The organism is Pseudomonas sp. AIG (assembly GCF_977020205.1).
The window spans coordinates 1-56,260 of record NZ_CDROCK010000036.1; the positions used below are offsets into that span (position 1 = coordinate 1).

Below are 56,260 nucleotides of genomic sequence, written 5' to 3' on the forward strand. Positions count from 1 at the left end.
ATGTCGCTGCACTTGATGACGCTGTTTACCGCCCATCCCGCCAAGTTGATCAACTTGCTGGCGTTGTTGTTGGCGTTTCCCGGCAGTTGGCTGCTGCACGCCACCCGCCGCCGTGAACAGCGCGCGATGGCCAGCATTGCCGCCCAGCGTCAAGCGCAGCCGAATGCCGAGCCGATCCTGGATTGGGCGACGTTGCGCATGAACCGGTTTTTCTATCGCTTCGGTTTTGCTTGCCTCGCTCTGGCCCTGATCGTTTCCTGGATCAGCACGCGCTATTAAAAGCAAAAGATCGCAGCCTTCGGCAGCTCCTACACGAATCCCCTGTAGGAGCTGCCGAAGGCTGCGATCTTTTGATCTTGCCGTTGTTTTACAACGGCAACCCAGCCTTGACCCGGTACTGGTTACGCACCGGCGTCGCATATTGCAGCACCAGATACGGACGATGCTCTTGCGGGCACGCGTCCAGCCGGCTCTGCCACTCTTCCTGCGCCTTGGCCAGTTCATCCGCCGGGAACACCTCGGCAGCCTTCGGCACAGTCAGTTGCGGATCGGCATCGGCCCACTGCGCATACGCCAGGTAATGCACCGGGAATAACCGGTAACCGCCCAAAATCTGCTTGTCCATCTCGATCGCCAATTGCTTGGTGTCTTCGAACAGCTCGGTGATCGGCGCGGCAAAGTTCACGTGCACCCGGCCCTTGTAGCCGGTGATGCCCTTGGCGATGCTCACGTCATCTTCGCCCGGCGCTTTCGCGTAAGTGCCGGTGGTGGCGCGGATGTACAACTCGCGGGCCTTGGCCTGGTCGCACGGGTCGTATTCGTAGCTGATCGACACCGGGGTGACGTTCAGCGAGCGGATGACTTCGCCGAACGGCTCGTCCTTGCGGCTCATGTGGAACATCTTGAGGATCGCCGACTCGGTGCGATCATCGCCATCCTTCGCCCGACCTTCAGCCTGCGCGATCCAGATCGACGCGCAATCATTGCGGATCGAGTGGTTGATGTACGCCGACAACAGCTGATACGCAGCCATTTTCTCGCGACGACCAGTGATCGAACGGTGAACGATAAAGCTCTTGTTCAGGCGCATCAGGTCGCTGACGAACGGCTTCTGCAGCAGGTTGTCGCCAATCGCAATGCGCGGGGTCGGCAGGCCGGCGTGGTACACGGCGTAGTTGACGAAGGCCGGGTCCATCACGATGTCGCGGTGGTTGGCGATGAACAGATAAGCGCTGCCGGATTTGAATTGCTCGACACCGGTGTAGGTCACGCCGTCGGTGGCGCGCTCGATGGTGTGGTCGACGTAGGACTCGACCTTGTCCTGCAACGTCGCCACCGAGGTCACGTCGGCGAACTCACGACGCAGCCGATGGGCTATAAGTGGTTTGAGCATCCAGCCGAAAGCACCGGCAAAACGCGGGAAGCGGAAGTGGGTGAGGATATCTAGAAACGCCTTGTCGCCGAGCAGTCTTGCCAGTACCACAGGTACTTCGCTGTCGTCGTAAGGTCGGATGGCATCGAATTCGCCCATCATGCTCTCTTGTTGGAAACGGCTAGGGTAAGTAAAGGTTTTGATCGAAAACCCGCGGGGCACGGTCTGAAAAAGTAGCCAGACAAAAATAGCCCTGCAAATAGACCGGCGATTATACGCACAAGTCACTTGGGAGACCGCGATGCTGGAAACCGCTGAATACGAATGTCCTTATTGTGGGGAAACGGTCGAGACGACAGTAGACCTGTCCGGCGGCGATCAGACCTATATCGAGGACTGTCAGGTGTGTTGTCGGCCGATCACGTTTGTCTTGCAGGTCCACGGAGAGGATTGGTTTCTGGAAGTCTTCAGCGAAAACGAGTGAGGCGCGCCCATGCAGCGAATCTACGAGCCGGAAAACCTGATGGAAGGTGAAATGCTCAAGGGCATGCTCGCCAGCGAAGGCATCGAGGCGCACTTGATTGGCCGTGATTTGCTCGGCGGCACCGGTGAGCTGCCGATCTTCGGTTTGCTCGGGCTGTCGGTCGATAACGATCAGGCCGAATACGCCCGTGAGCTGATCACCGCGTACAATGCCGCGCTGCCGCTGCCCGGCGATGAACCGGAGAGCTTCCCCGGGACGCTGGTCTGTTAGGCTGAGCTTCGTTTTACTTCAGAGTCGTGTTGCCCCATGTGTGGACGTTATGCCCTGTTTCGCTGGAACCGCGATTTCGCGGCCCTGCCAGGTTTTCCCGCCGATCAGCAGGCGCAGTGGAACATTTCCCCCAATGATTCGGTGTTGATGCTGCGTGCCGCTGAAGACGGTGCGCGTACTCTGGCCCGTGCCCGTTGGGGGCTGACGCCGCCGTGGCTGACCGATCTGTCGAAAACCCCGGCGCATGCCCGTGCTGAAACCGTAGCCGAGCAGCCGATGTTTCGTGAGGCACTGCGTCAGCGTCGCTGCCTGCTGCCGGCGAATGGTTTCTACGAATGGCGCGGAACGCAGCGCAAGCGGCCGTACTGGCTGACGCCGGGGGAGGGCGCTTCGCTGTTTTTTGCGGCGATCTGGGAGGCGTATCCGGTGCAGGAGCAGGTCTGGTTGAGCACGGCGGTGATTACGCAGCCGGCGTCGAGTCAGCGCCGTCCGTTGATTCTGGATGAGGCGGGGCAGGCGGCGTGGCTCGATCCGGAGACGCCGTTGCATGTGTTGCAGGGGTTGCTGGCCAGTGAGCCTTCTGCATTGCGTGAGCGGGTGTTGGCGAATCTGATCAATGATCCGAAGCTCAATGGGCCGGAGTGTTTGACCCCGGGTTAAAGCCTGTAGATCAAAAGCCCCTCACCCTAGCCCTCTCCCAGAGGGAGAGGGGACCGACCGCGTTGTTTCCCGCCATGCATCGACCTGAAAAATAATGGCGATTATGGATTCGCTGAAATACTTCCAGGTCGGCGTATTACGCCAATATCCCCCAATCAGTCCCCTCTCCCTCTGGGAGAGGGTTAGGCGGGCGGCGTTCCGATGAGGGTGCTTTTCGCTTTTCAGACCTTGAACTGATTGATCAACCGCCGCTGCTGCTCCGCCAGCTTGGTCAGATCGGCACTCGCCGAACTCGACTCATCCGCACCGCCCGCCACTTCATTGGCCACTTGGCCGATATTGATCACATTGCGGTTGATGTCATCGGCCACCGCGCTCTGCTCTTCCGCTGCGCTGGCGATCTGCGTGTTCATGTCGTTGATCACCGAAACCGCCTGAGTAATCGTTTCCAGCGCTTGAGCCGCTTTCGCCGCGTGCTGCACGCTCTCATCTGTGCGGTTCTGGCTGTCTTCCATGACCCGCACCACGTCGCGTGTGCCCTGTTGCAGTTGCTGGATCATGCTCTGGATTTCTTCGGTGGCTTTCTGGGTTTTCTGCGCCAGATTGCGCACTTCGTCGGCCACCACGGCAAAACCGCGACCCTGCTCACCGGCGCGCGCCGCTTCAATCGCCGCGTTCAAGGCCAGCAGGTTGGTCTGCTCGGCGATGCCGCGAATGGCGGTGAGAATCGCGTTGATGTTCTCGCTGTCCTTGGCCAAGGTTTGCACCACGTCTACGGCCTTGCCGATTTCCACCGCCAGCACACCAATCGAGTTCGAGGTGTCGCGGACGATCTGCATACCCTGACTGGCGGCCTGATCGGCATGACTTGCCGCTTGCGCAGCCTGCGTGGCGTTACGCGCCACGTCTTGCGCAGTGGCGGTCATTTCCTGCACCGCCGTAGCCACTTGATCGATCTCGGCCATTTGTTTCTGGATGCCGATGTTGGTACGAATGGCGATGTCCGCGGTGTGTTCCGAGGAATCGCTGACGCTCTGCACCGACGTTACCACTTGGGTGATCATCGCCTGCAATTTGGCGAGGAAGGTGTTGAAGCCCTTGGCGATCGAACCCAATTCATCGCTGCGATCACTGGTCAAACGACGGGTCAGATCGCCCTCACCCTGAGCGATGTCATTGAGCATGGCGACCATTTGCTTCAGCGGTCGAGCGATACCGTGGCCAACCAGCCAGATCACCAGCAGGCCAATGCCGGCGATCAGCAGGCCAACCATGGCCATGCCGAAGGTGTCGGATTTGCGTTGGGCATCCAGATCGGCCTGTAGCTTTTGCAGATCCGCCATAACGGCGTTCAAAGGCAATTGCAGCATCAATGTCCAGCGCGCGTCGGTCTGACCGATGCCGAACGGCAGGTACAACTCGATGCGGCCCTTGTCCTTGTTGACCGAGTAAGTCACTTCGCCGCGCTTGAGATTGGCCAGGTTGGCAGTCTGCTCGGCGTCGAGGATGTCGCTGATTTTCTCGCCGAATTTGCTCGCATCCTTGGTGTAGGCAACGATCCGCCCGTTACCGCCGATCAGGGCCATTTGCCCGGCGCCGTTGTACAACTTCTGGTTGGCGCCGAGGAGCATTTCCTGAATGAAGTTCACCGACAGGTCGGCGCCGACGATGCCCTGGAAGGCGCCGTTGAGCATGATCGGCTCAATAAAGGAGGCGAGCATGACAATCTTGTCGCCGACTTTATAAGGCGCCGGATCGATCACGCAGGCTTTTTTGCTCTCTTTAGAGCACAAGTAGTACTCGCTGGCGCGCACACCGGTGGACAGGGTTTTCTGGTCGTCGACGTCGACCAGTTTGTCCAGACCGAGGGTGCCGTCATCGTTGCGGAACCACCATGGCAGGAAGCGCCCGCTGGCCGCGTCGATGCCGACCACACGGGTGCCGACATAGGCCGCATCATTGTGATCGAGGGCGTTTTTCTCCCAGCCGATGTAGGTGCCGAGAATTTTCGGGTTCTGTTCGACGTTCTCTTTGATCAGGCTGATCAGTTGCTCGCGGCTGACGTTCAGGCGCGGCTGGCCATCGGTGCCCGGCGTACCGAGCAGGGCGTTGACCCGCACCAGTCCGCCAGCAATCAGCAATGGCGCTTCGAGTTCGCGCTGGATCTGGCTGACCTGGGTTTGTGCCAGCGAAGTCAGGCGCTGTTCGATGACTTGCTCGAACTGGGCCTGGGTGCGCTGTTGCACCATCTCTTGAGTACGGGCGCCGGAAAACAGCGCATACAGCACCAGCGCAGCGACCACGCTAAGCACGATGGCGCCGGCCAGGGCGGCGACGGAAAACTGGATCGACTTGAACTTCATGGGAGCTCCGCACGCAAGAGGACGTCTGCGCTGATGTATCGGCAGCGGGCATTGGGCCATGAGTCGGGCGAAGTGTATTTGAAAGCCCGTGTCGCAAATGGATCAGTGTGCGACGCAGATGCAGAGGGCCTGGGGGGCGCTGTGAATTTTTTACGACAGCCTCAATGGGAAATGTCTGAAAGTCGCTGCAACGCGTCTGTTGTATCTGGCGTCGATACAATTACCCGCCTAGGATACGCGCAGGTTTTCAGGGAGCTTTTGAATGAACAAGACATTGGTTGTAAGTGCACTGAGCGCAGCGCTGTTGCTGGCCGGTTGTCAGTCGGTCAACACCACCAGCGGCGGCGCCGTGGGTGTGGAGCGCAAGCAGTACATGTTCAGCATGCTGTCCTCGCAAGAGGTCGACCAGATGTATGCCCAGTCGTATCAGAAGACTGTCGGTGAAGCCTCCAGCAAGGGTGTGCTGGACAAGACCAGTCCTGAGGCCAAACGGGTTCAGGCAATTGCCAATCGCTTGATCGCCCAAGCGCCGAATTTCCGTCCGGATGCGGCGCAATGGCAGTGGGAGGTCAACCTGATCAAAAGTGACGAGCTCAACGCCAACTGCGGTCCTGGCGGCAAGATCATTTTCTACACCGGGCTGATCGATAGCCTGAAGCTGACCGACGATGAAATCGCCGCGGTCATGGGCCATGAAATCGCCCACGCTCTGCGCGAGCACGGTCGTGAAGCGATGTCCAAGGCGTACGGGATTGAAATGGCCAAGCAGGGCGCGGGTGCATTGCTGGGTCTGGGTCAGGACAGTCTGGCGCTGGCCGACACCGTGGCCAACTACGGCATGACCCTGCCGAACAGCCGTGCCAACGAAAACGAAGCCGACCTGATTGGTTTGGAGCTGGCCGCTCGTGCTGGCTACAACCCGAATGCGGCGATCACGTTGTGGAACAAGATGAGCAAGGCGTCGGAAGGTTCGCCGCCGGAGTTCATGAGCACCCACCCGGCCTCGGCCAGCCGGATTGCCTCGTTGCAGGCGGCGATCCCGAAAGTCATGCCGCTGTACGAACAGGCTCCTAAATCCTGAGTCGGTGATCGTTCCCACGCTCTGCGTGGGAATGCCTCAAGGGACGCTCCGCGTTCCAAAAGGGACGCAGAGCGTCCCCGGCTGCATTCCCACGCAGGGCGTGGGAACGATCCTTCTCTCAGGGTTAAACCCAGCCACTGCTCTGCATCGCCTTGTACACCGCGACGATCGCCAGAATCATGAACGCCGAAGCCGCGAGGCGACGGATCAAGGTCAGCGGCAATTTGTCCGCAGCAAAATTACCCGCCAGAACCACCGGCACGTTGGCAATCAACATGCCCGCCGTCGTACCGATAATCACCAGCCACAGTTCCGGATATTGCGCGGCGAGCATCACCGTAGCGACCTGAGTCTTGTCACCCATTTCCGCCAGGAAGAATGCAATCAGCGTGGTCAGGAACGGCCCGAACTTGCGCGCGGTGCTGGTTTCATCGTCATCCATTTTGTCCGGGACCAATGTCCACAGCGCTGTGGCGGTGAAGCTCGCGGCGAGGATCCAGTGCAGCGTCGCATTCGAGAAGAAACTGCCGAACCAGGCGCCGACCGCACCGGCTGCTGCGTGGTTGGCCAGGGTCGCGGCGACAATACCGGCAATGATCGGCCAGGGTTTGCGGAAGCGAGCGGCGAGAATCAGCGCGAGCAGTTGCGTCTTGTCGCCGATTTCGGCCAAGGCAACGATTGCGGTGGGAACGAGTAACGAGTCCAGCATCAGGATTTCCTAAGGGGCGGGTCGACACGGCTATGACACGTACAGCCTTCCCGCCCCGGGTAAGGTGTGCGTGTCATAGGTCTTGTCAAACCCTGCGATCCGTCTGCTGCGGACGCTTGGGTCGCATACGCCATGATCTGAGGATCAAGTATGTTGACGTATGCCGGACGAGCATGGCGCTCGTGGGAGACTACTCCCCTAGGACGGAGCGGATTCTGCCTAGGCAAATCCGATTGAGCAAGCCTCTTTTTTAAAAGAGGTTTCAGCCGCGCTTGGCCCGGTAAATCCGAAAACCATTGCCTTCGGCCTTGATTGCACACACGCCCAGATGCTCTTCGATCAGCGGCTGATACTTGAGGAAACTGTTCGCCACCAAGCGCAGTTCGCCGCCGTTTTTCAGATGTTTAGCCGCTTTTCGCAGCAAGTTTTCGGTGGCGAAATAGTCGGTGTGCACGCCGACGTGGAACGGTGGATTGCTCAGAATCGCGTTCAAACCCATCGGCGCGGCATCAATGCCGTCACCGGTCAGCACGTCGGCTTCCAGACCGTTGGCAGCCAGCGTCAGACGGCTGCTGGCAGCAGCAAAAGCATCCACGTCCAGCAACGTCACTTGATTGTGCGGATAGCGACGTTTTACCGCAGCCCCCAATACGCCAGCGCCGCAACCGAAGTCGAGCAAATGGCCGCTCGGCAGCTTGTCCAGATGCTCCAGCAACAGGGCGCTGCCGCGATCCAGGCGACCGTGGCTGAACACGCCCGGCAGGCTGATGACTTTCAACGGGCCTTCAGCCAGTGGCAGTTCGTAAGTCTGTGCCAGACTTTCCAGGGATTTCGCTTCCGGGGCGTTGGCCACAGTCACTTGCCATAACTGGCAGTGGCGCGCGCTGTCGAGCTTGCGTGGCTTGCCGAACGGGTTGAGCTGCTTGGACGCGCCTTCGATGCCGCTGCGTTTTTCCCCGACCAGAAACACTTCACGCCCGGCCAGACGCGACGCCACGGCGTTGAGGATGTAATCGGTCAGGTCCTTGGACTTGGGCAGGAACACCACGGCGCTGTCGAACTCGCGCTCCGGCACGTTCACGCCGAAATGGCTGCGACCTTCGAAACGGGCGTCCAGCGCGGCTTGATCGCCAGCGTGCCAGCACCAGCCGAATGCGTTGGGCAGGCGCCCGAGCAAATCGTCGGCAGGCAAACCGGCCAACAACAACGAACCTTGAAACAACTCGGGCTGACGAAGCAGTACTTCACTGCGCGGATCCATAACTGCTCCTCAAAAAAAAGTGCCGCAGTTTATCAACTGACGACCCGCAGCGCCTTACCGCTGAAGAACGCCTGAGCGTTTTCGGTCAATTGGCCAACGATGCGTTGCCGCGCTTCAACACTGCCCCAAGCGTTGTGCGGGGTGACGATCAGGCGCGGAATGTCCGCCGCGAGCAACGGATTGCCTTGGCTCGGCGGCTCGACGCTCAACACGTCGGTGGCCGCGCCGCCGAGGTGACCGTTGCGCAGGGCAACGGCCAGCGCCTGCTCATCGATCAAGCCGCCACGCGCGGTGTTGACCACGAAGGCGCCGGGTTTCATCGATGCCAGCTCGCGGGCACCGATAAAGTGGCGAGTGTGTTCGTTAAGCGGGCAGTGCAGGGTGAGGGCGTCGATTTGTGGCAGCAGTTCATCCAGCGGCAGGCGATCCGGGCGAGCGGGGCGCCCGGGAATCTGCCCGAGCAACACACGCATGCCAAAGGCTTCGGCCAGCCGCGCCACGGCGCCACCGAGTTCGCCATGGCCGAGCAAACCGAGGGTTTTGCCCTCCAGTTCGACAATCGGGTAGTCGAGCAGGCAGAACTGTTTGGCCTGCTGCCAGCGACCTTCGCCAATGGCTTTCTGGTAATCGGCCAGACGCGTGGCAAGGTTGAGCAACAGCATGATCGTGTGCTGCGCCACTGACGGCGTGCCGTAACCCTGGCAGTTGCACACGGTGATGCCCTGAGCGCGGGCGGCAGCGAGGTCGACGTTGTTGGTGCCGGTGGCGGTGATCAGGATCAGTTTCAGATCGGGGTTGGCGGCCATCGCGGCGGCGTCGATCAGGATCTTGTTGCTGATCGCCACGGTGGCGCCTTGCAGGCGCTCGGCAACTTGCTCGGGCAAAGTCTGGGCAAACAACTGCAGATCGCTGAAACACTCGCGCAACGGACTGAGGTCGAGGTCGCCGAGATCCAGCGAAGGATGATCAAGGAAAACGGCGCGGCGCGTGTTCGTCATCAACTGTACCTTTTGTGCTGTGAGCGTTGGGCGTAATCTGCCGAGCCTACCAGATGAAACAAATTGATACGCTTGGCCGAAAGGAGCCCCCATGTACTGGACCGAGTTCTTGACCGTTGCACTGATCCACTTACTGGCCGTCGCCAGCCCCGGCCCGGACTTCGCCGTGGTGGTGCGCGAGAGCGTGACCCACGGTCGGCGCGCCGGCACCTGGACCGCACTGGGTGTGGGCACGGCAATTTTCCTGCACGTCGGTTATTCGCTGCTCGGTATCGGCCTGATCGTGTCGCAGTCGATCGTGCTGTTCAACGCCTTGAAATGGGCCGCTGCGGCTTATCTGCTGTACATCGGCTTCAAAGCCTTGCGTGCGCAACCGGCAAAAACCGTGACTGATGATCTGCACAAAGAGGCCGGTGTGCGCACGGCGCGCGGCGCGTTCACCTCGGGCTTTGTGACCAACGGTCTGAATCCGAAAGCCACGCTGTTCTTCCTGTCGCTGTTCACCGTGGTGATCAACCCGCACACGCCACTGGCGGTGCAGGCCGGTTACGGAATTTACCTGGCGGTCGCGACTGCTATCTGGTTTTGTCTCGTTGCGATGCTGTTCAGCCAGCAACGCGTGCGTGCCGGTTTCGCCCGCATGGGGCACTGGTTCGATCGCACCATGGGCGCGGTGCTGATCGCTCTCGGCGTGAAAATCGCGTTTACCGAGATGCACTAAGAGCTGAAACGCGATCAAACTGTGGGAGCGAGCTTGCTCGCGAAGGCGTCGGATCAGTCGACATCACAGGTGACTGGAAGATTGCTTTCGCGAGCAAGCTCGCTCCCACAGGGGGTGGGAAACTCCTACACAAGTTCGCTGAGTTTGCTCAGATTGTTGAGGTAGTCGCGGGGATTCTCCCCCAGCAAACGGCGAAACATCGCGCTGAACGCCCGCGCGCTGCCGTAACCCAGGTCCTGCGCCACACGCTGCACGCTGTCCCCGGCGAGCAAACGGGGCAGGGCTTCCATCAGGCGCAGTTGCTGGCGCCAAGCGTTGAAACTCATCTGCACTTGTTGCTGAAACAGCCGCGCCAACGTGCGTGAGCTGGCGCCGACCTGCTGCGCCCAGTCTTCCAGCGTATTGGCGTGATCGGGGGTGTGCAGCAGTGCCAGACAGATGTTCTGCAGGCGCCGGTCAGTGGGCATCGGAATGTGCAGCGGCAGATTTTCCAGACTGGCGAGCTCTTCGAGCATCAACTGCTGAATCAGCGGGTTGTCGGCGTGCGGCGGCCCTTGCACGGCCCGCAGGATCAGCTCGCGCAGCAGCGGCGTCACGGCCAATACACAGCACTGTTGCAGGCTGGCGGGCGACAGCGCAGGCGCGATGAACAGCGAGCGCATCTGCACATCGCCGCTCATGAAAATCTCATGCGCCACCTCGGGTGGAATCCACACCGCGCGACTCGGTGGGATCACCCACGCGCCCGATTGCGTGACCACGCGCATGATCCCGCTGACGGCATACAGCAATTGCGCTTCGCGATGCAGATGCAACGGCTGGTGCGCGCCGTCCAGGTAATCCCGGGGATAGGCGCTCACCGGGCCGTGTTCGAAGTGGCTGATCAACATGTCTGATTTGATGACTTGCTTGGCAGAAATGCGCTTTACGGCCAACTTAGCATAGCGCCACACAACAACGTAAAGCGTGCCGCCATGAATCAATCCCGTAATGTCATTCGCTATATCAACGCCGCCCATGTGATCGATCACATGTTCATGCTGATTTTTCCCGCCGCCGTGCTCGGCATGACGCAGGCCTTCGGCCTCGACTACGCCACACTGATCGGCTTGTCACTGGGCGGCTTCATTGCCTTCGGCGCGTGTTCGCTACCCGCTGGTTGGCTGGGCGATCACTGGAGTCGGCGGCAGATGATGCTGGTGTTCTTCTTCGGCATCGGCGCTTCAGCGATTTTCACTGGCCTGAGCAGCAGCCCGGCCATGCTGGTGATCGGCCTGACCCTGATCGGTATTTTTGCGGCAATTTATCACCCGGTCGGCACGGCGATGTTGGTCGCTTATGCACAAAATCGCGGCCGGGAAATCGGCATCAACGGTATGTGGGGGAATCTGGGTGTGGCGTTTTCGGCGCTGATCACCGGCTTGCTGGTGGCGCAATTCGGCTGGCGCTCGGCGTTTCTGTTACCGGGCGTGGTGGCGATTGTGCTGGGGGTTGGCTTCGCCTTGCAGGTGCGAGAAGAACCGATCCCGAAACGCCCGCACACGCCGCTCAAAGGCGCCGCCGGCCAGCGCATTTCGATGGTCATGGTGTTCGGCGTGCTGGCGCTGGCCACCGCCACTGGCGGCGTGGTGTTCAACGCCACCACCATGACTTATCCGAAACTGTTTGAGGAACGTTTGCATGAGCTGTTCGCTTCGCCGCAAACCCTCGGTGTGGTGGTCAGTCTGGCTTATGCCTTTGGCGCGGTGGCGCAGTTGAGCATTGGCCGAGTGTTGCACCGCTTCAGTCTGAAGTGGCCGTTCATTGTCCTGACGTTGTGCCAGGCACCGCTGTTGTTCGCGCTGGCTTATGCCGACGGCTGGACGGTAATCGCCCTCGGTGCAGCGTTCATGTTCGTGGTGTTTGGTCAGGTAACAGTGAACGATGCGATGGTTGCCAACTTCGTCGCCCCACAGTGGCAATCACGGGTGTTCGCCCTGCGTTACTGTTTATCGTTCGGTGCCAGTGCGACGGCGATTCCGCTGATTTCCTATGTCGAACCGCGCCACGGTTTCGTAGGCCTGTACTTGATTCTCGCGGGTTTCGGCGCGTTGACCTTCCTCGCGGCGGTGGTTTTCCCACGGACGCCTTCTGAAGAGGCTGTAGGACAAACCGCTTGATCGATGACGAAAACCGGCAAATGCTGGCGCAAAGCTAGCATTTGTACGGCTTTGCAAATCATTCCTTTGGCTGATTTGGCTGGCGTATAAGGGTTCTAGAGTACCAATCTCTACGCCAACACCGTGCAGTCAGAAAAGGGATTCTTATGTTGCAGACTCGCGTCATTCCCCCGGCCGATGGGGCCTACCAGTATCCATTGCTGATCAAACGGCTGCTGATGTCCGGTGCCCGTTACGAGAAAACCCGCGAGATCATTTACCGTGACCAGTTGCGTTACAGCTACCCGACGCTGATCGAGCGTGTGGCGCGGCTGGCCAATGTGCTGACGGCGGCCGGTGTGAAGGCCGGTGACACGGTGGCGGTGATGGACTGGGACAGCCATCGTTACCTGGAATGCATGTTTGCGATTCCGATGATCGGCGCGGTGATACACACGATCAACGTGCGCCTGTCGCCGGAGCAGATCCTCTACACCATGAACCACGCCGAGGACCGCTTTGTGCTGGTCAACAGCGAGTTTGTTGGCCTGTACCAAGCGATCGCACCGCACCTGACCACGGTCGAGAAAACCCTGCTGCTGACCGATCTGCCGGAGAAAACTGCCGACTTGCCGAATCTGGTCGGCGAGTACGAGCAACTGCTCGCCGCCGCCAGTGCGCAGTACGACTTCCAGGATTTCGACGAAAACTCCGTCGCCACCACGTTCTACACCACCGGCACCACCGGTAACCCGAAGGGCGTGTATTTCACCCATCGGCAACTGGTGCTGCACACCATGGGCGTGTCGACGATCATGGGCTCGATCGACAGCGTGCGCCTGCTCGGCACCAACGATGTGTACATGCCGATCACGCCGATGTTTCACGTTCACGCCTGGGGTCTGCCGTATGTGGCGACCATGCTCGGGCTCAAGCAGGTTTACCCGGGGCGCTATGATCCGGAGTTTCTGGTGGAGCTGTGGCGTAAAGAGAAGGTCACCTTCTCCCACTGCGTGCCAACCATTCTGCAAATGCTGCTTAACGCGAAAGGGGCGCAGGGCACTGATTTCGGTGGATGGAAGATCGTCATCGGCGGTAGTGCGCTCAATCGCACTCTGTACGAAACCGCCAAGGCCCGTGGTATTCAACTCACTGCGGCCTACGGCATGTCGGAAACCGGGCCATTGGTTTCCTGCGCGCACCTCAATGACGAGTTGATGGCCGGCACTGAAGACGAACGCACCACCTATCGGATCAAGGCCGGTGTGCCGGGGCCGCTGGTGGAAGCGGCGATCGTCGACGGCGACGGCAACTTCCTTCCGGCCGACGGCGAAACCCAGGGCGAACTGGTGCTGCGCGCACCGTGGCTCACCGAAGGGTATTTCAACGAGCCGCAGAAGGGCGCCGAGCTCTGGGCGGGCGGCTGGCTGCACACCGGTGACGTCGCCACGCTCGACAGCATGGGCGTGATCGACATCCGCGATCGCATCAAGGACGTGATCAAGACCGGCGGCGAATGGATCTCCTCGCTGGACCTCGAAGACTTGATCAGCCGTCACGTCGCGGTACGCGAAGTAGCAGTCGTGGGCATCGCCGATCCGCAGTGGGGCGAGCGCCCGTTTGCCTTGCTGGTGATCCGCGAAGGGCATGTGATCGGGGCGCGCGAGCTCAAGGAACACCTCAAGCCGTTCGTGGAATTGGGGCACCTGAGCAAGTGGGCGATTCCGAGTCAGATCGCCCTTGTTACCGAAATTCCCAAGACCAGTGTCGGCAAGCTCGACAAGAAGCGCATCCGCCTCGACATCACCGAATGGCAGGCCAACAACAGCACCTTCCTCTCGACACTTTAAGTGTCTGCTGGCGCGCCGAAAACGGCGCGCCAGACCCACCAAGCAAGCGCTTGGCTTGTGAAATCGAAAAATTAGGCCATCCTTGCCGTGCCGACATCTGTCGGACTGGCGAAAGGACTGTTCCAGAGTGGCCGGCAGCTGCAAATCACACTTTAGAGGGATCAAGCAGTACCACCTGCTGGCTATAGTCCGCTCAAGGATTTTTAAGAACGGGGCACACGCACAAAACGGGGCGATGCATCTTTGGAGTGACTTCGGGCTGTCTCTGGCACCCGGTCCTTCAGGCGTTTTTAAAAGTACTCACTGCCATAACAATAATGCACATGGAGTAGCGTCGATGACCTCAGTAAACCAGTTCTGGCGCCGGGCGAAACTGCCTCTGGCGGTCAGTCTTGCCTCTTCGCTCGCCGGGCCCGCATTCGGCGTCAGTTTCAACGTCGGTGAAATCGAGGGCCAGTTCGACTCATCCCTGTCGATCGGTGCCAGTTGGTCTACTCAGAACCCGAACAAGAACCTCATCGGCGTCAACAACGGCGGCCACGGCCTGTCGCAGACATCCGATGACGGTCACGCCAACTTCAAGAGCGGTGAAACCTTTTCGAAGATCTTCAAGGGCATTCATGACCTTGAGCTGAAGTACGGCGACACCGGCGTGTTCGTCCGTGGCAAATACTGGTACGACTTCGAACTCAAGGATGAAAGCCGCGAGTTCAAGGACATCAGCGATTCGGGCCGCAAGGAGGGCGCCAAGTCATCCGGTGGCCAGATCCTCGACGCCTTCGTTTACCACAACTATTCGATTGCCGATGAGCCGGGCTCCGTGCGTCTGGGCAAGCAGGTCGTGAGCTGGGGTGAAAGTACCTTCATTGGCGGCGGCATCAACTCGATCAACCCGATCGACGTTTCCGCGTTCCGTCGTCCGGGCGCCGAGATCAAGGAAGGCCTGATCCCGGTCAACATGTTCTACGTCTCGCAGAGCCTGACCGAAAACCTCTCGGCCGAAGCGTTTTATCAACTGGAATGGGACCAGACCGTTGTCGACAACTGCGGCACGTTCTTCTCGCAGCCGGACATCGTGGCCGACGGTTGCAACGACAACCTGCGCGTGCTGAACAAGCGTTCGCAAATCCCGGCCATCGCCCTGGGGCCATTGGCCGCCAACGGTGTCAACGTCAACGAAGAAGGCGTGCTGGTGCGCCGTGGTCCGGACCGCGATGCCCGCGACAGCGGTCAGTGGGGCGCATCCTTCAAGTACATGTACGAGCCGCTCGACACCGAGTTCGGCGCCTACTTCATGAACTACCACAGCCGTGCGCCGATCTTCAGCGCCACCGGTGCGCCGCAATCGGTCTACAACACGGCGCGCGCGCTGCCGGGGCCGTTTGCCGCACTCGCACCCCTGTTGGTTGCGGGCAACTCGAACTACTTCATCGAATACCCTGAAGACATTCGCCTCTACGGTTTGAGCTTCTCCACTACCCTGCCTACCGGTACGGCGTGGAGCGGTGAGATCAGCTACCGTCCGAATGCGCCGGTACAACTGAACTCCACCGACATCCTGTTCGCCGGTGTGCGTCCGATCGGCGGCGCACTGACCAACGCTTCGATACTGAACGGCGTGCCGGGTCAGGATCTGCACGGTTACGAGCGCAAGGAAATCACCCAGATCCAGACAACGTTCACGCACTTCTTCGATCAGGTCATGGGCGCCAGCCGCCTGACCCTCGTCGGTGAAGTCGGCGCGACCTACGTCGGCGGGCTGGAAAGCCGATCTGACATGCGTTATGGCCGCGATCCGGTGTATGGCCCGGGTGAGTTGCCGGCCACTGGCGGTGTCAATACCTGCGCCAACATCCTCAACGCCAGCACCATCAATGGTGCCGGGCCGGGCTCGCCGCAGAACAACCGCAGCCGCAATTGCGACAACGATGGCTTCACCACATCGATGTCGTGGGGCTACCGCGGTCGCGCCATCTGGGAATACAACGACGTCTTCGCCGGTGTGAACCTCAAGCCGAACGTGGCCTGGTCCCACGACGTCAGTGGTTACTCGCCAGGCCCTGGCGGTAACTTCGAGGAAGGTCGCAAGGCGGTCAGTCTGGGTGTTGATGCCGAATACCAGAACACCTACACCGCGAGCCTGGCCTACACCAACTTCTTCGACGGCAAGTACACCACTGTGGATGACCGCGACTTCGTTGCGCTCAGCTTCGGCGTGAACTTCTAAGCACTGCATTTCAGGACGAACACACATATGAAAATAACAAAGAGTCTGTTCCACGCCGGTGTTCTGGGCCTGTCGCTGCTGGCGACAGGTGTCATGGCGGCGGTGCCCGCTGCCGAAGCGGACAAGCTGGGTAAAAGCCTGACCCCGATGGGCGCGGAAATGGCCGGCAACGCCGACAATTCGATCCCGGCGTGGAAGCCGCTGGCAAAAAACGCCGGCACGGTCGACGCGCGTGGTTTCCTGTCCAACCCTTACGCCAGTGAACAACCGCTGTTCACCATCACCGCCAAGGATGTCGACAAGTACAAGGACAAACTGGCGCCGGGCCAATACGCGATGTTCAAGCGCTATCCGGACACCTTCAAGATGCCGGTCTATCCGTCCCATCGTGGTGCGACGGTGCCGGATGACGTGTTCGCCGCCATCAAGAAAAACGCCACCAACACCAATCTGGTGTCCGGCGGCAATGGTCTGGAAAACTTCGAAACCGCCGTGCCATTCCCGATTCCGAAGAGCGGCGTGGAAGTTATCTGGAACCATATCACCCGCTATCGCGGTGGCAGCGTGACCCGTCTGGTGACTCAAGCCACGCCGCAACCGAACGGCTCGTACAGCCTGGTGTACTTCCAGGATCAGTTCGTGTTCCGCGACAAGATGAAGGACTACGACCCGAAAAATCCGGGCAACATCCTGTTCTACTTCAAGCAGAAAGTGACCGCGCCGGCGCGTCTGGCCGGTGGTGTGCTGCTGGTGCACGAGACCCTCGACCAGGTGAAAGAGCCACGTTCGGCGTGGGTCTACAACGCCGGTCAGCGTCGCGTACGCCGTGCGCCGCAAGTGTCCTATGACGGTCCGGGTACTGCGGCGGACGGTCTGCGTACCTCCGACAACCTCGACATGTACAACGGTGCTCCGGATCGCTACGACTGGAAGCTCGAAGGCAAGAAGGAAATGTACATCGCCTCCGACAGCTACAAGCTCGACGATCCGAAACTGAAGTACGCCGACATCATCAAGGCCGGTCACATCAACCAGGACCTGGCGCGTTACGAGCTGCGTCGCGTTTGGCATGTGGTTGCCACCCTCAAGGAAGGTCAGCGTCACATCTACGCCAAGCGGGACTTCTACATTGACGAGGACACCTGGCAGGCAGCGGTGATCGACCACTACGACGGTCGTGGCCAACTGTGGCGCGTCGCCGAAGCGCACGCCGAGAACTACTACGACAAGCAAGTGCCGTGGTATGCCCTGGAAACTCTCTACGACTTGCAGTCCGGCCGCTATCTGGCACTGGGCATGAAGAACGAAGAGAAGCAGGCGTATGACTTCGGTTTCACCGCCACCACCAGCGACTTCACCCCGGCCGCTCTGCGTCAGGATGGTGTTCGCTAACCCGCTGTAACCCGAGGCCGCATCCTCGTGAAAACGCCCCGACTGGTTCGGGGCGTTTTTTTGCGCGGCCTCCGCGCCTTCGAACCGTTTTTGTAGGAGCTGCCGAAGGCTGCGATCTTTTGATCTTTTGTTTGGACCGTGGGTTTTGGGGGCATATCCGTTGCTGCGGTTGGGGCCTCTGGCGGTTTTGCTCTTACAGCGAGTCCCTTTTTCAAACGCCCAAAAGGAACCAAAAGGCTTGGCCCCCGGCGTACGGCACTTCGCTTAGGCTCAGTGTTCCCTCGCTACGGTGTTCATCCGGGGCATCGCCTACGGTTTGCTTCGCTGCACCTCCTCTCGATGTATGCGGCTACGCCGCACGGCGCTGCGCGCCTGCCCCGGATGAACGCCTTCGCTCGGCCTGCCGATGGGGGCGAAAATCAAAAGCCAGATCAAAAGCAGATCAAAAGATCGCAGCCTTCGGCAGCTCCTACAGGTCGAAATGGGGGGAGATGGCGCATTCTGGAAAGACTTTTGTAGCCATTTGTAGCAGCAACCTTCATTCCCGGTACGTTTAAGGCTAGTCTGCGGACATCTGCAACGCCGCCAACAGCCATTCGAACAAGAGCCGGCCATGACTGATCTGTCCCCACTTCCGGGTCCCGCAAGCGTTGCCGTCGCGGCACTGGACGGGCGTTTTTTTCGCCCGCCGTTGCCCGACGGTTACGTCTTGCGACCACGCCTTTGCGAGCGCCTGCAGGCCGGGCTCGGTGGCCGACTGTTGCTGGTCAGCGCCCCCGCAGGGTTCGGCAAGAGCTCGCTGGCGGTGGAGTTCTGTCAGAGTCTGCCGGTGCACTGGCAAAGTTTGTGGCTGGGCCTTAGTCCTCGCGACAGCGATCCCGGACGCTTTCTCGAGCGTTTGCTCGAAGGCTTGCAGGACTACTTCCCGCAACTGGGCAGTCGCGCACTCGGCCTGCTGAAAATGCGTCAACGCCATCAGCCGTTTGCCTTCGAAGAATGGCTCGACGGCTTGCTTGATGAACTGACCCTGCACCTTGATCCCGCTGCGCCGTTGCTGCTGGTGCTCGACGATTACCATCTTGCGCAAGGCCCGGTGCTTGACCGTTGCCTGCAGTTTTTCCTCAATCATCTGCCCGATGGCTTGCTGGTGATGGTCACCAGTCGCCAGCGCCCGGACTGGCATCTGGCGCGCTTGCGTCTGTCGCGGCAGTTGCTGGAGCTGCATGAGGCAGATCTGCGCCTGACCCATGACGAAGCCCTGACCTTGCTTGATCGCCACAGCAGCTCATTGCGTGGCGAGGCCTTGGAAAATCTCATTCAGCGCAGCGAAGGCTGGGTCGCGGGGTTGCGCTTCTGGTTGTTGGCGGTGTCCGAGGCTGGTAATGACGCAGCGTTGCCGCAATCGCTGAACGGCGGGGAAGGGCTGATCCGCGATTACTTGCTGGAAGAAGTCATCGACTGCCTGCCCGCCGAGGTGCAGGCATTCCTCTACGACACCGCACCTCAGGAGCGCTTTTGCAGCGAGTTGTGCGATGCCGTGCGTGAAGCCCATGACAGCGCCGAGATTTTGCGTTTCCTGTTGGCGCATCAGGTCTTTCTGGTGCCGTTGGACGAACATGGGCACTGGTATCGCTATCACCATTTATTTTCGGATTTGTTGCGCAGTCGGCCGATTGCGCAAGCGATGGTGCCGACCGCTACGTTGCATTTGCGTGCCTGTCGCTGGTTCAACGCGCAAGGGCTGTTGGATGAGGCGGTGGAGCAGGCGCTGCGTGCCGGCCATCTCGATGTGGCAGCGAATCTGGTGCAGAACCTTTCCGAAGAACAACTGCTGGCCGAGCAAAACGTCGGCATGCTGCTGCGCTGGAAAATGGACCTGCCCGACAGCCTGCTGATCAGCACGCCGCGCCTGATCGTGCTTTACAGCTGGGCGTTGGGCTTGGCCTGTCAGCTCGATGCCGCCGAAGAGTTGTCCAGCCACCTGAGCCGCTTTCTGCCGGCGCCGTCCGCCACTGCGCAAAAGTCGATGCTGGCGCAATGGCTGGCGCTGAGCGGAATCATCGCTCGCGGGCGCGGGCATCGAGAATTGACGATCAGATACTGCACCGAGGCCCTGGAAAGCCTGCCGGCCAAACGCTATGGCCAGCGGCTGATGTGTCTATCGACCCTGTCCAATCTGGCCATTGCCGACGGCGATCTGTGGCGCGCCCGTGGGCTGAATCGCGAGTCCCTTGAGCTGGCGCAACGCGTCGGCAATCCATTGTTCGAAGCACTGGCGCACTACGATCGTGCGCGGGTGTTGCAGGCTCGTGGCGAAATCCTGCGCGCCCTCGATGAAGTCCATCAGGGCCTGGAGCGCTTGCGCGGCTTGTCGCCACAACGCCTGTACGCGGTGCGCGCGCGGCTGACGCTGTACGAGGGCTTCCTGTTGGCCATGCGCTTGCAGCCTCAGGCCGCGCGTGTGCGTTTGTTGGCCGGAATCGGTGAGGCACGCGCCTGTCGCGATATCAGCGTGTTGATCGGCCACTGCGTCATCGCCCGCCTGGACGGAAGCAGTGGCGAGTTCGCCAAGGCCTTTGCCGAGCTCGCTGAAGCCGAACGCCTGATGCACATCTGGGACGTGCCGCCGATCTATTATCTGGCGATGATCACCCTGGTCAAATGTGAACTGTGGCTGGCGCAGGGGCGAACCGATCTGGCCGAGGCGTGGCTCGCACGACTGGGCCAGACTTACACCGGCGAGCGCGCCGCTGCACCGCCGGAATTTCATCCACAGTTGCCGCTGCACGTGGAACTGCAACAGGCGTTGCTGGACATGATTCAGGGGCAACCCATGCTCGCCGAAGGGCGGTTGAACGTGTTGCATGAAAACGGTCAGCAAACCGGCCGGCAGTTGCTCAGTGTGATGGCGTTGACGCAGAAGGTGGCGCTGTTGCTGGCGGGTGGGCGAGAGCCGGAAGCCCGCAAGGCATTGGGTCAGGCGCTGGAAGCAGCCGTCGGAGGCGTGCTGCAGCCGTTCGATGCCTTGATGAAGGGGCACGAGAATTGGCTGCGATGCCAATTGCAGACTTCGCCGGCGCTCACAGGACAGCAACTGCTTGAGCACTTCCCGCCAGCGACGTCTCGCCCGGTTGTGGATTGCGCAGTGGCTGAGCAACTCAGCAGCCGCGAACTGGCGGTACTACGCCTGATCGCCCAAGGCTGTTCGAATCAGGAGATCAGTGAACAGTTGTTTATTTCACTGCATACGGTGAAAACTCACGCCAGCCACATCAACAGCAAATTGGGTGTTGAACGACGCACGCAGGCAGTGGCCCGGGCGAAAGAATTGGGGGTGTTGCAGTAACCGTAGCTGGATGCCTCTGGCGCAAGGCGAACCTTGGGCCAGAGGTTGTCGATCACTTCGCTTCGTCAGCGTCCACGCCGTTTATCGACCCCTCACGTTCAAGAATCGACATCAGGCCCAAGGCGCAATCATCGGTAGTTTTGCTGGCGATGGACTGTTGCAGGTTCTCGCTCAGCACAGCCTTGAATTTTTTCCCTGGCAACGTCGCATTCCACCCCAGCAGTGTCTTGACTGCCGGTGCGGGTGCTCCGCTGGATTTTTGATAAAGGCTTTCTGCGCTGCCATCACTCATGATCGCAAAGCCGGTTGGCGTGTCGATGTGGCCGCGGTACAACCGTAGCTTCGATATCGCTTTAGGGTCAGTCAGAAACCAGGTGGTATTGGCGTATTCACCGTTTTCTGGAGGCGAGAGAGTCTGGAGTTGCCCGTCCGAATCGAAGCTTGCGATGACACCATCGCCCAAGTGCCCGGCCATGTAGCGACCCTGCGAGTAAGCAACGAACGACAGGGTGCACGCCAGATCATTGATGTCGCCGCCGTGCTTGGCGGATTTGCGCCTGAATGCGTCCAGACAGCGATTGACCAGACGCTGGGCTGCCTTCGCATGGATTTTTTCCATATTCTGCCAAAGGCTTTCAAAATTCTTGCAGACGTAGGCGAGTGTCGCGGTGACCGCGACCTGGGCGCCGATGTCCGACCGGGCTCTGGAGCCCGCACCGTCAGCCAGGGCTATGCAGGTCACGCCGTTGGACTCTCTTGCCGCGACATAGTCCTGGCAAGGTGTTTGAGTTTTCAGGTGCGAGCGCCCCGCGACCGACGCGAAAGCGGTTTTACAGGTGAAGTCTGGGAGGTCAGACATGGCTCAGACCTGTCCCCAGGCTTCGATGCCTTTGATATCCAGTGGCACCGCATCACCGGGTGTCGACTGTGAGGCACGGGAAACACTTTTGCTCAGCCAGGCAAAAAACTCGTTGAAGCGCAGGCCTTTAAGGCGCAGTGGCGGGCGTAACGGCGAGAATCGAGCCAGCGATTGTACGTTCGCGGCTTTACCGATTGCGATGGGGAACACGGTTAGTTTGCGTTTGCTGATCATGTCGCTGACGCGAGTGGCTGCTTCGCTAATGTCATCGGTTGGCTCGCCATCCGTCATGAGAACCATCCACGGCTGAAAGTAATCCACGCCAGCCTGTTGATAATCCTCTTTGCGCGCTTCCAGCAAATCCAGAGCGATGCCCACGGCGTGCCCCATCGGGGTCATGCCGGAAGCGACCAGCGGCGGCACGTCCTGACGGCTGATGGAACCGAAATCCATGACTTTCTGCGCTGTTCCGCCAAAAGTCACGATGCAGATTTCAGCGGCATATTGCGCTATTTCATCGTCCTTGATTGCTTCGAAAAACTGTTGAACGCCCGATTGCAGTTCTGCAATAGGCTCGCCTTCCATTGACCCGCTGACATCCAGCACGAGGCAGACGGGTACGCGTGTGGTCGGGTTCTCAGCAAGTTCTTCCTGACTGAGGAGATAGTTGTCTGGCATGGAATTGTCCTTGTGGGGTGAGCGTTACAGCCAACGCTTCAAGAGTCGTTTGAACCAGCGCAAAACGATGTTTTGCGGATTGCTCGCGTGCACTGGCAATGGTCGATAGGGTTGCGGTCGAGCGGAAGTCGGTTGCTGCGGCGGCCTTGCCGCTGTCGGGCGAGCGGTCGCAGGTGCAGCTGCGGGCGCAGGACGTTTCGGTGCCGGTGCCGCCACTTTGGGAGGCGGGGGCGGCGTTGGTCGAGGCGCGATGGGCGCCGGAGGTGGCGCCGCACGCTGGCCGGCCTGCTCGATTTTCTTTTGGCTCTCACTGGCCAGCTTTTTCAGTTTCGCTGTTTTCTGGCAGTCCGAGCATAGGGTCGGCTTGCCTGCCGCCTTCATTTTTTCAAACCAGTCCTTGGCCACCTTGTGGGGCTTTTTGCAACTGCCACAGACGTCTTCAACGGGATCTTTGATATGAAACGCGGCAGGAAACAAATCATCGCAATGTTTGCCTTTGCGTAACCCTTCGCCGTATTGAGTCAGCAGTTTCAGCCAATCATCGATGGGGCGTCGCTGATTGTCTTCGAAAGTATTGCTGAATGCCTGTTTGAGCGGATACGGCAAATGACTCCAGATATGCTGCCAGACGCCCACCGGCGCGACGCTTGCCCGGCCGATGCCGCTGCCCTTTTTGAATCGGTAGGGGAAGTTCATGTTCTTGATGTTGTCGGAAGCCGTTCCGCCACCCTGTTGAGAATAGGGTGGTTTGCCCGGCAGCAGGATCATGAACAGCATGGTGGCGATGGCGAACAGCTCGTGATTTTTTGTGCGCAGGTAGTTGCCATATTTTTCGTCCTGGATTTCCGGCGCGGTGAACGGCACCGTGCCCACTTCGCAGGGGAAATGTCCAATCTGGAAGCTGTCGGTATCGACCATCCAGACCGTGTTGCTGTCTTCCGTCACGAGCAGGTTCATCGGATTGATGTCGCCCACGATGATATTCAGCGAGTGCAGATAGTGCACCTGTTTCAAAAAGGCGGTCGCGACATTCACCAGGTCACGCCGCGTCCATTTCGCGAAGGTCTTCAGCAGTACCTGTTTGACGAATACCGTGCTGTGAAGTGTTCTGCCATCCGCGCGCGGCATGACATAACCCACGAACTCCTTTTGCGCATTGAACACCAGCTCGGTCGGCCAGCAAATGCCGGGTTCGACGACTTTACGCGTCACCATCAGGCTGACTTTCTCGCGGCGCCGGGTCGTGAGTTTTTCAATGTGATAGATCTTGCAGACTTCTGCGTTGCCAGCCACGGCATGGATCGTTCCTTCTCCGCCGGCGCTGATGGCTTTATCCAGGGTTAATTGACGACCGCTCGAGGTGGTTACCACCGAGCCTTCCGCGACACGTTCACCTTGGTTGCGAATAACCATGTCGGCAGTGAGGAGCGGGGTTGCCGGCATGTCGAAAGGCACGGTCGGTGCAGGTGCAGGTGCCGGTGCACTTTTAGGTGGTGGCGAGGGTGCCGGTCCGGTCCAGCGCTGGGCTCTGGCCTGCGCGGCTTTGCACTGCGCGAGCTGCGATTCGTCGCATGTCAGTAGCAGCAGATCGTAATGGCGGCACAAATCGACGACTTCTACCGAAGAGCTTTGCTCCAGCGGCGTGGTCGTGCGTTTGAGCGCGAAGATCGCATGGCCATTGAACGAGCATTCGGCCAGCAGATCGCCGGGATGCAGCGCTTTACCTTTAGGGAGCGCACGGTGCGGCCGAGACGGCTTGCCGATGAAATACCGAAAAAAATCCCGTGCGTTGCGGTGGACCTGCTCGTTTCCCTCGGTCAGGGACTGAAGCTTCAGAAGATCGGAATGGGCGATAAAAGGCAGACCATTCCTGGCGCGAATGCGGTTGATAATGTCCGGGTCCAGAAAAAGGACGCTTTTATCGACGAGCACGTGTTCCATAGAGTGGGGCATTGGCTTCCTGCCGTCTTGTTTCAAAATTGGCACGGCGCGAGGATACCCCATCAATTTTGCGCATCACAACCGCAGCGGCACGCCTTGGCATCAGGATCAAAACCATGCAAACCCCGAACACAGCGCTCATTCGCGAAACCTTTCCCGTCGGCCCGCTCCAGTGCAATTGCACCATCATCGGCGACCCGATCACCAAAAAAGCCATCGTCGTCGACCCGGGTGGCAATCCTGACCTGATCATGGCGCGGCTCGATGCGCATGGTCTGAAAGTCGTCAGCATCATCCACACCCACGCGCATCTCGATCACTTCCTCGCTTCGGGGCAGATGAAGGAAAAAACCGGTGCGACCCTGCATTTGCACAAGGAAGACCAGTTTCTCTGGGACAACCTCGAAATGCAGTGTCAGATGTTCGGTGTCCCGTACACCCCGGTGCCGTCGCCGGATCGTTGGCTCAGCGACGATGAAGAGCTGGCCTGCGGTTGCGGCGTCGCGCTGCATACGCCGGGACATACACCCGGTTCCATGAGCTTTTGGTTTTCCGAGGCTAAGCTGTTGATTGCCGGCGACACGCTGTTTCGTCGCGGAGTAGGGCGCACGGACTTATGGGGCGGCGATCAGGCGACCATCGTGCGTTCGATCAAGCAGCGGCTATACACCTTGGACGAGGACGCGACCGTAGTAACCGGACATGGGCCGGATACGCGTCTGGGTGACGAAATGCGCGAAAACCCGTTTGTGCGCGCCTAAATATTTTGTCACGAGTGCCCGGCGGAATTTTTGTGCATTGTCACGATCAAACGCCCGCGCAGGTCCATTTAACCCAGTGGCCGCTGCACCACAGAATGCGAAAAACCAGGAGCTCTCCATGTTCACCACGCGTCGTTTGATTATTGTCGCTACTGCCGTGGCCTTGCTGTCCGGCTGCGCCTCGCCTAACCCGTATGACAATCAGGGCCAGGCCGACGGTGGCTCGCAAGGCATGAGCAAAACCGCCAAATACGGTGGCCTCGGTGCACTCGCCGGCGCACTGGCCGGTGCCGCCATCGGTCACGACAACCGCGGCAAAGGCGCATTGATCGGCGCCGCTGTGGTTGGTGCTTCCGCTGCCGGTTACGGTTATTACGCCGACCAGCAAGAAAAGAAACTGCGCGCGAGCATGGCCAACACTGGCGTTGAAGTGCAGCGCCAGGGCGATCAGATCAAGCTGATCATGCCGGGCAATATCACCTTCGCTACCGATTCGGCGAACATCGCCTCCAGCTTCTATCAGCCGTTGAACAATCTCGCGGGCTCGTTGAAAGAGTTTAGCCAGAACCAGATCGAAATCGTTGGCTATACCGACAGCACCGGCGCCCGCCAGCACAACATGGACCTGTCCCAGCGTCGTGCGCAGAGCGTGGCAACCTACCTGACTTCGCAAGGTGTCAGCGGTGCCAACCTGTCGGCCCGTGGCGCCGGTCCGGATAACCCGATTGCCAGCAACGGTGACGTGAATGGCCGGGCGCAGAACCGTCGCGTTGAAGTCAACCTGAAGGCGATTCCGGGTCAGCAGTATGGTGGTCAGCAGCAACCGCAGCCGGGTACGGTTCAGCAGTATCCGTAAGCGCTTGCCCGCATGAAAAAATGCCCGATCCGCTGATCGGGCATTTTTTTGTGTGGTCAGTGCCGGCCCCTTCGCGAGCAAGCTCGCTCCCACAGGTATTGAAGGTGTACGCAAAATTTGTGTTCCACACCTAACCCTGTGGGAGCGAGCCTGCTCGCGAAGGGGCCGCTACAAACACCGAAGATTACAGACACAAAAAAGCCCCCGGACACATCAATGTCCGGGGGCTTTTTGTTTGTCAGCGAAGACTGATTACTTCTTCAACCCGTAATGCTCATCGAGCATGCCCGGCGAGTTCGGGGTCTTCGGTGCGTAGTCGCGCGGCGGCTCCTGATCGCGCGGTGGCGTCAGGCGTTCACGTGGCGCGACTGCCGCGTCAGCGTGCAGGGCAGCGATCAGGCGCTGGCGGGTCTGCTCGTCCAGGGCCAGACGATTGGCACCCTCGGCGAGATGATCCTGCACTTCCTGATAGCTCTGGGTGAGCTTCTTGACCAGCATCGCGGTGCTGTTGAAGTGGGTGACCACCTCGTTTTGATAACTGTCGAAACGCTCCTGGATATCATCCAGTTGACGCTGCGTACGGCTCGGCGCGGCGTTCGGCGCAACGCGCGCGATCAGGAATCCAATGGCGACACCCACAACCAGGGCAAGAGTCGGTAACAACCAAACTAAGAGCGAGTGTTCCACGAGTCCTTCCTCTATAAACGGCTTTGCTTTACGTTAACGGCTCGAACCTGCGCTGTATACCGCGATTCACTCGCAATAGATTGGCACAGACAATTTGCTAGACGAGTCGACCCGATTCGAGGTCACGGAGTTCCTTCCTTGCTGATGCGTGAAACCCCTGTAGTGATTGACGGCCCGGTGGGTCAACTTGAGTCTCTGTACCTGGATAACGAGCAGCCAATCGGCATCGCGCTGATCTGTCATCCGAACCCGGTGCAGGGCGGCACCATGCTCAACAAGGTCGTCTCGACCCTGCAGCGCACTGCGCGCGATGCGGGCCTGATCACCTTGCGCTTCAACTATCGCGGCGTCGGCGCCAGCGAAGGCTCGCACGACATGGGCACCGGTGAAGTCGACGACGCCCAGGCGGCCGCCAAGTGGCTGCGCGAGAAACACCCGGATCTGCCGCTGACCCTGTTCGGTTTTTCCTTCGGTGGATTTGTTGCAGCAAGTCTCGGCGGTCGTCTCGAAGCGCAGGGCGTGCAGCTAAAACATCTGTTCATGGTCGCGCCAGCGGTGATGCGTCTGGGCGAGCAGGATCAACTGCCGCAGCAGGGCGAACTCACCGTGATCCAGCCGGAAACCGACGAGGTCATCGATCCGCAGCTGGTTTACGACTGGTCCGAGCAACTCCAGCGCCCCCATGAGCTGCTGAAAGTGGCAGAATGCGGACACTTTTTTCATGGCAAGCTGACCGATCTCAAGGATCTGATCCTGCCGCGTCTCTCGAATTGATTGCAGTCTGACAAGCGATTACCCATGACGAACCGTACCCGCATCCTCACCGGCATCACCACCACCGGCACGCCGCACCTGGGCAACTATGCCGGCGCCATCCGCCCGGCAATCCTCGCCAGCCGCGACAGCAATGCCGACTCGTTCTACTTTCTGGCCGACTACCACGCCCTGATCAAATGCGATGACCCGCTGCGCATCCAGCGCTCGCGTCTGGAAATCGCCGCGACCTGGCTGGCCGGTGGCCTCGATGTCGACCGCGTGACCTTCTACCGCCAGTCCGACATCCCGGAAATCCCTGAGCTGACCTGGCTGCTGACCTGCGTCGCGGCCAAGGGCCTGCTCAACCGTGCGCACGCTTACAAGGCGTCGGTGGACAAAAACGTTGAAACCGGTGAAGACCCGGATGCCGGCATCACCATGGGCCTCTACAGCTACCCGGTGCTGATGGCGGCGGACATCCTGATGTTCAACGCGCACAAAGTGCCGGTCGGTCGTGACCAGATTCAGCACGTGGAAATGGCCCGTGATATCGGCCAGCGCTTCAACCACTTGTTCGGTCAGGGCAAAGAATTTTTCACTATGCCTGAAGCACTGATCGAGGAAAGCGTGGCGACGTTGCCAGGCCTCGACGGTCGCAAGATGTCGAAGAGCTACGACAACACCATCCCGTTGTTCTCCAGCGCCAAAGAGATGAAGGACGCGATTTCGCGGATCGTCACTGACTCCAAAGCGCCCGGCGAAGCCAAGGATCCGGACAACTCGCACTTGTTCACCTTGTTCCAGGCCTTTGCCACGCCGGCGCAGGCTGACGAATTCCGCAGTGAACTGCTCGGCGGTCTGGGTTGGGGCGAGGCGAAGAACCGTCTGTTCCAGCTGCTCGACAATGATCTCGGCGAAGCGCGCGACAAGTATCACCAGTTGATCGAGCGTCCGGCGGACCTGGAAGACATCCTGCAGATCGGTGCCAAGAAAGCTCGTGCCGTGGCAACGCCGTTCCTCAACGAACTGCGCGAAGCCGTCGGTCTGCGTTCCTTCGTTAATCAGGTGCAGGTCGCTGCGACGACCAAGAAGAAAGCCGCAAAAGCCGCACGTTTCGTCAGCTTCCGCGAAGAAGACGGCAGCTTCCGTTTCCGTCTGCTGGCGGCCGACGGCGAGCAACTGCTGCTGTCGCGCAACTTCGCCGACGGCAAAACCGCCGGGCAAGTGACCAAACAGCTGCAATCCGGCCAGGCTCTGGACGTACGCAACGAAGACCTGAGCTTCAGCGTCTGGCTGCAAGACGAGTGCGTTGGCGACAGCCCGGCGTTCGCTGACGCTGCTGCGCGGGACGCGGCCATCGAGGCTTTGCGCATCGCGCTGACCCCGGTTCAGGACTAATCGGCGGCACGGTCCGACCAAGGGCCGATTGCCATTCCCACGGGCCGTCGCTACAGTGACGGCCCGTTTTTGTTGCCTTGCTAACGAATTATGACGCCCCTAGAACGATACCAAGCTGATCTGAAACGCCCGGACTTCTTCCATGACGCCGCGCAGGAAACTGCTGTGCGTCATTTGCAGCGTCTGTACGACGATCTGATCGCCGCCGATCAAAACAAGCCGGGTCTGCTGAGCAAGCTGTTCGGCAAGAAGGATCAGACGCCGGTCAAGGGCCTGTATTTCTGGGGCGGCGTGGGTCGCGGCAAAACTTACCTGGTCGACACCTTCTTCGAAGCGCTGCCGTTCAAGGAAAAGACCCGCACTCACTTCCACCGCTTCATGAAGCGTGTGCACGAAGAGATGAAAACCCTCGGCGGCGAGAAAAATCCGCTGACCATCATCGCCAAGCGTTTTTCCGACGAGTCGCGGGTGATCTGCTTCGATGAATTCTTCGTTTCCGACATCACCGACGCGATGATCCTCGGCACGCTGATGGAAGAGCTGTTCAAGAACGGCGTGACCCTGGTCGCGACCTCGAACATCGTGCCGGACGGTCTGTACAAGGACGGTCTGCAACGCGCGCGCTTCCTGCCGGCCATCGCGCTGATCAAGCAGAACACCGAAATCGTCAACGTCGACAGCGGCGTCGACTACCGTCTGCGTCACCTCGAACAAGCGGAGCTGTTCCACTATCCGCTCGACGAAGCCGCTCACGAAAGCCTGCGCAAGAGCTTCAAGGCGCTGACGCCGGAATGCACGGCGGCGGTCGAAAACGACGTGCTGATGATCGAAAATCGCGAAATCCGTGCTCTGCGTACTTGCGACGACGTGGCCTGGTTCGACTTCCGTGAATTGTGCGACGGTCCGCGTAGCCAGAACGACTACATTGAACTGGGCAAGATCTTCCACGCCGTGTTGCTCAGCGGTGTCGAGCAGATGAGCGTCACCACTGACGACATCGCTCGCCGCTTCATCAACATGGTCGACGAGTTCTACGACCGTAACGTCAAACTGATCATTTCGGCGGAAGTCGAACTGAAGGATCTGTACACCGGCGGGCGTCTGAACTTCGAATTCCAGCGCACGCTGAGCCGTCTGCTGGAGATGCAATCGCACGAATTCCTGTCGCGGGCGCACAAGCCTTAAGCAGAATCGCGAAACAAAAAAGGGCCTGCAATTGCAGGCCTTTTTTTATATCCCGAATTCACCGCAATACTCTGTAGGAGTGAGCCTGCTCGCGATAGCGGTGGATCAGTCACATAAAGGCTGCATGGACGGACGCAATCGCGAGCAGGCTCACTCCTACATGGGTTTGTGTATGGGCAGAGGTTAGGCAGCCTGCTGAAACTGCTGCCGATACTGGTTCGGCGACAATTCAGTGTGCTGCCGGAACAGCCGCGCAAAGAAGCTCGCATCGTCGTAACCGACCTCATAACTGATGGTCTTGATGCTCTTGCGACTGCCGGACAGCAAGCCTTTCGCCGTCTCGATGCGCAGCCGTTGCAAGTAATGCAGCGGCTTGTCGCCGGTGGCGGTCTGGAAGCGCCGCATGAAGTTGCGGATGCTCATGCCATGCTCGCGGGCCACGTCTTCGAAGCGGAACTTGTCGGCGAAATGCTCTTCGAGCCAATGCTGGATCTGCAGGATGATCACGTCCTGGTGCAGCTTCTGCCCGCCGAAACCGATGCGTCCCGGCGCATAGCTGCGCTGCACTTCGTAGAGAATGTCGCGGGCTACGGCTTGCGCGACGTTGGCGCCACAGAAACGCTCGATCAAGTAGATGTAAAGGTCACAGGCTGAGGTGGTGCCGCCAGCGCAATACAAATTGTCGGCATCGGTCAGGTGCTTGTCCTGATTGAGATAGACCTTGGGAAAACGCTCGGCGAAGGCATTGAAGAAGCGCCAGTAGGTGGTCGCTTCTTTGCCGTTGAGCAAGCCGGCCTCGGCCAGCCAGAACACCCCGGTGGCTTCGCCGCACAGCACGGCGCCGCGCGAGTGCTGTTCGCGCAGCCACGGCAGGACTTGTGGATAACGGCTGCACAGCGTATCGAAATCGTCCCAGAACGCCGGGAGGATAATGACATCGGCATTTTCCAGACCGCCGTCGACCGGCATCACGACGTCACTGAAGCTGTTCACTGGTTTGCCGTCGGGGCTGACCAGGCGTGTTTCAAACGCCGGCGTCAGGCCGTGGCCCAATTGTTTGCCATAACGCAGGCTGGCCAGATGGAAGAAATCCTTGGCTTGCATGAGAGTGGAGGCGAAAACCCGGTCGATTGCCAGGATGCTGACGCGCCGCAAGGGCGTGGAGACTTGCTTGGACATAATTCAACTTTTGTTTTGTTTTTATAAGGGAAAGTGGTCACCAGACGGCTGGATCGTCTTATTTTTTGTCGGATGTGTCCAGTGTCCTGTGTCAGAGGGGAGGCTTAGTCTCTGAAGGTCATCTCCCTCCAACAAGAAAGAAAGGTGCCGCATGATCCCCAGAACCTTGTTCAGCCCCGAGCACGAATTGTTTCGCGACAGCGTACGAACCTTCCTCGAAAAAGAGGCCGTGCCGTTCCATGCGCAATGGGAGAAACAAGGCTATATCGACCGCAAACTCTGGAACAAGGCAGGCGAGGCGGGGATGCTCTGCTCGCACCTGCCGGAAGAGTACGGTGGGCTGGGGGCGGACTTTCTCTACAGCGCCGTGGTGATCGAAGAGGTCGGTCGATTGGGTTTGACCGGGATCGGCTTCTCACTGCATTCGGACATTGTCGCGCCGTACATCCTGCATTACGGCAGTGAGGCGCTGAAGCATAAATACCTGCCGAAACTGGTCTCGGGCGAGATGGTCACGGCCATCGCCATGACCGAGCCGGGCGCCGGTTCCGATCTGCAGGGCGTGAAGACCACGGCTGTACTGGACGGTGATGAATATGTGATCAACGGTTCGAAAACCTTCATCACCAACGGCTTCTTGGCTGACTTGGTGATCGTAGTCGCCAAGACCGATCCGAAGGCCGGCGCCAAGGGCACCAGCCTGTTTCTGGTCGAAGCCAATACGCCGGGCTTCGACAAGGGCAAGCGCCTGGAGAAGGTCGGCATGAAGGCGCAGGACACCTCGGAATTGTTCTTCCAGGATGTGCGCGTACCGAAGGAAAACCTGTTGGGGCAGGCTGGGGCGGGGTTTGCTTATCTGATGCAGGAATTGCCGCAGGAGCGTTTGACTGTAGCAATTGGTGGTCTGGCCTCGGCCGAAGCGGCGTTGCAGTGGACGCTGGATTACACCCGTGATCGCAAGGCGTTCGGCAAAGCGATTGCTGACTTCCAGAACACGCGCTTCAAATTGGCGGAGATGGCCACGGAAATCCAGATCGGCCGGGTGTTCGTCGATAAGTGTCTGGAGTTGCACCTGCAAGGCAAGCTGGACGTGCCGACGGCAGCGATGGCGAAATACTGGGGCACCGATCTGCAATGCAAGGTGCTCGACGAGTGCGTGCAGTTGCATGGCGGCTACGGATTCATGTGGGAATACCCGGTGGCCCGGGCGTGGGCGGATGCGCGGGTGCAACGGATCTATGCCGGCACCAATGAAATCATGAAGGAGATCATTGCGCGGTCGCTTTGATGATCGTTCCCACGCTCTGCGTGGGAATGCCGCCGGGGACGCTCCGCGTTCCACTTTGGTGGTGATCTGATCGGCCTCTTCGCGAGCAGGCTCGCTCCCACAGGGGATCACCGTACCTGTGGGAGCGAGCCTGCTCGCGAAGCTTTTAGCGGTCAATCAAGGCGCTGGGTTCGGATGATCCTTGTGAATCGCCTCGATCCCTTCCAGCACTTCATCGGAAAGCTTCAGATCGAAACTGGCAATGTTGCTGTCCAGTTGCTCCAGCGTCGTCGCCCCAATGATGTTGCTGGTGACAAATGGTTGCTGCGTGACAAACGCCAGTGCCATTTGCGCCGGATCCAGGCCGTGCTCACGGGCCAGCGCCACATAACGACTGCACGCTGCTTCCGACTGCGCGTTGAAGTAGCGGCTGAAGCGGCTGTAGAGGCTCAGGCGGCCTTTCGGCGGACGAGCGCCACCTTCGTATTTACCTGACAGGAAACCAAACGCCAGCGGCGAATAAGCGAGCAGGCCGCATTGTTCGCGGATGGCAATTTCCGCCAGACCGACTTCGAAGCTGCGGTTGAGCAGGTTGTACGGGTTCTGGATCGACACCGCGCGCGGCCAGCCACGGGCTTCGGCCAGCGCCAGAAAACGCATGGTGCCCCACGGCGTTTCATTGGACAGGCCGATGTGGCGGATCTTGCCGGCCTTCACCTGTTCGTCGAGTGCTTCAAGGGTGTCTTCCAGCGGCGTCAGGTTGGCTTCGATCTTGTGTTTGTAGCCCAGCTGTCCGAAAAAGTTGGTGCTGCGCTCCGGCCAGTGCAGTTGATACAGATCGATGTAGTCGGTCTGCAGGCGTTCGAGGCTGGCGTCCACCGCGGCGGTGATGTGCTGGCGGTTGTGGCGCAGGTTTTTGTCGCGGATGTAGTCGATGGTGTTGCCGGGGCCGGCAATCTTGCTGGCGAGGATCCAGTCCGCGCGATCGCCGCGACTTTTGAAGTAATTGCCGATGTAGCGCTCGGTGGTGGCGTAGGTTTCGGCTTTTGGCGGCACCGGGTACATCTCGGCGGTGTCGATGAAATTGATCCCGGCCTCTTTGGCCCGTTCGATCTGGGCGAAGGCTTCAGCTTCAGTGTTTTGCTCGCCCCAGGTCATGGTGCCGAGGCAGATTGCACTCACGTTCAGGTCGGTACGGCCTAGCTGGCGATAGTCCATCGGGTGCTCCTTGGGCAAAACAATCATAAAAGCAGGTTGAAATATTTTTCGCAATCTGCATAATTGCCGACCTCTTTCTGCAGTGGAAGTGATGCGCCGCCGCCGAAGAATCTTGCCGTTGAACGGACGCGCCGACCCGAGCCCCCGAAAGCGTCTGTATCCGGCTGCCTTTGACTTGTCAAAGTACGCACTATTCAGTAAGATCCGCCGTCTAATTTACAGGGCGGCCCCTGAGGCTATAAAGAATGAAAACTTTTACTGCTAAACCGGAAACAGTAAAGCGCGACTGGTTTGTCGTCGACGCTGCTGGTCAGACCCTGGGTCGTCTGGCCACCGAAATCGCGAGCCGTCTGCGTGGCAAGCACAAGCCTGAGTACACTCCTCACGTTGACACCGGCGACTACATCGTCGTAATCAACGCTGAGCAGATTCGTGTTACCGGTGCTAAAACCACTGACAAAATGTACTACTCCCACTCCGGTTTCCCGGGCGGCATCAAGTCGATCAACTTTGAAAAGCTGATCGCCAAAGCCCCTGAGCGCGTGATCGAGACCGCGGTTAAAGGCATGCTGCCTAAAAACCCACTGGGTCGCGACATGTACCGTAAGCTGAAAGTCTATGCGGGCGCTGCACACCCACATACTGCTCAGCAGCCCCAAGAACTGAAGTTTTAACGGAATAGTACATTATGTCGGCGACTCAAAATTACGGCACTGGCCGTCGCAAGACCGCAACCGCACGCGTTTTCCTGCGTCCGGGTACTGGTAACATCTCCATCAACAACCGTTCGCTGGAAAACTTCTTCGGCCGCGAAACTGCCCGCATGGTAGTTCGCCAGCCGCTGGAGCTGACTGAGACTGTCGAGAAGTTCGACATCTACGTCACCGTGATCGGCGGTGGTGTAAGTGGTCAAGCTGGCGCAATCCGCCACGGCATCACTCGCGCTCTGATGGACTACGACGAAACCCTGCGTGGCGCTCTGCGCAAAGCTGGCTTCGTTACTCGCGACGCCCGTGAAGTTGAACGTAAGAAAGTTGGTCTGCGTAAAGCGCGTAAGCGTCCGCAGTACTCGAAGCGTTAATTCCGCTTCCGCGTTCAAAAAGAACGCCCGCCTCCTCACGGAAGCGGGCGTTTTTTTATGCCTGTGATTTATCAAAGAATTGCGCTGCGACAACTTGCCACTTCCGTAGACCCCCTATACTGCAAGGCTTGAGGGTAAGAGCTCCGGGTAATTCCCTTGTCAGAATTGGGGCTTTTCATTACCATTCGGCAAAATTTTTATAAGTAACATTGATTTATTTAGTAGATGCCTGATTTAACAGGCCACAAAAGCTGATGGGAGAGGACTGAATGAGCAATGACGGCGTGAATGCAGGCCGGCGTCGCTTCTTGGTAGCAGCCACATCCGTGGTGGGTGCTGCAGGAGCGGTGGGGGCTGCGGTCCCGTTCGTGGGGTCATGGTTTCCCAGTGCCAAGGCGAAAGCCGCCGGTGCACCGGTGAAAGTGAATGTCAGCAAAATCGAGCCAGGACAGCAGATGATTGCTGAGTGGCGCGGCCAGCCGGTGTTCATTGTCCGCCGTACTGCGGAAATCCTGGGGAATCTCAAAAAGATCGAGGGCCAGCTCTCCGATCCAACCTCCAAAAACTCCGCGCAACCTACCTATGTCGACCCTGAAGTGCGCTCGATCAAGCCGGAAATTCTGCTGCTGATCGGGATCTGCACACACCTGGGTTGCTCACCAACCTTCCGTCCCGAAGTGGCACCTGCGGATCTCGGTAAAGACTGGGTCGGTGGCTATTTCTGCCCTTGCCACGGTTCCCACTACGATCTGGCTGGTCGCGTCTACAAGTCGCAACCTGCGCCTTTGAACCTGCCAGTTCCCCCGCATTCCTATGAGACCGATGACCTGATTGTCATTGGCGTCGATACGGAGAAAGCGTGATGAGCAAGTTCATGGATTGGGTTGATGCGCGCTTTCCTGCAACCAAAATGTGGGAAGACCATCTCAGCAAGTATTACGCTCCAAAAAACTTCAACTTCTTCTACTTCTTCGGCTCCCTGGCGCTGCTGGTTCTGGTGAATCAGATCGTCACGGGTGTCTGGCTGACGATGAGCTACACGCCGTCGGCAGAAGAGGCCTTTGCTTCCGTTGAATACATCATGCGCGACGTCGAGTACGGCTCGATCCTGCGTCTGCTGCACTCGACCGGCGCTTCGGCGTTCTTCATCGTGGTTTATCTGCACATGTTCCGTGGTCTGCTCTACGGTTCGTACCAGAAGCCGCGTGAGCTGGTCTGGGTCTTCGGCATGCTGATTTATCTGGCGCTGATGGCCGAGGCGTTCATGGGGTACCTGCTGCCATGGGGCCAGATGTCGTACTGGGGCGCCCAGGTGATCATCTCGCTGTTCGGTGCGATACCCGTCATCGGCAACGACCTGACGCAGTGGATTCGTGGTGACTACCTTATCTCCGGAATCACCCTCAACCGCTTCTTCGCCTTGCACGTTGTCGCGCTGCCGATCGTGATTCTCGGTCTGGTGGTGCTGCACATTCTGGCGTTGCACGAAGTCGGTTCGAACAACCCTGACGGCGTCGACATCAAGAAGCACAAAGATGAAAACGGCATCCCGCTGGACGGCATTGCTTTCCACCCGTACTACACCGTGAAAGACATTGTCGGTGTCGTGGTGTTCCTGTTTATCTTCTGCTTTATTGTGTTCTTCTTCCCGGAAATGGGCGGCTACTTCCTCGAAAAACCAAATTTCGAGCAAGCCAACCCGTTCAAGACGCCAGAACACATTGCCCCGGTTTGGTACTTCACGCCGTTCTACGCAATCCTGCGTGCAATCCCCGACAAACTCATGGGCGTTATCGCCATGGGGGCGGCGATTGCCGTGCTGTTCGTGTTGCCATGGCTCGATCGCAGTCCGGTCAAGTCAATGCGCTATAAAGGCTGGATGAGCAAAATCTGGCTGCTGGTGTTCTGCATTTCGTTCGTGATTCTCGGCGTTCTTGGTGTGCTTGCGCCGACGCCGGAGCGAACCTTGCTGTCGCAGGTCTGCACCTTCCTGTACTTCGCCTACTTCATTCTGATGCCGTTCTACACCAGGCTCGAGAAGACCAAACCGGTTCCGGAAAGGGTGACTGGCTGATGAAAAAGTTATTTTTTGCTCTGATTTTTGCTGCGTTGCCTGTGCTGTCTTTCGCCGCTGAACACGGTGGTCCGGAGCTGGAAAAAGTCGACATCGATGTCTCCGACAAAGCTGCCTTGCAGGACGGTGCGCGCACCTTCGCCAACTATTGCATGGGTTGCCACAGTGCCAAGTTCCAGCGCTACGAGCGGGTTGCCGATGATCTCGGTGTTCCGCACGAACTGATGCTGGAGAAGCTGGTGTTCACCGGCGCCAAGATCGGTGATCACATGACCATCGGTATGCAGCCGGCAGACGCCAAGACTTGGTTCGGCGCGGCACCACCGGATCTGACTCTGGTCGCTCGTGTGCGTGGCACCGACTGGCTGTACGGTTACCTGAAGTCGTTCTACGAAGATCCTGCGCGTCCATGGGGCGTGAACAACAAGGTCTTCCCGAACGTCGGCATGCCTAACGTGCTGGTCGGCCTGCAGGGTCGTCAGGTCGTGGGTTGCAAGCAGGTGCAGATCGTCGAGGACGGCAAGAAGCAATATGATCCGCTGACCGGTACGCCTCTGACCCATGAGGCGTGCGATCAACTGACCATCGTGCCGAAATCCGGTGCTCTGAACGAAGAGCAGTTCGATGAGAAGGTCAAGAATCTGGTAACCTTCCTGGCTTACTCGGCTAACCCGGTTAAGCTGCAACATCAGCGCATCGGTACTTATGTCTTGCTGTACCTGGCGTTCTTCTTTGTGTTCGCCTACCTGCTCAAGCGTGAATACTGGAAAGACGTGCACTGATACGCTTCAAGCATTGCTGTTAATCGCGCGCGCCCAAGGGCGCCTCCGATAACGCAACGTCTGGTCAGCCAGAGGTTGCGGGAGGCGCCCTCTGGGCGCGCGCGTTTTTCCGGTTCCGATAATTTCAACAAGCGAGGAGGATCGCCATGGGCGTGACCAATCGGTTGGCCTGTTACTCCGACCCCGCCGACCACTATTCCCACCGAGTGCGCATTGTGCTTGCAGAGAAGGGTGTCAGCGCCGAGATCATTTATGTGGAAGCTGGTCGCCAGCCGCCTAAACTGATTGAGGTAAACCCTTACGGCAGTCTGCCGACGCTGGTCGATCGTGACCTGGCGTTGTGGGAGTCGACCGTGGTGATGGAATATCTGGATGAGCGTTACCCGCACCCGCCATTGATGCCGGTTTACCCGGTGGCGCGTGCCAACAGCCGTTTGCTGATTCATCGCATTCAGCGCGACTGGTGTGGTCTGGTGGATCTGATTCTGGATCCCAAGTCCAAGGAGGCTGCGCGTGTCGTGGCGCGCAAGGAATTGCGTGAAAGCCTGACGGGCGTGTCGCCGCTGTTTGCCGACAAGCCGTTTTTCCTCAGTGAGGAACAAAGTCTGGTGGATTGCTGCCTATTGCCAATACTCTGGCGTTTGCCGATTCTGGGTATTGAACTGCCGCGGCCAGCCAAGCCGCTGCTTGATTATATGGAGCGCTCGTTTGCGCGTGAGGCTTTCCAGGCGAGTCTGTCTGGTGTCGAACGCGATATGCGCTAAGGCTTAAGGAGCCGCTATGAACTCCAGTCGACCTTATCTGGTCCGCGCGCTCTACGAGTGGATTGTTGATAACGATTGCACCCCGCACATGCTGGTCAATTCCGAATACCCGGCGGTACAAGTGCCGCAGGGTTTCGCCAGTGACGGGCAGATTGTCCTGAACATCTCGCCGAGTGCCGTGCGTCATCTGCACATGGATAACGACGTGGTGACCTTCGAAGGTCGCTTCGGTGGTGTCCCGCACAGCTTGTACGTGCCGATCAGTGCGATTCTGGGTATCTATGCCCGGGAGAATGGTCAGGGCATGGTGTTTGATCTCGAGTCGCCGATGGATGACGAGGAAGAGATCGAGTCGGATGACGACTTGCCGCCACCGGACAGTGAGCCACCGCGCCCTAGCGGCCGGCCAAGCCTGAAAGTGGTGAAGTAATAAAAAAGGCGATCCGGATGGATCGCCTTTTTTGTGCGCGGGTTTCGGCGGTCAGTCGATGTATTCGAAGAGCTTGACGATCTTCTGTACGCCGGAAACGCCTTGCACCAGATTGGTTGCCTGGGTGGCTTCCTGTTTGGTCAACAGGCCCAGCAGGTAGACGATACCGTTCTCGGTCACGACCTTGATGCGCGAGCCAGGGATACTGGCGTCGGTGAGCATCTGGGTCTTGATCTTGGAGGTCAGCCAAGTGTCGTTCTGGCGCGCCAGGAAGCCGGACGGCGGGATGACCTGCAGTTCGTTATGAACGGTTTTTACCCGTTGGACGGCGGCTGCCGCTTGCTCAGCCTTGGCTTTCAAGTCTGCGCGAGGCGTTTGGCCGGCCAGCAAGACAACACCGTTGAAACTGGTGACGACGATGTGCGAATCGTTGTCCAGGGCCGGGTCGGCCTTCGCCACGTTCACACCGACTTTGGTTTCGATCAACGAGTCGTCGATCTTGCTGCCGAAGGTGCGGGTGCCGCGGTCGTCGTCGATCGGCGCTTCACGGCTGGCGTTCACCACCGAGGTGCAGCCGCTGATGCCGAGGCACAGGGTCAAGGCCAGAAGGCCAAGGCGATTAGGGGTCATTCTTCACTCCCGAACAGTTGGCTGTCGATCAGATCGCAAAGGCAATGGATCGCCAGCAAGTGGACTTCTTGAATACGTGCAGTGACATTGGCCGGTACGCGAATCTCGACGTCCTCGGGCAACAGCAGCGACGCCATGCCGCCGCCATCGCGTCCGGTCATAGCTACGACAATCATTTCGCGATCATGTGCGGCCTGGATCGCTTGAATAATATTCGCCGAGTTACCGCTGGTCGAAATCGCCAGCAAGACATCGCCCGGCTGACCGAGCGCGCGGATCTGTTTGGAGAATACTTCGTTGTAGCTGTAATCGTTGGCGATCGAGGTGATCGTCGATGTGTCCGTGGTCAGGGCAATGGCCGGCAGGCTCGGACGCTCGCGCTCGAAGCGGTTGAGCAGCTCGGAAGAGAAGTGCTGGGCATCGCCGGCCGAGCCGCCATTGCCGCACGAAAGCATTTTGCCTTCGTTGAGCAGGGCGTTGACCATGATCTGGCTGGCTTGCTCGATGTGCGGTGCAAGTACGTCCATCGCCTGTTGCTTGGTGTCGATACTGGCCTGGAAAAGCTGGCGAATTCGGGATTGCATGTCCATCTATGTGACCTTAAGTAGCGCGGCTGTCCGGCACATGAATGTGCAGCCCGCAAAGCAAAGAGCAAAATTTGTCGGTGGGATTGTCCGGGTCGCAACGCCGACGATCAACTGTCGAAAGCATTCTGCAACCAGTTCAGCTGATCCGGATGGCTGTCGATGGCCACCACGTCGAAGCGGCAGGGGGAATTGGCCCAACGCGACTCGCGCTGAAGAAAATACTGCGCAGCGAAAATCAGTTTCTGCTGCTTGCGCCCATCGATGCTAGCGAGCGCGCCACCCCATTGAGTGTTTTTTCTGTAACGAACTTCAACGAATACTACTGTATCGCCATCAAGCATGACCAGATCAAGCTCGCCGCGTTTGCAAAACCAGTTCTGCGCCAGCAGGCGCAGACCGTGTTGTTGCAGATGCTCGAGCGCTTGGCGCTCGGCATCCTTGCCGCTTTGCGAGCGTGACCTGTCGGGCATCAGCGCGGGGTGTCCGGCAGGCGCTGAACCTGGCCGCTGACGAACTGCGCCCAAGGCAGCTGACGCACAACACGTTGGGTCTGGGTCATGCCGAGGCTGCCCGACTCACCGTCGATGCGGCTGTCTGGCAGAGCCTTGAGTTGACCCAGGCGCGGTGCCAGACGGTAGGCATCGACACCCATCGCATACAGGCGGCCGAGGCTGCCGGCGGCTTGCGGCCATTGTGCAACCACTTGCTGACGCAGTGGATCGCTGTTGTCCAGCAGCCACGGCGTTTCGCAGAAGCGAATGCCGTTCATGTCGTTGTATTGGTTGACGTCACCGCTGGCACTGTAAACGTGCGAGGTCGCATAAACCGGAACATCGCCTGCGTATTGGAAGTTCAGGGTCGGCTTGATCTGCTGCGCCTGTTGCGGCGTGGCGGCCAGGAAGATGAATTCGATGTCCTGACGACGCGACGGCTGCGCTGCTACGTTGGTGCCGGCAGCATTCTGCAGGCTCTTGGCGCGGGCTTCGCTCTGACGCAGCTGGAACATGTCGGCAATCTGCTGGGCCAGTTGCACCGGCTGATCAACGCGTTCGGTGGCGACGATGCTGCCACCGTTGGCCTGCCAGTCCTGGCTGAATGCGCGCAGGACGCGGTCGCCCCATTCGCCTTTCGGCACCATGATCGCGGCGCGGTGCAGGCCATCGGCGCGGGCACGGCGCGAGACTTCGCGGGCTTCGTCTTCAGCAGCCAGACCAAACTGGAACAGTTGCGCCGGGCCTTGGTCACCTTCGCTGTAGTTCAGCGCGAGGGTGGTGATCGGCAGTTGCGGGCGAGTGCTCAGCTGTTTGACCAGTGGTTTTTCCAGTGGGCCAACGACCAGTTGCACACCATCAGCCTGAGCCTTGCGGTAGAACTCGTCCATCGAAGTCAGTTTCGAGCTGTCGTAGAACTCGATCGCTGGCGGCTTCTGTCCGGCTTGTTGCGCCTGATAGTGCGCAGCCATGAAGCCTTCACGCAGCGCCTTGCCAACAGCGGCCAGCGGACCGTCTTGTGGCAGCAGCAGGGCGATTTTGCTCAGCGGCTGGCTGGCCAGTTCTTTGAGTTTGGTCAGCGGCAGCGGCAGGTTGATCGCGGCCGGGTGCTTTGGATTCTGCGCACGCCAGGTGTCGATCGCGGCTTGCTGCTGTTCCAGAGTGCCGGCAGATTTCACTGCCATGGCCAGGCCCATCCAGCCGCCGAGATCGTCGGTGGTGTTCGGTTGCAGTTGGTCGGTTGGCAGCGAGCCGATCAGGGTCCAGATCGCTTCGTGGTTCTTGCTCGCGGCTTCGCCTTGCAGCATCGGCGCGATGAATACGCGCTCGCGAGCGGCAGCCAGTGTCTGGCCGTCGGCCTCAAGGGCGCGGGCGTGGACGGTGCCGGTGCGCACTTGCTGTTCTTCAGGCATCTCGCCCAAATGCTGCAGGCTTGGATGGCTGAGGGCGGTCAGCGCGGCTTTCGGCTGATTGCGAGTCATCGCCAGTTCAGCGTTCAAGGTGCTGGCAAAAATCTGCTGGCCGGGCTTGAGTTGCTCCATCGGCACTTGTTGCAGGATTTGCGCGGACTGTCCGGCATTGCCCTGGCGGTATGCCAGGTCCGCTGCGCTCAGGCGCAGCAGGGCGGCTTTTTCCGGGGTTTTCGCCTGGGTAGCCTGTTCGAGCAGTTGCTCGATGCTGGCATCCGGGGTCCGTGGAAGTTCGCCAAGGCTGGAGGAAGGGGAGCTGGCGCAAGCCGCCAACAAGGCAGCGAGGCAGAGGGCAGTGAACAGCCGCAGGCAAGCGATCATGTAAGTGTTCCTGATACTCGATCAAATTAGCGTCGAATTGTACCCAAGCACTGGCCGGGGCGCGATGTTAGTGGCGTGAAACGGACAATTTAGCTGGAGTAAATGTTGCGGCGGCGCACAACGGCGTGCAAAACCGGGCTCGGCTTGAAAGCATCGCAAGCCTCGTGACGCGCTACAATGGCCGCTTTTATCGATCACGAGGTGTGCGCTTTGACTGCTCCAGGTTCCCTGAATTCCGCCGCTGGCTCGCTTTATGTGGTGGCGACGCCCATCGGCAACCTGGACGACATCAGCGCCCGGGCCCTGAAGATCCTCCGCGAAGTGGCTTTGATTGCGGCCGAAGACACCCGCCACTCGGCGCGCCTGATGCAGCATTTCGGGATCGGCACGCCGCTGGCCGCCTGTCACGAACATAACGAAAGAGATGAGGGTAGCCGCTTTATTACCCGTTTGTTGGCGGGCGATAACGTCGCGCTGATTTCCGATGCGGGGACGCCGCTGATTTCCGATCCGGGTTATCACTTGGTGCGTCAGGCCCGCGCGGCCGGGATCAATGTGGTGCCGGTGCCCGGTGCCTGCGCCCTTATCGCGGCGCTGTCGGCGGCCGGCCTGCCATCCGATCGCTTTATCTTTGAAGGTTTTCTGCCGGCCAAGTCGGTCGGGCGCAAGGCGCGACTGGAAGCCGTTAAAGAAGAGCCGCGTACGCTGATCTTCTATGAAGCGCCGCACCGCATCCTTGAATGCCTGCAGGATATGGAAGAAGTGTTTGGTGGTGAGCGTCAGGCATTGCTCGCCCGCGAAATCACCAAAACCTTTGAAACGCTTAAAGGTCTGCCATTGGCCGAGCTGCGCGCGTTTGTCGAGTCCGACAGCAATCAGCAGCGCGGCGAATGCGTCGTGTTGGTGGCTGGCTGGACTGCGCCGGAGTCTGAAGAAGCGGTCAGCAGCGAGGCGATGCGCATCCTTGATCTGCTGCTCGAAGAAATGCCGCTCAAGCGTGCCGCCGCGTTGGCCGCGCAGATCACCGGCGAGCGCAAAAACGTGTTGTATCAGGTCGCGCTGGAAAAACAGAAAGGCGTGTAAGCCGTCGCCCATAGCGGTCTTGAGGCTTTTAGCGCTTGTTCTTCAGGCGCTCTGCCGTTAACCTTCGCGGCGGAGAGTCGATCGGACAGTCGCTGCCCTCTATGAAAATTAGGGGGGGGAGGAAAGTCCGGGCTCCATAGGGCGAAGTGCCAGGTAATGCCTGGGAGGCGTGAGCCTACGGAAAGTGCCACAGAAAATAACCGCCTAAGCGCGCAAGCGCCGGTAAGGGTGAAAAGGTGCGGTAAGAGCGCACCGCACGTCTGGCAACAGTTCGTGGCTAGGTAAACCCCACTTGGAGCAAGACCAAATAGGGTCCCAAGGCGTGGCCCGCGCTGGGACCGGGTAGGTTGCTAAAGATGTCCAGTGATGGCCATCGTAGACGAATGACTGTTCAAGACAGAACCCGGCTTACAGATCGACTCTCCACCTTTTTCTTTCCCTGCTTGAATCATTGGCAACAGGGCTGTGTAATATCAGCAGGCCTGCTCTGAAAGTTCGGCAGCGGCAAACGCAGTAATAGCCATTTCCCACCTTGCTTCAATCAACAGCAGAAGCGCTTTTGTAATACCGAAAAAATCTTACTCTTAACAAATTACTTTAACTTTCGAGCGCAGCTATCAGTGCTGCATCAAGTTATAGGTCGAAAGTCCGCGCCAGATTGTCGTTACACCTCCTTTTATGCTCCTAAATCTCCGTTCTGTAAGGGTTTTCCTTTAATCCGCGCCTTGACGGTGTGGTGGGCGCATTCCTATAGTGTGCGCAAGTGGCGGAAAGTGGCATGAAGTGGGTTTTTTGAGCTCAAAACGATAAAAATTGGAGAAACGCAGACGTGTTTCGCGGAGCTAACGCTATCAGTCTCGATGCAAAGGGCCGTCTCGCCATGCCGAGCCGGTACCGTGACGAGCTCGATTCGCGCAGTTCCGGCCAATTAATCGTGACTATTGATGCCGTTGATCCGTGCCTGTGTGTCTATCCGCTCGACGAGTGGGAAATTATTGAAACCAAGTTGCGCGCGCTTCCTTCGCTTCGCGAAGAGAACCGTCGCCTGCAGCGTTTGCTGATTGGTAATGCCGTCGACCTCGAGCTCGATGGCAGTGGTCGTTTTCTGGTTCCACCGCGTCTGCGCGAATACGCCAAGCTCGATAAGCGCGCAATGCTGGTAGGCCAACTGAACAAGTTCCAATTGTGGGACGAGGATGCATGGAACGCGGTATCTGCCGCTGACCTTGCTGCCATTCAACAACCGGGCGCGATGCCTGATGAACTGCGTGATTTGATCCTGTGACTATTGATAGCGGCTTTAACCACATCACCGTACTGCTTGACGAAGCCGTCGAGGCTCTCGCCGTACGTCCTGATGGCTGCTATCTGGACGGTACGTTCGGGCGCGGTGGCCACAGCCGGTTGATCCTCAGCCAGCTCGGCACCGACGGTCGGCTCATCGGGTTCGACAAAGATCCACAAGCGATTGCCACCGGGCAAACGCTAGCGGCCGAAGACGGCCGCTTTGTCGTTGTGCAGCGCAGCTTTGCCGAGCTCGGTTCGGTGGTTGCCGAGCAAGGCTTGAGCGGCAAGGTCAGCGGCATTCTGCTGGACCTCGGCGTGTCTTCGCCGCAGCTCGACGACGCCGAGCGCGGCTTCAGTTTCCTCAACGACGGCCCGCTGGACATGCGCATGGATCCGTCCCGTGGCATCAGCGCTGCCGAATTCGTCAACACCGCGCCGGCTGAGGAAATCGCCCGGGTGTTCAAGGAATACGGCGAAGAACGTTTCTCCGGTCGTATGGCTCGCGCCGTCGCCGAGCGTCGCGATATCAAGCCGTTCGAGCGCACTGCCGATCTGGCCGAAGTATTGAAAGTCGCCAACCCGGCTTGGGAAAAGGGCAAGAACCCGGCCACCCGTGCATTCCAGGGTTTGCGCATTCACGTCAATAACGAACTGGGCGATCTGGAAGCCGGCCTCGAAGCCGCACTGGACGCTCTGGAAATTGGCGGCCGCCTGGTGGTGATCAGCTTCCACTCGCTGGAAGACCGCATCGTCAAACTGTTCATGCGCAAACTGGTGAAAGGCGAAGCCGACAACCTGCCGCGCAACCTGCCGGTTCGCCACGTCGCGTTCGAACCGAAAATCAAAGTCCATGGCAAAGCGCAGACGGCCTCCGACGCCGAACTCAAAGCCAACCCACGTTCCCGTAGCGCCGTCATGCGCGTGGCGGAGAAGCTGCGGTGAGCAAGCTTTTCGCCAAGCCACTGCCTGGCGGCAGCTTTCTGATGCTGCTGCTGTTCATCGGCGTGCTCGTGTCGGCCATCGCCGTGTCGTACAGCGCGCACTGGAACCGGCAGTTGCTCAACACCCTTTATAACGAACTCAGCGTGCGCGACAAGGCGCAGGCCGAGTGGGGCCGTCTGATTCTCGAGCAGAGCACCTGGACCGCGCACAGCCGTATCGAAGTGCTGGCCACCGAACAGCTGAAAATGCACATCCCCGGCGCGGCTGACGTGAAGATGGTGGCGCCATGATGAAACTCGAAGGCGCACTGTTCCCATGGCGCTTCCGCCTGATGGTGGCGCTGCTCGGCGTGATGGTCGCGGCGATCTGCTGGCGCATCATCGACCTGCAAGTGGTTGACCGTGACTTCCTCAAAGGTCAGGGCGACGCGCGCAGTCTGCGTCACATCCCGATTCCGGCTCACCGTGGTCTGATCACCGACCGTAACGGCGAGCCTTTGGCCGTGAGTACCCCGGTGACCACGCTGTGGGCCAATGCCAAGGAAATGCAAACGGCGAAAGAGAAGTGGCCAGCATTGGCCGCCGCGTTGGGCCAGGATCCGAAAGCCCTGACCGAACGCCTCGAAGCTCAGGCCAACAAAGAATTCATTTATCTGGTGCGCGGGCTGACCCCCGAGCAGGGCCAGTCTGTGCTCGATCTGAAAGTGCCGGGCGTCTATGGCATCGAAGAGTTCCGCCGGTTCTACCCGGCCGGTGAAGTCACCGCGCACATGGTCGGGTTTACCGACATCGATGACCACGGTCGCGAAGGTGTCGAACTCGCTTATGACGAATGGCTGGCCGGGGTGCCGGGCAAACGACAGGTCATCAAGGATCGGCGCGGTCGGCTGATCAAGGATGTCCAGGTCACCAAAAACGCCAAGGCCGGCAAGCCCTTGGCGTTGTCCATTGACCTGCGTCTGCAATATCTGGCCAACCGCGAACTGCGCAACGCGATCATCGAGAACGGCGCCAAGGCCGGCAGTCTGGTGATCATGGACGTCAAGACCGGCGAGATTCTCGCCATGGTCAACCAGCCGACCTACAACCCGAACAACCGTCGCAACCTGCAGCCGGCGATGATGCGTAACCGCGCGATGATCGACGTGTTCGAACCGGGTTCGACCATGAAAGCCATCTCGATGAGCGCGGCGATCGAGTCCGGTCGCTGGAAACCGAGCGACACTGTCGAGGTGTATCCGGGCACTCTGCAGATCGGCAAATACACGATCAAGGACGTTTCCAAGAGCGAAGGCCCGGTGCTGGACATGACCGGCATTCTGATCAATTCCAGTAACGTCGGCATGAGTAAGGTCGCGTTCGATATCGGCGGTGAAACCATTTACCGGCTGGCACAGAAAGTTGGCCTGGGTCAGGACACCGGTCTCGGTTTCCCGGGTGAGCGCGTCGGTAACCTCCCCAATTACCGGGATTGGCGTAAAGCCGAGACCGCGACCCTGTCCTACGGCTACGGTATTTCCGTGACCGCGATTCAGCTGGTTCACGCGTTCTCGGCGTTGGCCAACAACGGTCGGCTCGCGCCGCTGACCCTGATCAAAACCGACAAGCCGCCGCAGACCACGCAAGTGCTGCCGGAAGCCGTCGCGAAAACCATGCAAGGCATGTTGACCCAAGTGATCGAAGCGCCGCGCGGCGTGTTCCGTGCGCAGGTGCCGGCGTATCACGTGGCGGGCAAGTCGGGTACTGCGCGTAAGACCTCGGTGGGCACCAAAGGCTACGCGGAAAACTCGTATCGCTCGCTGTTCGCCGGTTTCGGCCCGATGAGCGATCCGCGTTACGCCATCGTTGTGGTGATCGACGAACCAAGCAAGGCCGGCTACTTCGGTGGTCTGGTATCGGCGCCGGTGTTTAGCCGCGTGATGTCCGGCACCCTGCGCCTGATGAACGTAACGCCGGACAACTTGCCGACGACGCAACAAGCCAACGCTACCCCGGTCATTCCGCTGAAAGCCAATGGAGGGCGCGGCTGATGTCATTAAGTCTGAACAAGATATTCCCCCACGCCGGCCACGATCTGTTGATCCGTGAATTGGCGCTGGACAGCCGCAACGTGCGCGCAGGGGATCTGTTCCTCGCCGTGCCTGGCGGCAAATTCGATGGCCGTGCACACATTGCCGATGCCCTGCAACGCGGCGCGGCGGCTGTAGCTTATGAAGTGGAAGGTGCCACCGTGCTGCCGATCACTGACGTGCCGCTGATTCCGGTCAAAGGCCTGGCCGCGCAGCTGTCTGACATCGCCGGGCGTTTTTACGGCGAGCCAAGTCATCACCTGAATCTGATCGGCGTGACCGGCACCAACGGCAAGACCAGCGTGACCCAATTGGTTGCGCAGGCGCTGGATCTGCTCGGCCAGCATTGCGGTATCGTCGGGACCTTGGGTTCCGGCTTCTATGGCGCACTGGAAAGTGGTCTGCACACCACGCCGAACCCGATCGCCGTGCAAGCGACCCTTGGCGACCTGAAAAAGGCCGGCGCCAAAGCCGTGGCCATGGAAGTCTCGTCCCACGGTCTGGATCAGGGTCGCGTTACTGCCTTGGCGTTCGATGTCGCGGTGATGACCAATCTGTCCCGCGATCACCTGGATTATCACGGCACCATGGAGGCGTACGCCGAGGCCAAGGCCAAGCTGTTCGCCTGGAATGATCTGAAATGCCGCGTGGTCAACCTCGACGACGATTTCGGCCGGCAACTGGCCGCGGAAAAACGTGAGTCGCGCCTGATCACTTACAGCCTGCTCGACAGCAGCGCGTACCTGTTCTGCCGCGAAGCGCAGTTTGACGACCACGGTGTGCGCGCCACATTGGTGACGCCGCAGGGCGAGCATCATCTGCGCAGCACGCTGCTCGGCCGCTTCAATCTGAGCAACGTACTGGCAGCCGTCGGTGCCTTGCTCGGTCTGGATTACGCGCTCGACGAAATTCTCAAAGTGCTGCCAAAACTCGAAGGCCCGGCCGGTCGCATGCAGCGTCTGGGTGGCGGTACGCAGCCGTTGGTGGTGGTCGATTACGCCCACACCCCGGACGCTCTGGAAAAAGTCCTGACCGCGTTGCGCCCGCATGTCAAAGGTCAGTTGCTGTGCCTGTTCGGCTGCGGCGGTGACCGTGATCGCGGCAAACGTCCGTTGATGGCCGAAGTGGTCGAGCGTCTGGCCGATCAGGTGCTGGTCACCGACGACAACCCGCGCACCGAAGATCCAGCAGTGATTTTCGATGACATCCGCGCCGGTTTCACGGCTGTGGATAAAGTCACTTTTGTCGCTGGCCGTGGTCAGGCGATTGCACAACTGATTGCCGCTGCGTCCGCCGATGACGTGATTGTCCTGGCCGGTAAAGGTCACGAGGACTATCAGGAAATCAACGGCGAGCGTCACGCTTTCTCCGATCTGGTCGAGGCTGATCACGCCCTGACCGCTTGGGAGGTGGCCCATGCTTAAGGCCCTGAAGCTCAGCGAACTGACCAACGCCCTCGACGCCCGTTTGATCGCCGCCGATGCCAGTTTCGACGGCGTCAGCATCGACAGCCGTGCGATTCAGCCAGGCCAACTGTTTATTGCGTTGACCGGCCCGCGTTTCGACGGTCATGACTATTTGAATGACGTCGCCGCCAAAGGCGCGGTGGCTGCGCTGGTCGAGCGTGAAGTCGCCGACAGCACGCTGCCGCAACTGTTGGTCAAAGACACCCGTCAGGCCCTCGGCCAGTTGGGCGCGCTGAACCGTGCCGCCTTCACTCAGCCAGTCGCCGCGATCACCGGTTCCAGCGGCAAGACCACGGTCAAGGAAATGCTCGCGAGCATCCTGCGCACGCGCGGCCCGGTGCTGGCGACCCGTGGCAATCTGAACAACGACCTCGGCGCGCCGCTGACCCTGCTCGAACTGGCCCCGGAGCACACTTCCGCGGTCATCGAGCTAGGCGCCTCGCGTCTCGGCGAAATCGCTTACACCGTGGGCCTGACCAAGCCGCACGTGGCGATCCTCAACAATGCCGGCACCGCGCACGTCGGTGAGTTTGGCGGGCCGGAAAAAATCGTCGAAGCCAAAGGTGAAATCATCGACGGGCTCGCGGCCGACGGTGTCGCCGTGCTCAATCTCGATGACAAGGCTTTCGGTATCTGGAAGACCCGTGCTGGCGCGCGCAAAGTGCTGACCTTCGCCCTGAGCAACACTCAGGCGGACTTCCATGCCAGCGATCTGACCACCGATGCGCGTGGTTGCCCGGCCTTCAATCTGCACACACCTGAAGGTGTCGAGCGCGTTCAACTGAACCTGCTCGGCACCCACAACGTCGCCAATTCCATGGCCGCCGCCGCTGCCGCGCACGCCTTGGGCGTGTCGCTGTTCGGCATCGCCACCGGGCTTGGCGCCGTGCAACCGGTCAAGGGTCGCACCGTCGCGCAACTGGCGAAAAACGGCATGCGCGTGATCGATGACACTTACAACGCAAACCCCACCTCAATGTGCGCGGCCGTTGATATACTCGCCGGCTTTTCCGGCCGCACCGTCCTGGTGCTCGGAGATATCGGCGAGTTGGGCGATTGGGCGGAGCAGGGGCACCGCGACGTGGGCGAGTACGCCCGGGGCAAGGTTTCCGCGCTTTATGCCGTTGGGCCAAACATGGTTCACGCCGTAAACGCTTTCGGTGAACAGGCGCATCACTTCGGCAGCCAAGCCGAACTGATTCAGGCCCTCGACGCCGAGCAGGACACAAACACCACCATTTTGATCAAGGGTTCGCGCAGTGCAGCGATGGAAAACATCGTTGCGGCTCTGTGCGGGTCCAGTCTGGAGAAACATTAATGCTGCTGCTGCTAGCGGAGTATCTGCAACAGTTCTACAAAGGCTTCGCGGTCTTTCAGTACCTGACCCTGCGCGGGATCCTCGGTGTGCTGACCGCGCTGGTTTTGTCGCTGTGCTATGGCCCGTGGATGATCCGCACCCTGCAGAACCGTCAGATCGGTCAATCCGTGCGTAACGATGGTCCGCAATCGCACCTGTCCAAGTCGGGTACGCCGACCATGGGCGGCGCACTGATCCTGTCGTCGATTGGCGTCAGCACGCTGCTCTGGGCTGACCTGAGCAACCGTTACGTCTGGACTGTTCTGTTGGTGACCCTGCTGTTCGGCGCCATTGGCTGGGTCGACGATTACCGCAAAGTCATCGAGAAGAACTCGCGTGGTCTGCCGAGCCGCTGGAAGTATTTCTGGCAGTCGGTGTTCGGCCTCGGCGCGGCGATCTTCCTTTATATGACTGCTACCACCCCGGTTGAAACCACGCTGATTCTGCCGATGCTCAAGGACTACAGCATTCCGCTGGGCCTCGGTTTCATCGTGCTGACTTACTTTGTGATCGTCGGTTCGAGCAACGCGGTCAACCTGACTGACGGCCTCGACGGTCTGGCAATCATGCCGACCGTGATGGTCGGTGGTGGCCTCGGTATCTTCTGCTACCTGTCGGGTAACGTGAAATTCGCTGAATACCTGTTGATCCCTTACGTGCCGGGCGCGGGCGAGTTGATCGTGTTCTGCGGTGCGCTGATCGGTGCCGGGCTGGGCTTCCTCTGGTTCAACACCTATCCGGCGCAAGTGTTCATGGGCGACGTCGGTGCACTGGCACTCGGCGCGGCACTGGGCACCATCGCCGTGATCGTCCGTCAGGAAATCGTCCTGTTCATCATGGGCGGCGTGTTCGTGATGGAAACCCTGTCAGTCGTCATTCAGGTTGCGTCCTTTAAGCTGACCGGTCGCCGTGTGTTCCGCATGGCACCGATACACCACCATTTTGAACTCAAGGGCTGGCCCGAGCCGCGCGTGATCGTCCGTTTCTGGATCATCACCGTGATTCTCGTGCTGATCGGCCTTGCCACCCTGAAGCTGAGGTAGAACGAGTGTCTCTGATCGCTTCTGACCACTTCCGCATCGTTGTCGGCCTCGGCAAGAGCGGCATGTCCCTGGTTCGCTTCCTGGCGAACCGGGGCACGTCGTTTGCCGTGGCGGACACGCGGGAAAATCCACCGGAACTGGCCACGCTCAAGCGTGACTATCCGCACGTGGAAGTGCGTTGTGGCGAGCTGGACGTCGAATTCCTCTGCCGTGCCGACGAGCTCTACGTGAGCCCCGGCCTGGCGCTGGCGACCCCGGCCCTGCAAGCCGCTGCGGCCCGTGGCGTGAAACTCTCCGGCGACATCGAGCTGTTCGCGCGTAACGCGCAGGCGCCGATCGTGGCCATCAGCGGTTCCAACGCGAAAAGCACCGTGACCACTCTGGTCGGCGAGATGGCGGCTGCGGCCGGCAAACGCGTCGCCGTCGGCGGCAACCTCGGCACCCCGGCGCTGGACCTGCTCAGCGACGACGTCGAGTTGTACGTCATGGAGCTGTCGAGCTTCCAGCTGGAAACCACCGACCAGCTCAACGCTGAAGTGGCCACCGTGCTGAACATCAGCGAAGACCACATGGATCGCTATAGCGGCCTGCCGGCTTACCACCTGGCCAAGCACCGGATCTTCCGTGGCGCGAAGCAGTTCGTGGTCAATCGCCAGGATGCGCTGAGCCGTCCGTTGATGGGCGAGGGCCAGCCGTGCTGGACCTTCGGCCTGACCAAACCGGATTTCAAGGCATTCGGTATCCGCGAAGAAGACGGCGAGAAATACCTGGCCTTCGAATTCCAGAACCTGATGCCCGTGCGTGAGCTGAAGATTCGTGGCGCGCACAACCAGTCCAATGCCCTCGCGGCACTGGCGCTGGGTCATGCCGTGGGCCTGCCGTTCGACGCCATGCTCTCGGCCTTGCGCACGTTCGCCGGCCTCGAACATCGCTGCCAGTGGGTACGCGATCTCGACGGTGTGGCGTACTACAACGATTCCAAAGCGACCAACGTTGGCGCCGCACTGGCCGCCATCGAAGGCTTGGGCGCGGACATCGACGGCAAGGTCATCCTGATCGCCGGTGGCGATGGCAAGGGTGCCGAATTCAACGATCTGCGTGATCCGGTGGCGGCCAACTGCCGCGCCGTGATCCTGATGGGCCGCGACTCCGACAAGATCGGCGAAGCCATCGGTGATGCCGTGCCGCTGATTCGCGCGACCTCGCTGGTCGACGCCGTCGCGCAATGCCGCGCCGCCGCCCAGCCGGGCGATGTGGTGCTGCTGTCGCCGGCCTGTGCCAGTTTCGACATGTTCAAGAATTACGAAGACCGTGGTCACCAGTTCGTCCGCGCTGTGGAGGATCTGGCATGAGCCTGCGCAATATCATCAAACCGTATCCGTCGCCGATCATCACCGGGCGCGGTATCGACCTCGACTTTCCGATGCTCGCCGGTTGCCTGGCGCTGCTCGGTCTCGGTTTGATCATGATCGCTTCGGCGTCCACTGAAGTGGCAGCCGCGCAGTCGGGCAGTCCGCTGTACTACATGATTCGCCACCTTATTTATGTGGTGCTGGGCCTGGGCGCGTGCATCGTCACCATGATGATTCCGATCGCCACCTGGCAACGCCTCGGCTGGTTGATGTTGATCGGTGCGTTCGGCTTGCTGGTGATGGTGATCATTCCCGGCATCGGGCGCGAAGTGAACGGTTCGATGCGCTGGATCGGGTTCAGCTTCTTCAACGTGCAGCCGTCGGAAATCGCCAAAGTGTTCGTGGTGATCTACCTCGCCGGTTATCTGGTGCGGCGTCAGAAGGAAGTGCGCGAGAGTTGGATGGGCTTCTTCAAGCCGTTCATCGTGCTGCTGCCGATGGCGGGCCTGTTGCTGATGGAGCCGGACTTCGGTGCCACCGTCGTAATGATGGGCGCTGCGGCGGCGATGCTATTCCTCGGCGGGGTCGGGCTGTTCCGCTTCTCGCTGATGGTGGTGTTGGCGGTCGGTGCCGTGGTCTTGCTGATTCAAATGCAGCCGTATCGCATGGCGCGTCTGACCAACTTCGCTGACCCGTGGGCTGACCAGTTCGGCGCCGGTTATCAATTGTCGCAAGCCTTGATCGCTTTCGGTCGCGGTGAATGGCTCGGCGTCGGCCTGGGCAACAGCGTGCAGAAGCAGTTCTACCTGCCGGAAGCGCACACCGACTTCGTGTTCTCGGTACTGGCCGAAGAGCTCGGCGCGGTCGGTTCGCTGTGCACCGTTGCGCTGTTCGTGTTCGTGTGTATTCGCGGCATGTACATCGGTTTGTGGGCGGAGAAAGCCAAGCAGTTCTTCGCTGCTTACGTGGCGTACGGTCTGTCGTTCCTGTGGATTGGTCAGTTCCTGATCAACATCGGGGTGAACGTCGGCCTGCTGCCAACCAAAGGTCTGACCCTGCCGTTCCTCAGTTACGGCGGCAGTTCGTTGGTGATCTGCTGCGCCTGTCTCGGATTGTTATTGAGGATCGAGTGGGAGAGTCGAACCCATCTGGGCAGTGAAGAGATGGAATTCCATGAAAGCGACTTCGCTGAGGAGCCGAATCATGGGCGCTAACGTATTGATCATGGCCGGCGGAACCGGCGGCCACGTGTTCCCGGCGCTGGCTTGTGCCCGCGAGTTTCAGGCGCGCGGCTACACCGTGCACTGGCTCGGCACACCGCGCGGGATCGAAAATGAACTGGTGCCGGCCGCAGGGCTGGAACTGCACCGGATCAACGCCACGGGCCTGCGCGGCAAGGGCAAGCTGTCGCTGCTCAAGGCGCCGTTCATGCTGCTGAAGTCGGTGTGGCAGGCGCGGGCGATCATCCGTCGCTTGAAGCCAGTGTGCGTGGTCGGCTTCGGTGGTTATGTGACTGGCCCTGGTGGTCTTGCCGCGAAACTGGCCGGCGTGCCGGTGATCGTTCACGAGCAGAACGCCGTTGCCGGCACCGCCAATCGGTTGCTGGTGCCGTTCGCCGCCCGGGTGTGTGAAGCGTTCCCCGACACCTTTACTCTGTCGGACACCCGCCGTACCACCGGAAACCCGGTGCGCAGCGAGCTGTTCCTCGACACATCGCGCCCGGTTCTGGCTGGTCGCAAAGCGCGTTTGCTGATCCTTGGCGGAAGCCTGGGCGCAGAACCGTTGAATAAATTGCTGCCTGAAGCCCTGGCCCAAGTCGCTGCCGATTTGCGCCCGGAAGTGTTTCATCAGGCCGGCAAAAACCACGATGAAGTGACTGCAGAGCGCTACCGCGCCGCCGGCGTCGAAGCGCAGGTGCAGCCGTTCATCAAAGACATGGCCCAAGCCTATGGCTGGGCCGACCTGGTGGTGTGCCGCGCAGGCGCGTTGACCATCAGTGAGCTGGCTGCCGCCGGTCTGCCCTCGATGCTGGTGCCTTTGCCCCACGCGATCGACGATCACCAGACCCGCAACGCCGATTATTTGGCCCGTGAAGGCGCTGCCTTCCTGATGCCGCAAAGAACGACTGGTGCCGCGGACCTTGCCGCGCGCCTGACAGAGGTCTTGATGCAACCGCAACGACTCGAAGATATGGCCCAAGCGGCCCGCCGTCTGGCGAAACCCGATGCCACCCGTAGTGTGGTCGATACCTGTCTGGAGGTGGCCCATGGTTGAGAATCAGAAAGCCATGCCACAACCGGAAATGCGCCGCATCCGTCGCATCCACTTCGTCGGTATCGGCGGCGTGGGCATGTGCGGCATTGCTGAAGTGTTGTTGAACCTGGGCTATGAAGTGTCCGGTTCCGACCTGAAAGCTTCGCCGGTCACCGAGCGTCTGGAATCGTTCGGCGCGCACATCTTCATCGGCCACCGTGCCGAGAACGCCGCTGCCGCCGACGTGCTGGTGGTGTCGAGCGCTGTAAATACCTCGAACCCGGAAGTGGCGAACGCGCTTGAGCGTCGTATCCCGGTGGTGCCGCGTGCCGAAATGCTCGCCGAGCTGATGCGCTATCGCCACGGCATCGCCGTCGCCGGCACGCATGGCAAACCCCCCCCCCCCAGCCTGATCGCCTCGGTGTTCGCCGCCGGTGGTCTGGACCCGACGTTCGTTATCGGTGGCCGTCTGAATGCCGCGGGCACCAATGCCCAGCTCGGCACCAGCCGTTACCTGATCGCCGAAGCCGATGAGAGCGATGCGAGTTTCCTGCATCTGCAACCACTGGTGGCCGTGGTCACCAACATCGACGCCGACCACATGGCAACCTACGACGGTGACTTCAACAAATTGAAGAAAACCTTCGTCGAGTTCCTGCACAACCTGCCGTTCTACGGGTTGGCAGTAATGTGCCTGGACGATCCGGTGGTGCGTGAAATCCTCCCGCTGGTGAAACGTCCTACCGTGACCTACGGCTTCAGCGAAGACGCTGACGTACGCGCGATCAACATTCGCCAGCAAGGCATGCAGACCTTCTTCACCGTGTTGCGCCCGGACCGTGAGCCGTTGGACGTGTCGGTGAACATGCCCGGCAATCACAACGTGCTCAATTCGCTGGCGACCATTTGCATCGCCACCGACGAAGGCGTCAGTGATGAAGCCATTGTTCAGGGCCTGTCGGGTTTCCAGGGTGTCGGTCGACGCTTCCAGGTCTACGGCGAACTGCCGGTGGACGGCGGCCACGTGATGCTGGTCGATGACTACGGTCATCACCCGACCGAAGTCGCGGCGGTGATCAAAGCCGTACGCGGTGGCTGGCCGGAGCGCCGTCTGGTGATGGTC

The 56,260-nt window shown here is 59.7% G+C and carries 52 protein-coding genes, 1 other RNA gene, 1 pseudogene and 1 riboswitch (1 of these 55 cut by a window edge); of the genes and pseudogenes, 37 read left to right on the plus strand and 17 right to left on the minus strand.

The features are described from left to right. Positions 1–279: hypothetical protein (locus tag ACWR1S_RS19855; RefSeq protein ID WP_034154337.1), on the plus strand; the 279-nt coding region annotated here is incomplete at its 5' end. An 88-nt stretch (positions 280–367) separates the two neighbouring features. On the opposite strand, the gene ACWR1S_RS19860 is transcribed toward ACWR1S_RS19855, so the two are convergent. Beyond that, positions 368–1,531 (minus strand): 1-acyl-sn-glycerol-3-phosphate acyltransferase, encoded by a 1,164-nt coding sequence (locus ACWR1S_RS19860; RefSeq protein WP_454564686.1) that lies wholly within the window; start codon positions 1,529–1,531, stop codon positions 368–370. A 142-nt stretch (positions 1,532–1,673) separates the two neighbouring features. Between ACWR1S_RS19860 and ACWR1S_RS19865 the strand changes: the two genes are divergently transcribed. From ACWR1S_RS19865 to ACWR1S_RS19875, 3 genes are read left to right on the plus strand one after another with little or no spacing between them, the layout of a single operon-like run. Next, positions 1,674–1,856: a CPXCG motif-containing cysteine-rich protein gene (locus tag ACWR1S_RS19865; RefSeq protein ID WP_093441321.1), complete on the plus strand. Its 183-nt coding sequence runs from the start codon at positions 1,674–1,676 to the stop codon at positions 1,854–1,856. A gap of 9 nt (positions 1,857–1,865) precedes the next feature. After that, positions 1,866–2,126, plus strand: a complete 261-nt coding sequence (locus tag ACWR1S_RS19870) for a putative signal transducing protein (protein ID WP_007912819.1) — start codon at positions 1,866–1,868, stop codon at positions 2,124–2,126. A 36-nt stretch (positions 2,127–2,162) separates the two neighbouring features. Continuing rightward, positions 2,163–2,786: an SOS response-associated peptidase gene (locus ACWR1S_RS19875; RefSeq protein ID WP_454564687.1), complete on the plus strand. Its 624-nt coding sequence runs from the start codon at positions 2,163–2,165 to the stop codon at positions 2,784–2,786. Positions 2,787–3,007: 221 nt separating this feature from the next. Here the strand turns inward: ACWR1S_RS19875 and ACWR1S_RS19880 are convergent, their stop codons facing one another. After that, complete coding sequence (locus ACWR1S_RS19880) at positions 3,008–3,850, minus strand: methyl-accepting chemotaxis protein (protein ID WP_454564714.1); 843 nt, start codon at positions 3,848–3,850, stop codon at positions 3,008–3,010. 12 nt (positions 3,851–3,862) lie between these two features. Beyond that, positions 3,863–5,209: pseudogene (locus ACWR1S_RS19885) on the minus strand (HAMP domain-containing protein); the annotation flags it as partial. Between the two features lie 202 nt (positions 5,210–5,411). Here ACWR1S_RS19885 and ACWR1S_RS19890 point away from each other — a divergent pair. After that, entirely contained in the window at positions 5,412–6,230 is an 819-nt protein-coding gene (locus ACWR1S_RS19890) for a M48 family metallopeptidase (RefSeq protein ID WP_158836139.1), read from the plus strand. Positions 6,231–6,354: 124 nt separating this feature from the next. On the opposite strand, the gene ACWR1S_RS19895 is transcribed toward ACWR1S_RS19890, so the two are convergent. From ACWR1S_RS19895 to ACWR1S_RS19905, 3 genes are all read right to left on the minus strand, one after another. Next, positions 6,355–6,939 (minus strand): TMEM165/GDT1 family protein, encoded by a 585-nt coding sequence (locus ACWR1S_RS19895; protein WP_077574495.1) that lies wholly within the window; start codon positions 6,937–6,939, stop codon positions 6,355–6,357. Positions 6,940–7,026: 87 nt separating this feature from the next. After that, positions 7,027–7,151, minus strand: a riboswitch (yybP-ykoY riboswitch). A gap of 50 nt (positions 7,152–7,201) precedes the next feature. Then, complete coding sequence (locus ACWR1S_RS19900) at positions 7,202–8,200, minus strand: methyltransferase (protein ID WP_454564688.1); 999 nt, start codon at positions 8,198–8,200, stop codon at positions 7,202–7,204. Between the two features lie 32 nt (positions 8,201–8,232). Next, on the minus strand, positions 8,233–9,198 hold the full coding sequence (locus ACWR1S_RS19905) for a 2-hydroxyacid dehydrogenase (RefSeq protein ID WP_454564689.1): 966 nt from the start codon (positions 9,196–9,198) through the stop codon (positions 8,233–8,235). A 91-nt stretch (positions 9,199–9,289) separates the two neighbouring features. Between ACWR1S_RS19905 and ACWR1S_RS19910 the strand changes: the two genes are divergently transcribed. Continuing rightward, entirely contained in the window at positions 9,290–9,919 is a 630-nt protein-coding gene (locus ACWR1S_RS19910) for a LysE family translocator (RefSeq protein ID WP_007912807.1), read from the plus strand. A 125-nt stretch (positions 9,920–10,044) separates the two neighbouring features. Here the strand turns inward: ACWR1S_RS19910 and ACWR1S_RS19915 are convergent, their stop codons facing one another. Beyond that, complete coding sequence (locus ACWR1S_RS19915) at positions 10,045–10,809, minus strand: AraC family transcriptional regulator (RefSeq protein ID WP_454564690.1); 765 nt, start codon at positions 10,807–10,809, stop codon at positions 10,045–10,047. 84 nt (positions 10,810–10,893) lie between these two features. Between ACWR1S_RS19915 and ACWR1S_RS19920 the strand changes: the two genes are divergently transcribed. The 5 genes from ACWR1S_RS19920 (at position 10,894) to ACWR1S_RS19940 (ending at position 20,872) form a co-directional block, all read left to right on the plus strand. Then, positions 10,894–12,078: an MFS transporter gene (locus ACWR1S_RS19920; protein WP_454564691.1), complete on the plus strand. Its 1,185-nt coding sequence runs from the start codon at positions 10,894–10,896 to the stop codon at positions 12,076–12,078. A gap of 146 nt (positions 12,079–12,224) precedes the next feature. After that, entirely contained in the window at positions 12,225–13,907 is a 1,683-nt protein-coding gene (locus ACWR1S_RS19925) for a fatty acid--CoA ligase (RefSeq protein ID WP_454564692.1), read from the plus strand. A gap of 337 nt (positions 13,908–14,244) precedes the next feature. Further along, positions 14,245–16,134, plus strand: coding sequence for a DUF1302 domain-containing protein (locus ACWR1S_RS19930; RefSeq protein WP_454564693.1), 1,890 nt, complete (start codon positions 14,245–14,247; stop codon positions 16,132–16,134). Between the two features lie 27 nt (positions 16,135–16,161). Next, the gene (locus ACWR1S_RS19935; protein WP_141127566.1) at positions 16,162–17,526 is read left to right on the plus strand and encodes a DUF1329 domain-containing protein; all 1,365 of its coding nucleotides are present in this window, start codon (positions 16,162–16,164) and stop codon (positions 17,524–17,526) included. 613 nt (positions 17,527–18,139) lie between these two features. Continuing rightward, positions 18,140–20,872 (plus strand): LuxR C-terminal-related transcriptional regulator, encoded by a 2,733-nt coding sequence (locus tag ACWR1S_RS19940; RefSeq protein WP_454564694.1) that lies wholly within the window; start codon positions 18,140–18,142, stop codon positions 20,870–20,872. Between the two features lie 52 nt (positions 20,873–20,924). Here the strand turns inward: ACWR1S_RS19940 and ACWR1S_RS19945 are convergent, their stop codons facing one another. The 3 genes from ACWR1S_RS19945 to ACWR1S_RS19955 are packed head-to-tail and all read right to left on the minus strand — an operon-like array spanning position 20,925 to position 24,350. Further along, the gene (locus tag ACWR1S_RS19945; protein WP_454564695.1) at positions 20,925–21,731 is read right to left on the minus strand and encodes a PP2C family serine/threonine-protein phosphatase; all 807 of its coding nucleotides are present in this window, start codon (positions 21,729–21,731) and stop codon (positions 20,925–20,927) included. 3 nt (positions 21,732–21,734) lie between these two features. Further along, a complete protein-coding gene (locus ACWR1S_RS19950; RefSeq protein ID WP_454564696.1) occupies positions 21,735–22,409 on the minus strand; it encodes a vWA domain-containing protein in 675 nt (224 codons plus the stop codon). 24 nt (positions 22,410–22,433) lie between these two features. Then, a complete protein-coding gene (locus ACWR1S_RS19955; protein ID WP_454564697.1) occupies positions 22,434–24,350 on the minus strand; it encodes a protein kinase domain-containing protein in 1,917 nt (638 codons plus the stop codon). Between the two features lie 116 nt (positions 24,351–24,466). Between ACWR1S_RS19955 and ACWR1S_RS19960 the strand changes: the two genes are divergently transcribed. Together ACWR1S_RS19960 and ACWR1S_RS19965 are read left to right on the plus strand one after the other, a co-directional pair. Next, positions 24,467–25,111 (plus strand): MBL fold metallo-hydrolase, encoded by a 645-nt coding sequence (locus tag ACWR1S_RS19960; RefSeq protein WP_220556975.1) that lies wholly within the window; start codon positions 24,467–24,469, stop codon positions 25,109–25,111. Positions 25,112–25,229: 118 nt separating this feature from the next. Beyond that, entirely contained in the window at positions 25,230–25,967 is a 738-nt protein-coding gene (locus ACWR1S_RS19965; protein ID WP_454564698.1) for an OmpA family protein, read from the plus strand. A 252-nt stretch (positions 25,968–26,219) separates the two neighbouring features. Here ACWR1S_RS19965 and ACWR1S_RS19970 read toward each other — a convergent pair whose 3' ends face one another. Continuing rightward, positions 26,220–26,654 (minus strand): YhcB family protein, encoded by a 435-nt coding sequence (locus ACWR1S_RS19970; RefSeq protein WP_007917055.1) that lies wholly within the window; start codon positions 26,652–26,654, stop codon positions 26,220–26,222. A gap of 144 nt (positions 26,655–26,798) precedes the next feature. Here ACWR1S_RS19970 and ACWR1S_RS19975 point away from each other — a divergent pair, with 144 nt between their 5' ends. The 3 genes from ACWR1S_RS19975 to zapE all read left to right on the plus strand — a co-directional run bounded on the left by ACWR1S_RS19975 (position 26,799) and on the right by zapE (position 29,993). After that, complete coding sequence (locus tag ACWR1S_RS19975; protein ID WP_454564715.1) at positions 26,799–27,428, plus strand: alpha/beta hydrolase; 630 nt, start codon at positions 26,799–26,801, stop codon at positions 27,426–27,428. Between the two features lie 24 nt (positions 27,429–27,452). Then, positions 27,453–28,808, plus strand: a complete 1,356-nt coding sequence (locus ACWR1S_RS19980) for a tryptophan--tRNA ligase (protein ID WP_454564699.1) — start codon at positions 27,453–27,455, stop codon at positions 28,806–28,808. Between the two features lie 90 nt (positions 28,809–28,898). Beyond that, positions 28,899–29,993, plus strand: coding sequence for a cell division protein ZapE (gene zapE, locus ACWR1S_RS19985; RefSeq protein ID WP_016985150.1), 1,095 nt, complete (start codon positions 28,899–28,901; stop codon positions 29,991–29,993). 183 nt (positions 29,994–30,176) lie between these two features. On the opposite strand, the gene ACWR1S_RS19990 is transcribed toward zapE, so the two are convergent. Continuing rightward, entirely contained in the window at positions 30,177–31,073 is an 897-nt protein-coding gene (locus ACWR1S_RS19990; protein WP_171057287.1) for a GlxA family transcriptional regulator, read from the minus strand. Positions 31,074–31,323: 250 nt separating this feature from the next. On the opposite strand from ACWR1S_RS19990, the gene ACWR1S_RS19995 reads away from it, so the two are divergent. Next, positions 31,324–32,460, plus strand: coding sequence for an acyl-CoA dehydrogenase family protein (locus tag ACWR1S_RS19995; RefSeq protein WP_095112414.1), 1,137 nt, complete (start codon positions 31,324–31,326; stop codon positions 32,458–32,460). A gap of 156 nt (positions 32,461–32,616) precedes the next feature. On the opposite strand, the gene ACWR1S_RS20000 is transcribed toward ACWR1S_RS19995, so the two are convergent. Then, positions 32,617–33,657 (minus strand): NADP(H)-dependent aldo-keto reductase, encoded by a 1,041-nt coding sequence (locus tag ACWR1S_RS20000; protein WP_008080271.1) that lies wholly within the window; start codon positions 33,655–33,657, stop codon positions 32,617–32,619. Between the two features lie 245 nt (positions 33,658–33,902). Here ACWR1S_RS20000 and rplM point away from each other — a divergent pair, with 245 nt between their 5' ends. The 7 genes from rplM (at position 33,903) to ACWR1S_RS20035 (ending at position 38,788) form a co-directional block, all read left to right on the plus strand. Continuing rightward, the gene (gene rplM / locus ACWR1S_RS20005) at positions 33,903–34,331 is read left to right on the plus strand and encodes a 50S ribosomal protein L13 (RefSeq protein WP_007917032.1); all 429 of its coding nucleotides are present in this window, start codon (positions 33,903–33,905) and stop codon (positions 34,329–34,331) included. 14 nt (positions 34,332–34,345) lie between these two features. Continuing rightward, entirely contained in the window at positions 34,346–34,738 is a 393-nt protein-coding gene (gene rpsI, locus ACWR1S_RS20010; protein WP_008080273.1) for a 30S ribosomal protein S9, read from the plus strand. Between the two features lie 269 nt (positions 34,739–35,007). Beyond that, on the plus strand, positions 35,008–35,601 hold the full coding sequence (gene petA / locus ACWR1S_RS20015; protein ID WP_454564700.1) for a ubiquinol-cytochrome c reductase iron-sulfur subunit: 594 nt from the start codon (positions 35,008–35,010) through the stop codon (positions 35,599–35,601). Further along, a complete protein-coding gene (locus ACWR1S_RS20020; protein WP_186624761.1) occupies positions 35,601–36,812 on the plus strand; it encodes a cytochrome b in 1,212 nt (403 codons plus the stop codon). Before petA ends, ACWR1S_RS20020 begins: the two co-directional genes overlap by 1 nt. After that, positions 36,812–37,594, plus strand: a complete 783-nt coding sequence (locus ACWR1S_RS20025) for a cytochrome c1 (protein ID WP_008080280.1) — start codon at positions 36,812–36,814, stop codon at positions 37,592–37,594. The genes ACWR1S_RS20020 and ACWR1S_RS20025 overlap by 1 nt, the downstream gene beginning before the upstream one ends. A gap of 146 nt (positions 37,595–37,740) precedes the next feature. Beyond that, positions 37,741–38,358, plus strand: a complete 618-nt coding sequence (locus tag ACWR1S_RS20030) for a glutathione S-transferase N-terminal domain-containing protein (RefSeq protein WP_007917025.1) — start codon at positions 37,741–37,743, stop codon at positions 38,356–38,358. 16 nt (positions 38,359–38,374) lie between these two features. Beyond that, a complete protein-coding gene (locus ACWR1S_RS20035) occupies positions 38,375–38,788 on the plus strand; it encodes a ClpXP protease specificity-enhancing factor (RefSeq protein WP_007917024.1) in 414 nt (137 codons plus the stop codon). A 51-nt stretch (positions 38,789–38,839) separates the two neighbouring features. Here the strand turns inward: ACWR1S_RS20035 and ACWR1S_RS20040 are convergent, their stop codons facing one another. From ACWR1S_RS20040 to ACWR1S_RS20055, 4 genes are all read right to left on the minus strand, one after another. After that, the gene (locus ACWR1S_RS20040; protein WP_007917023.1) at positions 38,840–39,418 is read right to left on the minus strand and encodes a BON domain-containing protein; all 579 of its coding nucleotides are present in this window, start codon (positions 39,416–39,418) and stop codon (positions 38,840–38,842) included. Beyond that, entirely contained in the window at positions 39,415–40,008 is a 594-nt protein-coding gene (locus ACWR1S_RS20045; protein WP_007917022.1) for a phosphoheptose isomerase, read from the minus strand. Before ACWR1S_RS20045 ends, ACWR1S_RS20040 begins: the two co-directional genes overlap by 4 nt. Before the next feature lie 104 nt (positions 40,009–40,112). Then, complete coding sequence (locus ACWR1S_RS20050) at positions 40,113–40,475, minus strand: YraN family protein (protein WP_454564701.1); 363 nt, start codon at positions 40,473–40,475, stop codon at positions 40,113–40,115. Continuing rightward, positions 40,475–42,286: a penicillin-binding protein activator gene (locus tag ACWR1S_RS20055; RefSeq protein ID WP_242206798.1), complete on the minus strand. Its 1,812-nt coding sequence runs from the start codon at positions 42,284–42,286 to the stop codon at positions 40,475–40,477. Before ACWR1S_RS20055 ends, ACWR1S_RS20050 begins: the two co-directional genes overlap by 1 nt. Before the next feature lie 177 nt (positions 42,287–42,463). Between ACWR1S_RS20055 and rsmI the strand changes: the two genes are divergently transcribed. The 13 genes from rsmI to murC all read left to right on the plus strand — a co-directional run. Continuing rightward, complete coding sequence (gene rsmI / locus ACWR1S_RS20060; protein ID WP_454564702.1) at positions 42,464–43,369, plus strand: 16S rRNA (cytidine(1402)-2'-O)-methyltransferase; 906 nt, start codon at positions 42,464–42,466, stop codon at positions 43,367–43,369. A 73-nt stretch (positions 43,370–43,442) separates the two neighbouring features. Continuing rightward, positions 43,443–43,796, plus strand: an RNA gene (rnpB, locus tag ACWR1S_RS20065) — RNase P RNA component class A. Positions 43,797–44,198: 402 nt separating this feature from the next. After that, entirely contained in the window at positions 44,199–44,654 is a 456-nt protein-coding gene (gene mraZ / locus ACWR1S_RS20070) for a division/cell wall cluster transcriptional repressor MraZ (protein WP_007917012.1), read from the plus strand. Further along, positions 44,651–45,598 (plus strand): 16S rRNA (cytosine(1402)-N(4))-methyltransferase RsmH, encoded by a 948-nt coding sequence (gene rsmH / locus ACWR1S_RS20075; RefSeq protein WP_008082779.1) that lies wholly within the window; start codon positions 44,651–44,653, stop codon positions 45,596–45,598. Before mraZ ends, rsmH begins: the two co-directional genes overlap by 4 nt. After that, positions 45,595–45,888: a cell division protein FtsL gene (gene ftsL / locus ACWR1S_RS20080; RefSeq protein ID WP_007917008.1), complete on the plus strand. Its 294-nt coding sequence runs from the start codon at positions 45,595–45,597 to the stop codon at positions 45,886–45,888. Before rsmH ends, ftsL begins: the two co-directional genes overlap by 4 nt. Then, on the plus strand, positions 45,888–47,627 hold the full coding sequence (locus ACWR1S_RS20085) for a peptidoglycan D,D-transpeptidase FtsI family protein (protein WP_172828212.1): 1,740 nt from the start codon (positions 45,888–45,890) through the stop codon (positions 47,625–47,627). Before ftsL ends, ACWR1S_RS20085 begins: the two co-directional genes overlap by 1 nt. Continuing rightward, positions 47,627–49,090: a UDP-N-acetylmuramoyl-L-alanyl-D-glutamate--2,6-diaminopimelate ligase gene (locus ACWR1S_RS20090; protein ID WP_454564703.1), complete on the plus strand. Its 1,464-nt coding sequence runs from the start codon at positions 47,627–47,629 to the stop codon at positions 49,088–49,090. The genes ACWR1S_RS20085 and ACWR1S_RS20090 overlap by 1 nt, the downstream gene beginning before the upstream one ends. Then, complete coding sequence (locus ACWR1S_RS20095; protein WP_175553240.1) at positions 49,083–50,450, plus strand: UDP-N-acetylmuramoyl-tripeptide--D-alanyl-D-alanine ligase; 1,368 nt, start codon at positions 49,083–49,085, stop codon at positions 50,448–50,450. The genes ACWR1S_RS20090 and ACWR1S_RS20095 overlap by 8 nt, the downstream gene beginning before the upstream one ends. Beyond that, a complete protein-coding gene (gene mraY, locus ACWR1S_RS20100; protein ID WP_201146592.1) occupies positions 50,450–51,532 on the plus strand; it encodes a phospho-N-acetylmuramoyl-pentapeptide-transferase in 1,083 nt (360 codons plus the stop codon). The genes ACWR1S_RS20095 and mraY overlap by 1 nt, the downstream gene beginning before the upstream one ends. 5 nt (positions 51,533–51,537) lie before the next feature. Then, a complete protein-coding gene (gene murD, locus ACWR1S_RS20105; protein WP_454564704.1) occupies positions 51,538–52,884 on the plus strand; it encodes a UDP-N-acetylmuramoyl-L-alanine--D-glutamate ligase in 1,347 nt (448 codons plus the stop codon). After that, positions 52,881–54,098: a putative lipid II flippase FtsW gene (ftsW, locus tag ACWR1S_RS20110; protein WP_007916996.1), complete on the plus strand. Its 1,218-nt coding sequence runs from the start codon at positions 52,881–52,883 to the stop codon at positions 54,096–54,098. Before murD ends, ftsW begins: the two co-directional genes overlap by 4 nt. Next, on the plus strand, positions 54,088–55,158 hold the full coding sequence (gene murG, locus ACWR1S_RS20115) for an undecaprenyldiphospho-muramoylpentapeptide beta-N-acetylglucosaminyltransferase (RefSeq protein WP_454564705.1): 1,071 nt from the start codon (positions 54,088–54,090) through the stop codon (positions 55,156–55,158). The genes ftsW and murG overlap by 11 nt, the downstream gene beginning before the upstream one ends. Then, positions 55,151–56,260 carry the 5' portion of a UDP-N-acetylmuramate--L-alanine ligase gene (murC, locus tag ACWR1S_RS20120; protein ID WP_454564706.1) on the plus strand. The gene runs 351 nt beyond the window's last position, so 1,110 of the gene's 1,461 nt are visible here — the first part of the coding sequence; it begins with the start codon at positions 55,151–55,153; its stop codon lies off the right edge, out of view. The genes murG and murC overlap by 8 nt, the downstream gene beginning before the upstream one ends.

Excerpts from the sequence above, each read along its gene's own strand:
- ACWR1S_RS19860 (WP_454564686.1), bottom strand. The coding sequence starts at position 1,531 with ATGGGCGAATTCGATGCCATCCGACCTTACGACGACAGCGAAGTACCT.
- ACWR1S_RS19865 (WP_093441321.1), top strand. The coding sequence starts at position 1,674 with ATGCTGGAAACCGCTGAATACGAATGTCCTTATTGTGGGGAAACGGTC.
- ACWR1S_RS19870 (WP_007912819.1), top strand. The coding sequence starts at position 1,866 with ATGCAGCGAATCTACGAGCCGGAAAACCTGATGGAAGGTGAAATGCTC.
- ACWR1S_RS19875 (WP_454564687.1), top strand. The coding sequence starts at position 2,163 with ATGTGTGGACGTTATGCCCTGTTTCGCTGGAACCGCGATTTCGCGGCC.
- ACWR1S_RS19880 (WP_454564714.1), bottom strand. The coding sequence starts at position 3,850 with ATGATCACCCAAGTGGTAACGTCGGTGCAGAGCGTCAGCGATTCCTCG.
- ACWR1S_RS19890 (WP_158836139.1), top strand. The coding sequence starts at position 5,412 with ATGAACAAGACATTGGTTGTAAGTGCACTGAGCGCAGCGCTGTTGCTG.
- ACWR1S_RS19895 (WP_077574495.1), bottom strand. The coding sequence starts at position 6,939 with ATGCTGGACTCGTTACTCGTTCCCACCGCAATCGTTGCCTTGGCCGAA.
- ACWR1S_RS19900 (WP_454564688.1), bottom strand. The coding sequence starts at position 8,200 with ATGGATCCGCGCAGTGAAGTACTGCTTCGTCAGCCCGAGTTGTTTCAA.
- ACWR1S_RS19905 (WP_454564689.1), bottom strand. The coding sequence starts at position 9,198 with ATGACGAACACGCGCCGCGCCGTTTTCCTTGATCATCCTTCGCTGGAT.
- ACWR1S_RS19910 (WP_007912807.1), top strand. The coding sequence starts at position 9,290 with ATGTACTGGACCGAGTTCTTGACCGTTGCACTGATCCACTTACTGGCC.
- ACWR1S_RS19915 (WP_454564690.1), bottom strand. The coding sequence starts at position 10,809 with ATGTTGATCAGCCACTTCGAACACGGCCCGGTGAGCGCCTATCCCCGG.
- ACWR1S_RS19920 (WP_454564691.1), top strand. The coding sequence starts at position 10,894 with ATGAATCAATCCCGTAATGTCATTCGCTATATCAACGCCGCCCATGTG.
- ACWR1S_RS19925 (WP_454564692.1), top strand. The coding sequence starts at position 12,225 with ATGTTGCAGACTCGCGTCATTCCCCCGGCCGATGGGGCCTACCAGTAT.
- ACWR1S_RS19930 (WP_454564693.1), top strand. The coding sequence starts at position 14,245 with ATGACCTCAGTAAACCAGTTCTGGCGCCGGGCGAAACTGCCTCTGGCG.
- ACWR1S_RS19935 (WP_141127566.1), top strand. The coding sequence starts at position 16,162 with ATGAAAATAACAAAGAGTCTGTTCCACGCCGGTGTTCTGGGCCTGTCG.
- ACWR1S_RS19940 (WP_454564694.1), top strand. The coding sequence starts at position 18,140 with ATGACTGATCTGTCCCCACTTCCGGGTCCCGCAAGCGTTGCCGTCGCG.
- ACWR1S_RS19945 (WP_454564695.1), bottom strand. The coding sequence starts at position 21,731 with ATGTCTGACCTCCCAGACTTCACCTGTAAAACCGCTTTCGCGTCGGTC.
- ACWR1S_RS19950 (WP_454564696.1), bottom strand. The coding sequence starts at position 22,409 with ATGCCAGACAACTATCTCCTCAGTCAGGAAGAACTTGCTGAGAACCCG.
- ACWR1S_RS19955 (WP_454564697.1), bottom strand. The coding sequence starts at position 24,350 with ATGGAACACGTGCTCGTCGATAAAAGCGTCCTTTTTCTGGACCCGGAC.
- ACWR1S_RS19960 (WP_220556975.1), top strand. The coding sequence starts at position 24,467 with ATGCAAACCCCGAACACAGCGCTCATTCGCGAAACCTTTCCCGTCGGC.
- ACWR1S_RS19965 (WP_454564698.1), top strand. The coding sequence starts at position 25,230 with ATGTTCACCACGCGTCGTTTGATTATTGTCGCTACTGCCGTGGCCTTG.
- ACWR1S_RS19975 (WP_454564715.1), top strand. The coding sequence starts at position 26,799 with ATGCGTGAAACCCCTGTAGTGATTGACGGCCCGGTGGGTCAACTTGAG.
- ACWR1S_RS19980 (WP_454564699.1), top strand. The coding sequence starts at position 27,453 with ATGACGAACCGTACCCGCATCCTCACCGGCATCACCACCACCGGCACG.
- zapE (WP_016985150.1), top strand. The coding sequence starts at position 28,899 with ATGACGCCCCTAGAACGATACCAAGCTGATCTGAAACGCCCGGACTTC.
- ACWR1S_RS19995 (WP_095112414.1), top strand. The coding sequence starts at position 31,324 with ATGATCCCCAGAACCTTGTTCAGCCCCGAGCACGAATTGTTTCGCGAC.
- ACWR1S_RS20000 (WP_008080271.1), bottom strand. The coding sequence starts at position 33,657 with ATGGACTATCGCCAGCTAGGCCGTACCGACCTGAACGTGAGTGCAATC.
- rplM (WP_007917032.1), top strand. The coding sequence starts at position 33,903 with ATGAAAACTTTTACTGCTAAACCGGAAACAGTAAAGCGCGACTGGTTT.
- rpsI (WP_008080273.1), top strand. The coding sequence starts at position 34,346 with ATGTCGGCGACTCAAAATTACGGCACTGGCCGTCGCAAGACCGCAACC.
- petA (WP_454564700.1), top strand. The coding sequence starts at position 35,008 with ATGAGCAATGACGGCGTGAATGCAGGCCGGCGTCGCTTCTTGGTAGCA.
- ACWR1S_RS20020 (WP_186624761.1), top strand. The coding sequence starts at position 35,601 with ATGAGCAAGTTCATGGATTGGGTTGATGCGCGCTTTCCTGCAACCAAA.
- ACWR1S_RS20025 (WP_008080280.1), top strand. The coding sequence starts at position 36,812 with ATGAAAAAGTTATTTTTTGCTCTGATTTTTGCTGCGTTGCCTGTGCTG.
- ACWR1S_RS20030 (WP_007917025.1), top strand. The coding sequence starts at position 37,741 with ATGGGCGTGACCAATCGGTTGGCCTGTTACTCCGACCCCGCCGACCAC.
- ACWR1S_RS20035 (WP_007917024.1), top strand. The coding sequence starts at position 38,375 with ATGAACTCCAGTCGACCTTATCTGGTCCGCGCGCTCTACGAGTGGATT.
- ACWR1S_RS20040 (WP_007917023.1), bottom strand. The coding sequence starts at position 39,418 with ATGACCCCTAATCGCCTTGGCCTTCTGGCCTTGACCCTGTGCCTCGGC.
- ACWR1S_RS20045 (WP_007917022.1), bottom strand. The coding sequence starts at position 40,008 with ATGGACATGCAATCCCGAATTCGCCAGCTTTTCCAGGCCAGTATCGAC.
- ACWR1S_RS20050 (WP_454564701.1), bottom strand. The coding sequence starts at position 40,475 with ATGCCCGACAGGTCACGCTCGCAAAGCGGCAAGGATGCCGAGCGCCAA.
- ACWR1S_RS20055 (WP_242206798.1), bottom strand. The coding sequence starts at position 42,286 with ATGATCGCTTGCCTGCGGCTGTTCACTGCCCTCTGCCTCGCTGCCTTG.
- rsmI (WP_454564702.1), top strand. The coding sequence starts at position 42,464 with ATGGCCGCTTTTATCGATCACGAGGTGTGCGCTTTGACTGCTCCAGGT.
- ACWR1S_RS20085 (WP_172828212.1), top strand. The coding sequence starts at position 45,888 with ATGAAACTCGAAGGCGCACTGTTCCCATGGCGCTTCCGCCTGATGGTG.
- ACWR1S_RS20090 (WP_454564703.1), top strand. The coding sequence starts at position 47,627 with ATGTCATTAAGTCTGAACAAGATATTCCCCCACGCCGGCCACGATCTG.
- ACWR1S_RS20095 (WP_175553240.1), top strand. The coding sequence starts at position 49,083 with ATGCTTAAGGCCCTGAAGCTCAGCGAACTGACCAACGCCCTCGACGCC.
- mraY (WP_201146592.1), top strand. The coding sequence starts at position 50,450 with ATGCTGCTGCTGCTAGCGGAGTATCTGCAACAGTTCTACAAAGGCTTC.
- ftsW (WP_007916996.1), top strand. The coding sequence starts at position 52,881 with ATGAGCCTGCGCAATATCATCAAACCGTATCCGTCGCCGATCATCACC.
- murG (WP_454564705.1), top strand. The coding sequence starts at position 54,088 with ATGGGCGCTAACGTATTGATCATGGCCGGCGGAACCGGCGGCCACGTG.